Source organism: Pseudoalteromonas sp. T1lg88, assembly GCF_002964765.1.
GTDB lineage: Bacteria > Pseudomonadota > Gammaproteobacteria > Enterobacterales > Alteromonadaceae > Pseudoalteromonas.
This window is the reverse complement of the sequence record NZ_PQCF01000031.1, coordinates 183,669-241,339: the sequence shown is the minus strand read 5'-3', so window position 1 is coordinate 241,339 and position 57,671 is coordinate 183,669. Positions and strand designations below refer to the sequence as shown.

At 49.7% G+C, this 57,671-nt stretch carries 52 protein-coding genes and 1 pseudogene (1 of these 53 only partly in view); 30 read left to right on the top strand and 23 right to left on the bottom strand.

What is annotated here, in order from left to right:
- Nucleotides 1-621: the final stretch of a M61 family metallopeptidase gene (locus C2M34_RS10255; RefSeq protein WP_105258708.1), read on the top strand. 1,152 nt of this gene lie to the left of the window's left edge; only the last 621 of its 1,773 coding nucleotides appear in the window; its start codon lies beyond the left edge, outside the window; it ends in the stop codon at nucleotides 619-621.
- Between the two features lie 120 nt (nucleotides 622-741).
- On the opposite strand, the gene C2M34_RS10250 is transcribed toward C2M34_RS10255, so the two are convergent.
- A complete protein-coding gene (locus tag C2M34_RS10250; RefSeq protein ID WP_105258707.1) occupies nucleotides 742-1,578 on the bottom strand; it encodes a glycosyltransferase family 25 protein in 837 nt (278 codons plus the stop codon).
- Between the two features lie 174 nt (nucleotides 1,579-1,752).
- On the opposite strand from C2M34_RS10250, the gene C2M34_RS10245 reads away from it, so the two are divergent.
- Nucleotides 1,753-2,313 (top strand): fasciclin domain-containing protein, encoded by a 561-nt coding sequence (locus C2M34_RS10245; protein ID WP_105201401.1) that lies wholly within the window; start codon nucleotides 1,753-1,755, stop codon nucleotides 2,311-2,313.
- 111 nt (nucleotides 2,314-2,424) lie between these two features.
- Here the strand turns inward: C2M34_RS10245 and C2M34_RS10240 are convergent, their stop codons facing one another.
- Nucleotides 2,425-3,405: a TDT family transporter gene (locus C2M34_RS10240; protein WP_105258706.1), complete on the bottom strand. Its 981-nt coding sequence runs from the start codon at nucleotides 3,403-3,405 to the stop codon at nucleotides 2,425-2,427.
- 128 nt (nucleotides 3,406-3,533) lie between these two features.
- On the opposite strand from C2M34_RS10240, the gene C2M34_RS10235 reads away from it, so the two are divergent.
- Both C2M34_RS10235 and C2M34_RS10230 read left to right on the top strand, forming a co-directional pair.
- A complete protein-coding gene (locus C2M34_RS10235) occupies nucleotides 3,534-4,421 on the top strand; it encodes a LysR substrate-binding domain-containing protein (RefSeq protein ID WP_105258705.1) in 888 nt (295 codons plus the stop codon).
- 71 nt (nucleotides 4,422-4,492) lie between these two features.
- On the top strand, nucleotides 4,493-5,269 hold the full coding sequence (locus C2M34_RS10230; RefSeq protein WP_105201398.1) for a class I SAM-dependent methyltransferase: 777 nt from the start codon (nucleotides 4,493-4,495) through the stop codon (nucleotides 5,267-5,269).
- A 3-nt stretch (nucleotides 5,270-5,272) separates the two neighbouring features.
- On the opposite strand, the gene C2M34_RS10225 is transcribed toward C2M34_RS10230, so the two are convergent.
- The 11 genes and pseudogenes from C2M34_RS10225 to C2M34_RS10175 all read right to left on the bottom strand — a co-directional run bounded on the left by C2M34_RS10225 (nucleotide 5,273) and on the right by C2M34_RS10175 (nucleotide 14,158).
- Nucleotides 5,273-5,470 carry a hypothetical protein gene (locus C2M34_RS10225; RefSeq protein WP_105201397.1) on the bottom strand — a complete coding sequence of 66 codons (198 nt, stop codon included), beginning with the start codon at nucleotides 5,468-5,470 and terminating at the stop codon, nucleotides 5,273-5,275.
- Nucleotides 5,471-5,543: 73 nt separating this feature from the next.
- Nucleotides 5,544-6,050, bottom strand: coding sequence for a hypothetical protein (locus tag C2M34_RS10220; RefSeq protein WP_105188961.1), 507 nt, complete (start codon nucleotides 6,048-6,050; stop codon nucleotides 5,544-5,546).
- Between the two features lie 143 nt (nucleotides 6,051-6,193).
- On the bottom strand, nucleotides 6,194-6,802 hold the full coding sequence (gene hisIE / locus C2M34_RS10215) for a bifunctional phosphoribosyl-AMP cyclohydrolase/phosphoribosyl-ATP diphosphatase HisIE (protein ID WP_105258704.1): 609 nt from the start codon (nucleotides 6,800-6,802) through the stop codon (nucleotides 6,194-6,196).
- A complete protein-coding gene (gene hisF, locus C2M34_RS10210; RefSeq protein ID WP_105258703.1) occupies nucleotides 6,793-7,572 on the bottom strand; it encodes an imidazole glycerol phosphate synthase subunit HisF in 780 nt (259 codons plus the stop codon). Before hisF ends, hisIE begins: the two co-directional genes overlap by 10 nt.
- Entirely contained in the window at nucleotides 7,554-8,288 is a 735-nt protein-coding gene (locus tag C2M34_RS10205; protein ID WP_105258702.1) for a 1-(5-phosphoribosyl)-5-[(5-phosphoribosylamino)methylideneamino] imidazole-4-carboxamide isomerase, read from the bottom strand. Before C2M34_RS10205 ends, hisF begins: the two co-directional genes overlap by 19 nt.
- Nucleotides 8,289-8,297: 9 nt before the next feature.
- Nucleotides 8,298-8,888 (bottom strand): imidazole glycerol phosphate synthase subunit HisH, encoded by a 591-nt coding sequence (hisH, locus tag C2M34_RS10200; protein WP_105258701.1) that lies wholly within the window; start codon nucleotides 8,886-8,888, stop codon nucleotides 8,298-8,300.
- On the bottom strand, nucleotides 8,885-9,946 hold the full coding sequence (hisB, locus tag C2M34_RS10195) for a bifunctional histidinol-phosphatase/imidazoleglycerol-phosphate dehydratase HisB (protein WP_105258700.1): 1,062 nt from the start codon (nucleotides 9,944-9,946) through the stop codon (nucleotides 8,885-8,887). The genes hisH and hisB overlap by 4 nt, the downstream gene beginning before the upstream one ends.
- Nucleotides 9,947-9,972: 26 nt before the next feature.
- Entirely contained in the window at nucleotides 9,973-11,043 is a 1,071-nt protein-coding gene (gene hisC, locus C2M34_RS10190; protein WP_105258871.1) for a histidinol-phosphate transaminase, read from the bottom strand.
- Nucleotides 11,044-11,069: 26 nt separating this feature from the next.
- Nucleotides 11,070-12,364 (bottom strand): annotated as a pseudogene (hisD, locus tag C2M34_RS10185) (histidinol dehydrogenase).
- A gap of 6 nt (nucleotides 12,365-12,370) precedes the next feature.
- Nucleotides 12,371-13,270: an ATP phosphoribosyltransferase gene (hisG, locus tag C2M34_RS10180; protein WP_105258699.1), complete on the bottom strand. Its 900-nt coding sequence runs from the start codon at nucleotides 13,268-13,270 to the stop codon at nucleotides 12,371-12,373.
- Nucleotides 13,271-13,756: 486 nt separating this feature from the next.
- A complete protein-coding gene (locus C2M34_RS10175) occupies nucleotides 13,757-14,158 on the bottom strand; it encodes a hypothetical protein (protein ID WP_105201390.1) in 402 nt (133 codons plus the stop codon).
- Nucleotides 14,159-14,326: 168 nt separating this feature from the next.
- Between C2M34_RS10175 and C2M34_RS10170 the strand changes: the two genes are divergently transcribed.
- From C2M34_RS10170 to C2M34_RS10160, 3 genes are all read left to right on the top strand, one after another.
- Nucleotides 14,327-16,237 carry an ATP-dependent DNA helicase gene (locus C2M34_RS10170; RefSeq protein ID WP_105201389.1) on the top strand — a complete coding sequence of 637 codons (1,911 nt, stop codon included), beginning with the start codon at nucleotides 14,327-14,329 and terminating at the stop codon, nucleotides 16,235-16,237.
- A gap of 2 nt (nucleotides 16,238-16,239) precedes the next feature.
- Nucleotides 16,240-16,926 (top strand): tRNA (adenosine(37)-N6)-threonylcarbamoyltransferase complex dimerization subunit type 1 TsaB, encoded by a 687-nt coding sequence (gene tsaB, locus C2M34_RS10165; RefSeq protein WP_105258698.1) that lies wholly within the window; start codon nucleotides 16,240-16,242, stop codon nucleotides 16,924-16,926.
- A gap of 399 nt (nucleotides 16,927-17,325) precedes the next feature.
- Entirely contained in the window at nucleotides 17,326-19,410 is a 2,085-nt protein-coding gene (locus tag C2M34_RS10160; protein ID WP_234398795.1) for an EAL domain-containing protein, read from the top strand.
- Between the two features lie 94 nt (nucleotides 19,411-19,504).
- Here the strand turns inward: C2M34_RS10160 and C2M34_RS10155 are convergent, their stop codons facing one another.
- The gene (locus tag C2M34_RS10155; protein ID WP_105214060.1) at nucleotides 19,505-20,797 is read right to left on the bottom strand and encodes an alkaline phosphatase; all 1,293 of its coding nucleotides are present in this window, start codon (nucleotides 20,795-20,797) and stop codon (nucleotides 19,505-19,507) included.
- Between the two features lie 81 nt (nucleotides 20,798-20,878).
- Between C2M34_RS10155 and C2M34_RS10150 the strand changes: the two genes are divergently transcribed.
- The 4 genes from C2M34_RS10150 (at nucleotide 20,879) to C2M34_RS10135 (ending at nucleotide 25,444) form a co-directional block, all read left to right on the top strand.
- Nucleotides 20,879-21,745 carry an alpha/beta fold hydrolase gene (locus C2M34_RS10150; protein WP_105201384.1) on the top strand — a complete coding sequence of 289 codons (867 nt, stop codon included), beginning with the start codon at nucleotides 20,879-20,881 and terminating at the stop codon, nucleotides 21,743-21,745.
- 213 nt (nucleotides 21,746-21,958) lie between these two features.
- On the top strand, nucleotides 21,959-23,623 hold the full coding sequence (gene fadD / locus C2M34_RS10145) for a long-chain-fatty-acid--CoA ligase FadD (protein ID WP_105201383.1): 1,665 nt from the start codon (nucleotides 21,959-21,961) through the stop codon (nucleotides 23,621-23,623).
- Nucleotides 23,624-23,670: 47 nt separating this feature from the next.
- Entirely contained in the window at nucleotides 23,671-24,813 is a 1,143-nt protein-coding gene (gene rnd / locus C2M34_RS10140) for a ribonuclease D (RefSeq protein ID WP_105258697.1), read from the top strand.
- Between the two features lie 13 nt (nucleotides 24,814-24,826).
- A complete protein-coding gene (locus tag C2M34_RS10135; protein ID WP_105258696.1) occupies nucleotides 24,827-25,444 on the top strand; it encodes a DUF1294 domain-containing protein in 618 nt (205 codons plus the stop codon).
- Nucleotides 25,445-25,618: 174 nt separating this feature from the next.
- Here C2M34_RS10135 and C2M34_RS10130 read toward each other — a convergent pair whose 3' ends face one another.
- Complete coding sequence (locus tag C2M34_RS10130; protein WP_105201380.1) at nucleotides 25,619-26,098, bottom strand: acyloxyacyl hydrolase; 480 nt, start codon at nucleotides 26,096-26,098, stop codon at nucleotides 25,619-25,621.
- Nucleotides 26,099-26,347: 249 nt separating this feature from the next.
- Between C2M34_RS10130 and C2M34_RS10125 the strand changes: the two genes are divergently transcribed.
- Nucleotides 26,348-27,523, top strand: coding sequence for a tetratricopeptide repeat protein (locus C2M34_RS10125; RefSeq protein ID WP_105258695.1), 1,176 nt, complete (start codon nucleotides 26,348-26,350; stop codon nucleotides 27,521-27,523).
- Nucleotides 27,524-27,593: 70 nt separating this feature from the next.
- Here C2M34_RS10125 and minE read toward each other — a convergent pair whose 3' ends face one another.
- The 3 genes from minE to minC are packed head-to-tail and all read right to left on the bottom strand — an operon-like array spanning nucleotide 27,594 to nucleotide 29,381.
- A complete protein-coding gene (gene minE / locus C2M34_RS10120) occupies nucleotides 27,594-27,854 on the bottom strand; it encodes a cell division topological specificity factor MinE (RefSeq protein WP_105201378.1) in 261 nt (86 codons plus the stop codon).
- Between the two features lies 1 nt (nucleotide 27,855).
- Complete coding sequence (gene minD, locus C2M34_RS10115) at nucleotides 27,856-28,665, bottom strand: septum site-determining protein MinD (RefSeq protein WP_105201377.1); 810 nt, start codon at nucleotides 28,663-28,665, stop codon at nucleotides 27,856-27,858.
- Between the two features lie 5 nt (nucleotides 28,666-28,670).
- Nucleotides 28,671-29,381 carry a septum site-determining protein MinC gene (gene minC, locus C2M34_RS10110; RefSeq protein ID WP_105201376.1) on the bottom strand — a complete coding sequence of 237 codons (711 nt, stop codon included), beginning with the start codon at nucleotides 29,379-29,381 and terminating at the stop codon, nucleotides 28,671-28,673.
- Between the two features lie 181 nt (nucleotides 29,382-29,562).
- On the opposite strand from minC, the gene C2M34_RS10105 reads away from it, so the two are divergent.
- From C2M34_RS10105 to C2M34_RS10095, 3 genes are all read left to right on the top strand, one after another.
- Nucleotides 29,563-29,844, top strand: a complete 282-nt coding sequence (locus tag C2M34_RS10105) for a YcgL domain-containing protein (protein WP_105214042.1) — start codon at nucleotides 29,563-29,565, stop codon at nucleotides 29,842-29,844.
- 91 nt (nucleotides 29,845-29,935) lie between these two features.
- Nucleotides 29,936-30,925 carry a lytic murein transglycosylase gene (locus C2M34_RS10100; RefSeq protein WP_234398810.1) on the top strand — a complete coding sequence of 330 codons (990 nt, stop codon included), beginning with the start codon at nucleotides 29,936-29,938 and terminating at the stop codon, nucleotides 30,923-30,925.
- Between the two features lie 48 nt (nucleotides 30,926-30,973).
- Entirely contained in the window at nucleotides 30,974-31,471 is a 498-nt protein-coding gene (locus tag C2M34_RS10095) for a YcgN family cysteine cluster protein (RefSeq protein WP_105201374.1), read from the top strand.
- Between the two features lie 75 nt (nucleotides 31,472-31,546).
- On the opposite strand, the gene C2M34_RS10090 is transcribed toward C2M34_RS10095, so the two are convergent.
- Nucleotides 31,547-31,996, bottom strand: coding sequence for a hypothetical protein (locus C2M34_RS10090; protein WP_105201373.1), 450 nt, complete (start codon nucleotides 31,994-31,996; stop codon nucleotides 31,547-31,549).
- A gap of 234 nt (nucleotides 31,997-32,230) precedes the next feature.
- Here C2M34_RS10090 and C2M34_RS10085 point away from each other — a divergent pair, with 234 nt between their 5' ends.
- Nucleotides 32,231-33,502: a sugar MFS transporter gene (locus C2M34_RS10085; protein WP_105258694.1), complete on the top strand. Its 1,272-nt coding sequence runs from the start codon at nucleotides 32,231-32,233 to the stop codon at nucleotides 33,500-33,502.
- A gap of 248 nt (nucleotides 33,503-33,750) precedes the next feature.
- On the opposite strand, the gene C2M34_RS10080 is transcribed toward C2M34_RS10085, so the two are convergent.
- The gene (locus C2M34_RS10080) at nucleotides 33,751-34,680 is read right to left on the bottom strand and encodes a coiled-coil domain-containing protein (protein WP_105258693.1); all 930 of its coding nucleotides are present in this window, start codon (nucleotides 34,678-34,680) and stop codon (nucleotides 33,751-33,753) included.
- Nucleotides 34,681-34,951: 271 nt separating this feature from the next.
- Between C2M34_RS10080 and C2M34_RS10075 the strand changes: the two genes are divergently transcribed.
- The 13 genes from C2M34_RS10075 to C2M34_RS10020 all read left to right on the top strand — a co-directional run bounded on the left by C2M34_RS10075 (nucleotide 34,952) and on the right by C2M34_RS10020 (nucleotide 50,974).
- Nucleotides 34,952-35,344 carry a DUF3592 domain-containing protein gene (locus C2M34_RS10075; protein ID WP_234398794.1) on the top strand — a complete coding sequence of 131 codons (393 nt, stop codon included), beginning with the start codon at nucleotides 34,952-34,954 and terminating at the stop codon, nucleotides 35,342-35,344.
- Between the two features lie 255 nt (nucleotides 35,345-35,599).
- Entirely contained in the window at nucleotides 35,600-36,355 is a 756-nt protein-coding gene (locus C2M34_RS10070; protein ID WP_105258692.1) for a DUF3450 domain-containing protein, read from the top strand.
- Nucleotides 36,356-36,416: 61 nt separating this feature from the next.
- Complete coding sequence (locus tag C2M34_RS10065) at nucleotides 36,417-37,736, top strand: MotA/TolQ/ExbB proton channel family protein (protein WP_442792788.1); 1,320 nt, start codon at nucleotides 36,417-36,419, stop codon at nucleotides 37,734-37,736.
- A 3-nt stretch (nucleotides 37,737-37,739) separates the two neighbouring features.
- On the top strand, nucleotides 37,740-38,267 hold the full coding sequence (locus tag C2M34_RS10060; protein WP_105188934.1) for a MotA/TolQ/ExbB proton channel family protein: 528 nt from the start codon (nucleotides 37,740-37,742) through the stop codon (nucleotides 38,265-38,267).
- 48 nt (nucleotides 38,268-38,315) lie between these two features.
- Entirely contained in the window at nucleotides 38,316-38,726 is a 411-nt protein-coding gene (locus C2M34_RS10055) for an ExbD/TolR family protein (protein WP_105201368.1), read from the top strand.
- 10 nt (nucleotides 38,727-38,736) lie between these two features.
- The gene (locus C2M34_RS10050) at nucleotides 38,737-39,342 is read left to right on the top strand and encodes an energy transducer TonB (protein WP_105188932.1); all 606 of its coding nucleotides are present in this window, start codon (nucleotides 38,737-38,739) and stop codon (nucleotides 39,340-39,342) included.
- A gap of 46 nt (nucleotides 39,343-39,388) precedes the next feature.
- Entirely contained in the window at nucleotides 39,389-40,702 is a 1,314-nt protein-coding gene (locus C2M34_RS10045; RefSeq protein ID WP_105258690.1) for a tetratricopeptide repeat protein, read from the top strand.
- Between the two features lie 250 nt (nucleotides 40,703-40,952).
- The gene (locus C2M34_RS10040; RefSeq protein ID WP_234398793.1) at nucleotides 40,953-42,560 is read left to right on the top strand and encodes a hypothetical protein; all 1,608 of its coding nucleotides are present in this window, start codon (nucleotides 40,953-40,955) and stop codon (nucleotides 42,558-42,560) included.
- 75 nt (nucleotides 42,561-42,635) lie between these two features.
- Nucleotides 42,636-44,810, top strand: a complete 2,175-nt coding sequence (locus tag C2M34_RS10035; RefSeq protein WP_442792786.1) for a TonB-dependent receptor domain-containing protein — start codon at nucleotides 42,636-42,638, stop codon at nucleotides 44,808-44,810.
- A complete protein-coding gene (locus C2M34_RS16085; RefSeq protein ID WP_442792785.1) occupies nucleotides 44,786-45,358 on the top strand; it encodes a TonB-dependent receptor domain-containing protein in 573 nt (190 codons plus the stop codon). The genes C2M34_RS10035 and C2M34_RS16085 overlap by 25 nt, the downstream gene beginning before the upstream one ends.
- Nucleotides 45,359-45,577: 219 nt before the next feature.
- Nucleotides 45,578-46,687 carry an aspartate-semialdehyde dehydrogenase gene (asd, locus tag C2M34_RS10030; protein WP_105258688.1) on the top strand — a complete coding sequence of 370 codons (1,110 nt, stop codon included), beginning with the start codon at nucleotides 45,578-45,580 and terminating at the stop codon, nucleotides 46,685-46,687.
- A gap of 180 nt (nucleotides 46,688-46,867) precedes the next feature.
- On the top strand, nucleotides 46,868-47,659 hold the full coding sequence (locus C2M34_RS10025; protein WP_158681422.1) for a substrate-binding periplasmic protein: 792 nt from the start codon (nucleotides 46,868-46,870) through the stop codon (nucleotides 47,657-47,659).
- Nucleotides 47,660-47,776: 117 nt separating this feature from the next.
- Nucleotides 47,777-50,974 (top strand): HD domain-containing phosphohydrolase, encoded by a 3,198-nt coding sequence (locus tag C2M34_RS10020; RefSeq protein ID WP_105258686.1) that lies wholly within the window; start codon nucleotides 47,777-47,779, stop codon nucleotides 50,972-50,974.
- Here C2M34_RS10020 and C2M34_RS10015 read toward each other — a convergent pair.
- Together C2M34_RS10015 and C2M34_RS10010 are read right to left on the bottom strand one after the other, a co-directional pair.
- Complete coding sequence (locus C2M34_RS10015) at nucleotides 50,971-51,978, bottom strand: proprotein convertase P-domain-containing protein (RefSeq protein WP_158681421.1); 1,008 nt, start codon at nucleotides 51,976-51,978, stop codon at nucleotides 50,971-50,973. The genes C2M34_RS10020 and C2M34_RS10015 overlap by 4 nt on opposite strands.
- 125 nt (nucleotides 51,979-52,103) lie before the next feature.
- The gene (locus tag C2M34_RS10010; RefSeq protein WP_105201360.1) at nucleotides 52,104-55,601 is read right to left on the bottom strand and encodes a S8 family serine peptidase; all 3,498 of its coding nucleotides are present in this window, start codon (nucleotides 55,599-55,601) and stop codon (nucleotides 52,104-52,106) included.
- 903 nt (nucleotides 55,602-56,504) lie between these two features.
- On the opposite strand from C2M34_RS10010, the gene C2M34_RS15725 reads away from it, so the two are divergent.
- Nucleotides 56,505-56,687, top strand: a complete 183-nt coding sequence (locus tag C2M34_RS15725) for a hypothetical protein (protein ID WP_158677999.1) — start codon at nucleotides 56,505-56,507, stop codon at nucleotides 56,685-56,687.
- Here the strand turns inward: C2M34_RS15725 and C2M34_RS10005 are convergent.
- On the bottom strand, nucleotides 56,684-57,671 hold a 988-nt coding region (locus C2M34_RS10005), incomplete at its 5' end, for a proprotein convertase P-domain-containing protein (RefSeq protein WP_199878785.1). The genes C2M34_RS15725 and C2M34_RS10005 overlap by 4 nt on opposite strands.

The following is a 57,671-nucleotide window of genomic DNA, read 5'->3' as shown; positions in this document are numbered from 1 at the left end:
TCGGAGGGCTCTTTGCTGTCTATGGCATTGGATTTAAAACTCCTGAGTGATTCAAACGGCCAGGTGAGCTACCGCGATGTACACCGTCAGCTCTATAACAGGCATAAATTGCCCAAGGGCTTTAATGAGCAAGACGTGATTGCCATCTTGAACGAGCTGAGCGGTCAGGATTACTCCTTATGGTGGGCCGAGAATGTGGAAGCGCCTATGAACTTGGACTTTGACGCCTTACTCACTAGCGTGGGCTTGGAGCGCGTGTATCCTGAAGATGCTAAACAGATTGCCTCGTTGGATGTAAATACCAGCACCGACAAGGGCTTGCTTAAGCTGGATCATGTGCGTCGTGGCGGCGCAAGTTGGCAGGCCGGATTGACAGCAGGCGACCTGATCGTTGCCATTGATGGTCGTCGCATCAGTACCGACCTGGCTACCACCTTAAGTGCGTATAGTGCGGGTGATAAGGTATCGGTGAGCTTTTTTCGTCGCGACCGTTTACAACAAGTGAACCTTATCCTTGGGCAGGATTATGATAAGGATGCCAAAGTACAGCCGGTAAAAGCACCTACACAGCAGCAACAGGCGCTATTCAAAGCCTGGATGGGCGTTGAATTAGGCGACTAATTACGCGGACACCCACCTTAAAAATTGTTTTAAAGTGGGTGTCTTGGTTATTTCACATGCAACTTTGTTGAGGTGTCGGCGTAGAGCACCGACACCTAGGGTTATTCCTTTAAAACGCACTTAGGCGGTGGTTGCAGAGATAGGGTAAGCTCTACGGCCCTGCTTTCTGAGCAGGGCAACCAAATGGCGTCGCGCCCTGTAAGCAGGCGTCCAATTGTGCAAGGCCAGCCACTGCTTTTGCAGCGGATAGGCCTTGGGCTTATTTCGTCCCTTACTGGCTATATCGCTGTCAAAATAGTTGTCCTGGGCTATGGGGTAGGGATGAAGGGCACCAACATAAACGCCGGTCTCCCAGGTATGCTGAATGTCCGTGTCCACCGGACGATAAATCTTATTTGCATGAGCCAACATCTGCTTTGCGCCGAAGCGACTGATCACATAGGCACAGCAGCCGCTTAACGGCTTATCATGGATCACTAATTTGTGTGTGTTATCCAGCTCGGTGCTGAACTTGTTGGTGCGCTCTCGCCCCTGATAATTACAAAGCTTGATGATGTCTACCGGGAACTTGTGATTTAACACCGACGCCAGGCTGGACTTAAGATCCCCGACCAGGGAAAAGTCATCTTCAAGCACCAAGGCATACTCGCTTTGGCTATCGAGCAGGGTTTGCCAACATTTTTTGTGGCTAAGGTAACAGCCGATTTCGCCATCGCTTAAAGGGCGGTAGAACTTGTTGCGATTGGCTTTGTCATCCACCACTTCACGCTTTTGCGCTGCAGATAGTTGGCGGCCATTCACCGCATCAATGCGTGCAAAGGTTAACCCTTGTGCGGTTAGTTGTTGCGTCGCCCGTTGCAGTCTATTGTCACTGCCTTTAAGGTTAATCACATAAATGGGGATCATCATGCTCTCCACCGATTGTCTTGGCGCCAGTATGGGATAGGAATAAGTCATAGCTGTGTATTCGAGATGACAGGGTGGTTACGTTAAAGGTCTGAGTGTCCATAGTGTTATGGGGGGGGAAGCAGGTCTAAAAGAAAAATGTGATCTGATTGAATAATAGACACGTAGAGATGGCTGTAGTGAATGTGAATCTCCCTTTATCAGACATGTATAAGGACTCAGACCATGAATTCTCTAGCCCGCTCTTTACACACCACCCTTATTGCCGCAGCGCTGAGCGCCACCCTGGCGTCGCCGGCTATGGCCGATACCCCCAAATGGGCCGATAAGTCGCCAGCCAGCATAGTTGAATTTGCCGTTGGCGCTTCTGGCAGCCCGTTTGACTTTGACGATAATGGCGGTGATTTCGATATCTTGGTTGCAGCGCTGATCGATACCAACACCATAGGAATTTTCGATGGCACCGACTTCACCGTATTTGCGCCAAACGACCAGGCATTTTACAACCTCACCAACACGGACAATGACGAGGATGCTTACAACGCCGTGGTAAATTTGTTGGGTGTTGAAGGGGTGGCCGGGGTGCTTGCCTATCATGTGACCGATGGGGTGCGTAATTCTCGCTCGGTAGTGAGAGCGAAACAGTTAACCATGCTCGATGGCAACACCATTATGTTCGACAGTGGCCTGATCATTGCCAATGGTTCTGAAGCCGGCCTAGTGAACATAGACAATCGCTTGGCAGACGGCATGGTGCACATCATTGACACCGTACTCATTCCTTAGTGATGGTAATCACTGTCCTCAGTTAAAGCGCTCCTTTTCTTAGGAGCGCTTTTTTTTGTGCTGTTCACCACCCACGTTTATTAGCGCCATGGCGCTTCCCGATGACGGCAGTTAAATGGGCGTTGCGCTGGATTTCACCTCGCTTGCCTGGGGGCGATAATGGTGTAAATAGCAGCCGCAGACATACACAACAATCGAGGTGGCTACCATTAATTCAAGCTGGGCCAAGGATATTACCCAGCCAATTTCTTTTGCTTGCCAGCCAGTGACTGTCATCCAATCCGCGACTTTAAACAGTGCGCTGGCACCTATCACCAGCGGAAAGGTAAAGGCAGCGTAACCTGGGCTAAAGGGCAGGCGAAGGAGCTTAAAAAATGCCAGATACACCACGGATGTCATCAGTACCGCCAGGGTGAGCAACACACCTATCACCAGCGGCGAAGGACCGTGAACCAAGGAAAGATAACCGGCCAGTGACAGACTCGCAGGCGCTGCCAGCACGGCCAAGGTGGGCTTGGCGGCATCGGCAACCTGTTCATTAAAGAGTAAGCGATAGAGCATAAGCGGCAGCATCAGGGCATACATGGCCATACCAAAAATCAGTAAAGCTTCTGCTAAAGGGCGCAGCGTGCCGCCGGGAAAGGTGACGTCAGCAACAATAATGCCGATGGGCGGGATAAACCAGCTTGGCACCATGTGATCCAGTTGAAAGTCGCTTAAACGGTGGTACACAAACAGTGCGAAGAACACGCAGTGCAACAGCACGGCCACTAGCCAGAGTCCTTGAGCGAGCGCAGGGGTGAGCGCGCCCAAGGCGTTCGATACCACCATGGTGGCCATAGTAAAGGTGGGCAACACGCTCCCTGTCACCGGATGACGCAAGTCTTCCCGCAAGGTAAGGGGATGAGTGAGAAACTTGGCCAGTACCAGCAGCAATAACGCCGTTGCGATTAAGGCCCCTGAGGCTTGCGCCAGGCCGTTCAAAGCGGCGGCGTTCTCCCAACACCAGCCCAATGAGGCTATCCCCAGGGCTAACCCTGATAAGGGAGTAGGTACCTTGGTTAACCTGGATTGTCGTTCACTTATGGTCATGCTTAGCCCTTTGAGTGTTTATTCCATCGGCGAGTCGCGCGATTTGGGCACTAGTGTAAGGGGAAATGTTGGTTTAATATATTTTAAAATATTTAGCATATCTTTAAGTAATACTTAACAGGGGGCGCATGAATATTGCGTTACGACAATTGCGGGTGTTTGTGGCCGTGGCTCAGGAACTCAGTATCACCAGCGCCGCCGAGAAGCTATGTTTATCTAAGCCGGCGGTCAGCATGGCGCTGAGTGAGCTTGAGAAGCAACTGGGACAGCAGCTTTTTGATCGTCACAATAACCGCTTACTGATCAATGAGCAGGGGCGTCGCTTATTGCCCCTTGCGGATGAATTGCTGGCGCGCAGTCAGGATATTGAGCATTTGTTTAGTCAGCAGGGCGCGATCACCGGCAAGTTAAACATCGGTGCCAGTGATACCCTAGGCAATCAGGTCGCGCCGTTTTTATTGCGAGATTTTCGTACCACCTCGGGTCATCTCGAGCAGACCTTGTATATCGCCAATACCGCGCAGATATGCCAGAAGTTGTGTGAGTTTGAGCTCGATATCGGCCTGGTAGAGGGCAGGGTTCATCATGGTGAGCTTCATAGTATTCCCTGGCTGGGCGATGAGATGGTGGTGGCCTGCCATCCGCAGCATCCGCTGGCGCAGTTGTCGGCGCCCACGCTAGCGGATCTGGAGCAGCAGCATTGGCTGTTACGTGAGCCCGGCTCAGGTACCCGGGAATACTTTCTAAATCACCTTGGCGCCCGATTAAGCAAGTGGCAACTGGCGTTTGAGCTCAATAGCACCTCGGCCATTATTAACAGCACCGCCGCCGGGCTCGGCATTACCTGTTTGTCACGCCGAGCCTTGAGCCAGGCTGAACAGTTAAAGCGGGTGAGCATATTGAACTTGCCAATCACACTTACACGGGATTATTGGCTGTTATACCATAAAGAAAAATATCAAAGCCCGTTACTTAAGCAGTTTATGCGCTTTTGTGAGAGTTGGTCCGCACAGTAAAAAACTCTTGAGTCGATAGCGAGCTAATTTGAGGCAAGCAAACGGGTGAAAATATAACAACAGGAAACACCATGGATTATTTGCAAATTAATAAGGCCGCTTGGGATAAAAGAACTCAGGTGCATATAGCGTCTGAATTTTACGGCGTTGAGGCTTTTAAAAATGGCCGCTGTTCCCTTAATCCCATTGAACGTGAACAGGTAGGTGATGTGACCGGTAAGTCCCTGCTTCACCTGCAATGTCACTTTGGTCAAGATACCTTGTCCTGGGCACGCCTAGGGGCAAAGGTGACCGGGGTCGATTTATCCTCGCAAGCCATCGCCCAGGCCAACGCCTTGAAACATGCCTTAGGGCTGGACGCTCAGTTTATCGAAGCGGATATCTATCGCTTTGGCCAGGAAAATACCCAGCAGTACGATCTGGTGTTTACCTCCTACGGCACCATTTGCTGGTTACCGGATTTAACCCTGTGGGCCCAGACCATAGCCGCAGCCTTGAAAGTAGGCGGGGAGTTTCACCTGGTAGAGTTTCATCCCATTAACGATGTGCTTAGCGGCTACGCCTATTTTCCAAGTGAGCAGCCCGATGTGGAGGAAGAAGGCACCTACACGGAAAATTGTGATGGCACCACCTCAACGACCGTGTGCTGGTCGCATTCGCTCAGCGAGGTGATGAGCGCCTTAATAGGTGCGGGCCTAAGCATCGAAGCCTTTAACGAATATCCCTACAGCCCCTACAATTGTTTTGAGGGGTTAGAGCCGGTGCCCGGTCGTGGTTATCAGAAGTTACATAACGGCCAGCAAGTGCCCTTGGTGTATGGGGTCAAGGCTCGTAAAATTGCGGAATAACGCTTATGGTCGCGACGCTCGCTGAAGTAGCAGTGTTTTAATGATGCTGCCAATACTAAGCAGAATAAAGGCAATAAGGCCGATATAGATGGGGCGATAGAAATCGATGGGTGTGTGCGTGGCAACTATGGTTTGGTAAATGGCCGTGCCTGCAGCAATGACTAATGCATGCTTGCCGTTATTGTAGATATCCTTTCTCATCCTGAAACACTTCCTTTGTTATTTCGATAAGCCGAAGACTGACTTCGGCTTTTTTCTGCTGTGCATTTAGGCGTTATTTCTTTACCTTGCCGATATCGTACGACGTCATCCAAGGGGTTTTGCGCGACAGCGACTTGCCGGTATGGATGGACACAGACGGAGTCTCGTCGTCTTTTACGAAGGTGGTGCGCAGTGAGTTTTCAGACTCTTTTTGTTGCTCATACCAGCCTTCGCCTAAGCATTGGCGAGTAAAATCCGATGCTTTTTGGTGGATTGCCAGGGCTCCGTCTTTATCCGCGTAGGTTTGCTGGCAGCTATAGGCATAGGTGCGCTCGTGCAGGGCGCTGATCTGGCAGCTGTCGCCCACCAGGTGATAACGGGCCTGCCAGCTGTCGATAAACTTGGACTGGGTGCGTGCCATTTTCAAACCATCAAACTGATTGTCATAGGCCGACATCAAGGCTTGGATTTTGTCGCAGGATGAAAGGTTATCGACATAGGTTTGTTGCTGTTTTTGCGCTGGGCTGGCGCAGCCGGCGAGGAGAATAACGGCCGCTAATGCTGGGTAAATTGCTTTCATGGCAAACAGGTCCTTATTTGTAGTAGCCTAAGCATACAAAATCTCTGGGCGGTGTGGCAATGTAAAACACCCAGAGAGTGAATAATTGCCCACCTAAACAGCTATTTACTTACAAGTGCGGCCTTTTTGGGGCGCTGACCCGGCTAATGCCGAGACTGCAACCGCGCTACCACATCTCCTAAGGATAAGCCTTGGCGCTGCAGCAACACAATTAAGTGATACAGGAGATCGGCGGCTTCATCGGTGAGCTCGTTATTGTCGTTTTTCATCGCCGCCAAGGCGACCTCAACCCCTTCTTCGCCTACCTTCTGGCAACTGCGGCTGAGCTCCTTGGCAAACAGTGATGCTGTGTAGCTCGTTTGTGGATCCGCATCCTTACGGTCGATGATGATTTGCTCCAGCTCGGCTAAAAAGCCCAAACTGGGCTTGGCATCGCCAAAGCAACTTTGGGTGCCGAGGTGACAGGTGGGGCCTTGTGGGTAGGCCATGATCAGAATCGAGTCCTGATCGCAATCGGTGTAGATTGCTTCAACTTCTAAAAAGTGACCGGAGCTTTCGCCCTTGGTCCACAGACGCTGTTTTGAACGGGAGTAAAAGGTGACTTTCTTTTGCTCCAGGGTGTGGGTGAGTGCCGCCTGATCCATAAACCCCTGCATGAGAATTTGCCCGGTAATAAAGTCCTGTACCAGGGCTGGGATCAAAGGGCACTTGGCAAAATTCACATCGCTTACATTGCTAATATCTATTCGCATAATCGAGTCGCTATCTTGTTATCGGCTAGGTGTTGTTTTAATTCGTTAATATTTATCAGGTTCTTATGAAATACGCTGGCGGCGAGGGCGCCATCGACCTGGGCCTTTTTAAATACCTCACTGAAGTCGCTGATTTTTCCGGCGCCACCGGAGGCGATTAAGGGCACGTGGCAGATATCCCGTACTTTAGCCAATTGTTCAATGTCGTATCCCTTGCGCACACCATCTTGGTTCATACAGTTTAGTACGATTTCACCGGCGCCGAGGGCCTGCACTTGCTCAACCCATTCCAGGGTATTGTAGCGGGTGCGAGACGAGCTGTTGGGATCGCCGGTAAGCTGATAGACCAGATACTCGCCACTGTGGGCATCGAAAAAGCTGTCGATGCCCACCACCACGCATTGTTTGCCAAATTCGTCGTGTAACTCGCGAATAAGCTCGGGACGGGCAATGGCCGGGCTATTGATACTGATTTTATCGGCACCGCTTTCAAGCACCCGCGCGGCATCGGCGACGGACTTGATGCCACCGGCAACGCAAAACGGAATATCGATATGACGAGCTATATGCTCGACCCAATTCACATCAAGCAGGCGTTTTTCCACGCTGGCGCTGATTTCATAAAACACCAGCTCATCGGCGCCCGCATCGCTGTAGGCCTTGGCCAACTCAAGAATATCGCCGACGATTTCATGGCCTTTAAACTGTACGCCCTTAACGACCTGACCGTCTTTCACATCCAAACAGGGGATTATGCGTTTTGATAACATGCTAGTGCCTCCTCAACCGTAAAGGCGCCATCAAGCAGGGATTTACCCAAGATCACCCCTTGGGTGCCAATTTCTTTTAAGCGACGAATATCCGCTAATGAGCTGACGCCACCGGAGGCCTGAATGCGCAGACTGGGGTTATGCGTCTGCAGTTGCTCGTACAAAGCAAAGGAAGGGCCGCTCATGGTGCCGTCTTTGCTGATGTCGGTGCATAAAAAGTCTTGCACCCCAATTTCGGTGTAAAAGTCGATAAGCTCAAACAAGGAGACATCACCACTTTCCAGCCAGCCATGGGTGGCGGGCATCCAGCCCTTTTCGGTGTTATTCACATCCAAGGCAATGACAAATTTCGGTGCACCGTATTGGTTTATCCAGCTTGCCACTTGCTCTTGGTTATTGACTGCTTTGGAGCCAATCACCACCTGAGCGGCGCCGGCCTCAAGCCACTGCTCGATATCCTGGCCGGTGCGAATACCGCCGCCGACCTGATAGCCGACGTTGAGCGCCTTGGTGGCTGCCTGAATTTGTCGCCATTGCTTTTTGCTTGGATCTCGCGCCCCTTCTAAATCAACCAAGTGCAACTTTTGTGCGCCTTGTTGCTGGTATTCCATTAGCCGTTCGGCCAAGTCAAAGGGATAGAACTGGGCGGTGTCGTATTTGCCCTGAAATAAACGCACGATTTGTTGTTGTAATACATCTAATGCTGGAATAATCATAATGCGTCCTCAAAGCTGCCAGTCAATAAAGTTTTGCAGTAAGCGCGCGCCCACTTTGGCGCTGCGCTCCGGGTGAAATTGCATCCCGGCGTAGTTGTCCTGGGCGACCATGGCCGAAAACGTTTGGCCGTATTCGCTGGTGGCCAGGGTTGCATGGTTACAGCCATGGGCGAAGCTGTGCACAAAGTACACCTGATCGTCATCCTTAACACCCTTGGTCAGTGGGTGCGTTTTGGTGATCTTTAGGGTATTCCAGCCCATGTGCGGGGCACTTAAATTCCCCACCTCAAGCTCGCCGACGGCGCCGGGAATGATGCCTAAACAGGGGGTGTCGCCCTCGGCCGTGTGCTCGCACTGCAACTGCATGCCCAAACAAATGCCCAGTAATGGCCTTTGGTATTCCTTAATGGCTTCTTGCCAGCCGCCGTTAATCAGGCGCGCCATGGCAACCTTGGCATGGCCCACTCCCGGTAATACAGCGCGTTCATAGCGGCTTAGTTGCTCGGCGTCGGTGATCACATCAACCTGAGTATGCAAACGCTCAAAAGCAAAGCGCACCGAATTGATATTGGCGCAGCCGGTGTTGATTATGGCTATCATAAAACCCCCTTGGAGCTGGCCATTTGTTGCGAGCTGTCTTTGCTGATGGCCATGCGCAGCGCCCTGGCGAAGGCCTTAAACAGGCCCTCAACCTGGTGGTGACAATTCCCAGGCGTGACACTTAAAATCAGCGACAGGGCGGCGTTATCGCTAAGGCTTTTAAAAAAGTGTTCCACCATTTGTACATCCATATCGCCGACTTTTTCACGGCTAAAATCGGCATTTAACACAAACGAAGCGCGACCGGATAAGTCGATTTGCGCTTCGGCCTTGCACTCGTCCATCGGCAGAGCAAAGCCATAGCGAGCAATTTGCGACTTGGTGCCAAGAGCCTGGCGCAGCGCCTGACCCAAGGCGATGCCCACATCTTCGACCAGGTGGTGCTCGTCTATGTGCAAATCGCCGCTGGCCTTAATATCCAGGTAAATATTGGCGTGGGTGCGGATCTGATCAAGCATATGGTCGAAAAAGCCCAGCCCAGTGCTGATTTCGCCACTTTTATTGGCATCCAGGTTCAGTGCCACGGCAATTTTCGTTTCCTTGGTGTCGCGGCTGACGGCGCCTTGGCGGTCGGCGGTAGTCAAGCGAGTGACTATTTGCGCCCAGTTATCCTGATACAAGATGCCCTGCATACAGAGGTTTTCGGCCAATTGAATATCGGTCTGACGGTCACCAATGACATAGGAGTTGGCGATATCCACCTTGCCTGAGCGCATTAAGTCGACCAGCAAACCGGTTTTTGGTTTACGGCATTGGCAGTTGTCGCAATCGAAGTGCGGGCAGATCAGCACGTCTTCAAAGTGAATGCCTTGGGAGGTAAATAGCTCCATCATTTTGTTGTGCGGCGCGTCGAAGTCCGCCTGCGGGAAACTGTCCGTGCCCAGGCCATCTTGGTTAGACACCATCACCAGGCGATAGCCGGCCGCTTGCAGGGCGAGCATCGCTGGGATAACACCGGGTAACAAGGCTAATTTCTCTAGGCTGTCGACTTGCTTATCGCTGATAGGCTCTTCAATCAGAGTGCCGTCGCGGTCAATAAATAAATAGGGGTTGCTCATATTAGTTCCTAAAAAGTGCCTTGTTATTAGTTTGCAGTGGAGTCGGTTAATGAATCCAGCCAGGCTTTGACCTCACCGAGCTCCTGCTCATTGCCGATGGAAATACGCAGCCAATCGTCCACTCCATAAAGGGTAAAGGGGCGCATGACCAGGCCCCGCTGATAGGCAATGGCAATGGCGTTTTTGTCTTTTAGCTGCAAGGTGACAAAGTTACCCTCACCTTTGAGCACCCGTGTGACCGCATCGCTTTGTTCCAGCCATTGTTGCAAGCGTGATTTAAGGGCATTTAAAGTGTCCACCTGACGGCGCATTGACGCTATGTTTGCGGTGCTCAGCGCTTGTGCGGCGATGTCGGCCACCACGGTGGAAACCGGGTAGGGCGCTAAGACCTTGCGCAGTGGTGCCAAGACCTGGGTGTTGGCCAGGGTAAAACCTGTGCGCAGACCCGCCAGAGCAAAAGCTTTGGACAGGGTGCGTAGCACCACCACATTGGCGTAGTCAGCCAGTAAAGAAACCGCACTTTGCTCAGGGCAAAACTCGATATAGGCTTCATCAACCACCACTAGAGCGCTGCTTGTTAGGCGCGTGGCAATGGCGGCGATTTTATCTTGGCCTACCAAGGCGCCGGTGGGGTTATTGGGGTTACAGATAAACACCAGCTTGGCATCGCCAACCTGGGTGCAAATCTCATCCACCTCGCCTTGGAGCAATAAGTCCTGGCTCAGGGTATTGAGCGCGACATTATGGGTGTCGGCGGTGACCTTATACATACCATAGGTGGGCGCAAAAATGGCGATGCTGTCCTTTGCGCTCTGGCAGAAGGTGCGTACCAGCAGCTCTATGCCTTCATCGGCGCCTCGGGTCATCACCACCTGCTCTGGCGCTAAGCCCACATAGTCAGCGTAGGCCTGGATCACCTGCTGCGGCTGCGGATCCGGGTAGCGGTTGAGAGCCTGACCACTGAGTTGATATTCGCGGTTATAAGGGCTTTCGTTGGCATTGAGCCAGGTTGAGCCGCTGAGCTTTTCACTCTTTGCCGAGCTGTAGGCACTGAGGTCGGCAATATTTTTCGGTAATAGGCCTTGTGGCAACGTCAGGGTATCGCTTTGTTTTACGTCGGTGCTCACTGTTTTTCTCCTAAACGGATGCGAACGGCATTGGCGTGAGCGTCGAGCCCTTCTGCTGCAGCCATGGGAATAATTGCTTTTGCCAAATCGGCCAAACCGCTTTTGGTGACGGTTTGCACCGTATAGGTGCGATAAAAATCCAGCAGGCTCAGGCTTGAATACACCTTTGAGTAGCCGTATGTAGGCAAGACGTGATTGGTGCCAGAGGCATAATCACCGGCCGATTCAGGGGTGTAATCGCCGACAAAAATCGAGCCGACATTCTTTATCTTAGGCAAGACCTCGGCGCTTTCGCCAAGTTGCAGAATCAGGTGCTCGGGCCCGTATAAATTGGAGACTTCCACGGCCTGGGCAATGCTTTGCACCTTGAACAGTGCTGAGTTTTCAAGGGCTGCCTTGGCAATCTGGGCGCGTGGCAGGGTTTTTAATTGCTCTGCCAGTGCCTTTTCTGTCGCTGCGATCACCTCGGCGCTGTCGCTAAGGAGAATAACCTGAGAGTCTGGGCCGTGCTCCGCCTGAGATAGCAGATCCGCAGCAATAAATTCGCCATTGGCGCGTGCATCGGCGATGACTAACAATTCCGAAGGTCCGGCGGGCATATCTATGGCTAACCCGGGCACCTGCTGGGCGCACAATTGCTTGGCCATGGTCACATAGGCATTGCCCGGGCCGAAAATCTTATTCACCTGGGGCACGGTCTCCGTGCCGTAGGCCAGGGCGGCAATGGCCGGTGCGCCACCGATTTGAAGCACCAGCTTAATGCCGCAGAGGCTTGCCGCGTAGAGGATGGCCGGGGCAATAGCAGCATCGCCCTTGACCGGGGTGGCCAGCACCACAGTCTGCGCGCCGCTAATTTGCGCCAGCACACCTTGCATCAATACCGAGGAAGGCAATGGCGCACTGCCGCCTGGCACGTATATGCCGACGGCGTCGATGGCCTGGTAGCGCAACTCCAGGCCACTCCGGGCTGGGTGCTTAGGCTGATGTTCTTTGGCACCTGGGCCAAGTGAAAACGGCGAATATTATTGTACGCCTGTTTTATCGCATCCTTTAGTTCGGGATCGAGCGCTTGCTCGGCGTCGGCAAAATCAAGGTCGCTGCAAAGCAGCGGTGCATCGGTTGCACGGCCATCAAAGCGGTTGGCATAGCCGCGAAGTGCGCTGTCGCCATCGCTTTGTACGCGCTTGAGTATTTCCTCGCACACGGGGCGTACGTCATCGGCGGCGCTCACCGCCGGGCGCTGTAGCATCACTTTTTGTGCTGCTGGGCTAAGGGTATTCCAGTCAATCACGGGCCGTTACTCCATCATTTTTTCTATGGGCATAACCAGGATGGAATTGGCGCCGAGGGCTTTTAGCGATTCCATGGTTTCCCAAAACAGAGTCTCGCTGCTGACCATGTGCAGGGCCACGTACTCTTCGCTGCCGGCCAAAGCCAGTAGGGTAGGTTGACCCGTGCCGGGTAACAGGGCGCACACCTCATCAAGCCTGGCTTTAGGGGCGTGCATCATGATGTATTTGCTTTCTTTGGCTTGTTTTACACCGCGAAGGCGAGGCATGAGTTTGTCGATTAGTGCCAGCTTGTCTGCATCCGCTAGGTTTTCGTTTTGGATCAAGCAGGCGTTGGACTCTAAAATGGTGTCGCCCTGCATCAGGCCATTGGCCTCCAAGGTGGCGCCGGTCGAGACCAGATCGCAAATGGCATCGGCCAGACCTGCACGTGGGGCGACTTCAACCGAGCCGGTTAACATCACCACGCTGGCATCTATGTTTTCGCGCTCCAGGTATTTGCTTAGGATCTCGGGGTAGGTGGTGGCAATGCGTTTGCCGGTAAACCAGGATTTATCCTGTTTACCAAGCTCCTGTGGCCAGGCCAGCGCCAGACGACAGTAACCAAAGTCGAGCTTGGCAAGCTTTTTCACCGAGCCTTTGTTGCCACCGCGGGCACGCTCGGCCTGGGCTTCTTCGAGTACGTTTTCGCCGACAATCCCCAAGTCGCAAACGCCATCCATGACTAAACCCGGAATATCGTCATCCCGTACTCTTAGTACATCTATGGGCATATTGGTAGCGTGGGCGATAAGGCGTTGTTCGCGCAGATTTAATTTGATGCCCAATTGTTTAAGCAGTTCTTGGCAGTCTTTAGATAAGCGCCCTGATTTTTGGATTGCGATACGTAAACGGTTGGTGTTGCTCATAATTCATTTCCTAAGTTAAAAAACTAAAAACCCCGAGGGATCCTCGGGGCGAAAATGAATCTGGTTTTTTAGTCGCGCCGGAGGTTCCTTTTAGGAATAACCCCCCAGCGAAATACCTGACAGGCTATTCGATGATGTGGCGATGATGATGAATAGTAGTTGTCAGTGTATAAGTCATGTTTGCGCTCGTGTTGTTGCTAAACTGAAATAAGGTGATTGAGTTCGCTTATAGATAAGCACAGAGTTTGCATTTGTTGCAACTAATTTTTTTATAGCGTTAAAGTCTAATCTATAACCGTTGACAATATAACCAGTATTATCAAAGTGATAAGTAGTGTAATGCCAGGGTTTATTTGATCTTTTCGAGGTTAAGGATGAGCAGTTTGCTAAGGTTTTTTAATGAGAGAAAGCGACTTGATGTACATGGGGGGCGGGAGTAAGGCAAGGATGTTTCTCCTCGCCTTGATGTCTGGGCGTAACTAGCGCCTAGAAGTACAGGTGCTCTTTGATTTCACCGGCTACTTTGATCTCACATTTGTCGCCAGATTTTTGCTGCGAGGCCTGGATCATACCGGCTATCATGCCAAACTTGCCGCCGCGCTCTTGTAATACAGAGCCAAAGTAGCAATAGCTGCTGATATCTTCACCTTGATAATCTGTGCTTAGGTTAAGCGTCGGGGTATAAGGAGCGAAGCGACCTTTCATCACCGGCTCGCCGTTAATGCTTAATTCCAAGTTATTTTTATCGACATTGTAGACGCCGCCAAAAGTCATCTCGGCGCCATTGATGGTCACCACTTTTTCTTGCGCCACACGAGGAGGAGTGCTGCCACAACCAGCTAAAGTGATTGCCGCTGCAAGGGCACAGGTGATAGTCATTTTGTTCATAGATAAATCCTTTTAGTTCAGACTGTTAGTTTATAAATTGAACATGCGCTAGGGTACATAAAAACAGGTACAAAGCCAAGTCTTGAGACGCAAGTTGGAGTAGATTTAATTTTCGGCTATGATCGGCGCCTATTTTGTCTTTGCTGGCGCCTTTAATTTAATCCTACTATGAGCATAGAGCAGCTTTTTTCACCCACAGGCCCCTTGGCGCTGGCCTTTAAGGGCTATCGTCCCCGCCAGGCGCAAATTGATATGGCCAGAGTGTGTGACTCGGCGCTTAAAAATGCTGAGCAGGTGGTGGTTGAGGCGGAAACAGGCACAGGCAAAACCTTTGCTTATTTACTGCCGGCGCTGACCAATAAGGGCAAATACATTATTTCCACCGGCTCCAAGGCCCTGCAAGAGCAGCTTTATCACCGCGATTTACCCACGGTCTACAAGGCCCTTGGCAGTGCCAAGAAAAAAGCCCTGCTTAAGGGGCGCAGCAACTATGTGTGTCATTATCGTTTGAACCAGCATGTCGCTCATGTGCCCAGCGATGACACTGACATTATGCATCAACTGGCCATGGTGGCAAAGTTTGCCGGGGAAACCCGCAGCGGCGATATTGCCGACTGCCCGGGCATAGAAGACGATGCCAAGGTGCTGCCCTATGTTACTTCCACCGCAGATAATTGTCTGGGCAAGGAATGTCCGGACTTCGATGCCTGCTTTATTCGCAAAGCCCGCCTGCGTGCCGCCGAGGCGGATATTGTGGTCATTAACCATCACCTGTTTTTTGCCGATATGGCGGTCAAAGAAAGCGGCTTTGCCGAATTATTGCCCGGCGCCGATGGTTATATCTTCGATGAAGCCCATCAATTGGCGGATATCGCCAGCGATTATTTTGGCGAAAGTGTATCAACGAAAAAGGTGTTTGCCTTTATCACCGACGCCCGCATGCTCTATCGCACCGAATTACGGGATATGCTGCAACTGGGTAAAACCCTGGATAAGCTTGAAGCGGCAACCCTGGATTTGCGCCTGCAATTACCCCATGACGGCGGACGCGGCGACTGGCGGCAGGCGTTAAGCAACAAGTCCTTGTGTGATGCGGTGCACAGAGTCAGTAAAGATCTGCAGTTTTTAAACCAGGTGCTTAAACTTGGTCTGGAACGCAGTGAGCTGGTGGAGCCCTTGTTAGAGCGATTGATGAGCCTGATAGCACAATTCGAACGGGTGTTCGATGTTGCCCCAAGCGGTTATAGCTACTGGTATGAGGCCAGCCGCCGCCATGTCAGTATTCATATCACGCCTTTAAATATTGCCGCCAAGTTTAAAGCCATGTTGGCCGAGCGCGAGGCCGGTTTTGTATTTACTTCGGCAACCCTGTCGGTCAACAATAATTTGACCCATTTTAGCGATGCCCTGGGCTTGTCCCCATCGCATCAGTTGATGTTGGCCAGCCCTTTTGATTATCAGCAACAGGCGCTGTTTTGTTTGCCTCGCTATTTACCACCTGCCAATTCCCCGGAAATGCCGCGTGCCTTGGTGGGAATTTGCCAGCAGGTGATTAAGGCGGCCAAGGGCCGTTGCTTTTTGCTCTTTACCTCGTACCGGGTGATGTACATGGTGGCCGAGGTGTTATGCCAGCAAATGGAGTATCCTGTTTTTGTTCAAGGGCAGATGTCGAAGCGCTTGTTGCTGGAACGTTTTACCCGCCATGGTAATGCGGTATTAATGGGCACCGCTTCTTTTTGGGAAGGGGTGGATGTGCGCGGCAGTGCCCTTAGCTGTGTGGTGATCGATAAGCTGCCCTTTATTGCCCCGGATGATCCCCTGTTGCAGGCACGCATGCAGGAATGTGAACGTGGTGGCGGCGATCCCTTTGCGCAAATTCAATTACCACGGGCGGTGATCGCCCTAAAACAAGGGGTTGGTCGTTTGATCCGCGATAGCCAAGATCGTGGTGTTTTAGTATTATGTGACAACCGCGTTGTGACTCGAGACTATGGCCAGGTGTTTTTACAAAGCCTGCCCAATATGCGTCGTTGTCGCGACATGAATCAAGTGACCGCCTTTTTACAAACTATAGAGTAACTATGAGCCAAACCATCCTAGCCCTTGACGCCTCGACCGAAGCCTTATCGCTTGCCTTATTGCATCAGGATAAACTCTATCACTTTTTTGAAGTGTGCCCGCAGCAGCACAGTCAGCGTATTCTCGATGAAATCGATGCGCTGCTCAAACAGGCAAATTGCGATATTCAGGATGTGGATGTGATTGGTTATTGTCAGGGTCCAGGCAGTTTTACCGGGGTTCGTATCAGTGTTTCTGTTGCCCAAGGTTTGGCTTTTGCTACCAAGACTCCGGTGATAGGTGTTTCATCGCTGGCTATGATGGCGCAGCAGGCAATTAGCGAGCGTGGTGCCAGCACAATATTGGCGGCCATAGATGCGCGCATGGGTGAGGTATATCTTGGTGCCTATGAGGAAAAAGACGGTTTAGCTCAGTTAGTTGGTGAACAACAGGTGCTAGAACCTGCTGCCGTGACCAGCCCATTTAGCGCTGCAGTGGCCGTGGGCACGGGGTGGCAAACCTATACTGAGCTGGCCGGAAGTTTGAGCCAGGTTGAAGTGGATAAGGAGATCACCTTGCCCGATAGCCGCTATATGTTGCCGCTGTTGGCGAGTGAATTCGCCAAGGGCAATGTCGCCGATGCGGCGTCGGCGCAGCCAGTGTATGTACGCGACACAGTAACCTGGAAGAAGTTACCGGGTCGAGAATAATTATTGCGCTAACCAGGGGCTCTTGATCACTGTTAAAACCTGGTTTTTGTCATAAGCCAACACAGATCATTTGCCCTATCAGCCAAGCTTCACCAAGTGCGCATCAGCTTTAACCCCAGGTGCGCGTATTCTTGTGCACCAATAAAGTGGGGCGCGTAACAGCGTCGCCATTGTTCCTTACCCTGAATATGTCTTCTTACAAGGCCGTGCAGAAGTACAAGCCCTGGACCCTCTGTGCATGTAAGTTCAAAACATCAGCTTTTCACCGATGGCAACGGTTATCACTTAAGCATATTTACATTTCGCGAATTGTGATAATACATTGTTAATATGTGGACAATATCACCATAAAGGGTTACTTTAAGAACAAATAAAAAATAATAATAAGTTAGTACTATTGTGCACCAACGCGTATTTGCCGTGTTTACCCGTGGAGCAGCCAAACTAGCCGCCAATACGGTCATTCTATCCTTGCGAGAGGGGTATATTGCCCTGATCCCATTTTTTGTGATGGCAGCTTTGGTAACCCTGGTTACGCACTGGTTGAATTATGAAGACCTGGGCGCTCGCTATGCATTTTTGAGCACGTTTAATGTCTTGGTCTGGACCTTGTTTCCCCTGACCACCTTGCTTTCCTTTAGTTATTACCTGGCCAAAAACCTCAAGCTAAACAGCATAGCCGTGCCTATTTTGGTGCTTACCTGTTTTACCCTGGCCACAGGTTATATTTATGTGCTCGATGATGGCAGCATAGGGATTAACAATCGTGCCGGTGTGTTTTACACCATAGTAATGCCCATTTTTTGTTGCTATACCATGCGTGCCATTTTGCGTGCGCGCTGGTTGCGTATTATGCCCGTTGGCAATATCAGCTTGTTTTTGGTCAAGCACTTGAATTTAATGTTTCCCTATATTCTGGTGGTGCTTGCCACCTTTATGCTGTTCCCCATGGTTGATTCCATGCTTGGCTCGGCACTTAGTCAGCTCAACGAGCTGCAGAGTCAGTGGAGCGGCAATGAAAAGCTCACCATGCAGCTGTTGAGCGCCCATGTGCTGTGGTTATTTGGCATTCATGGCGACCATGCCTATCAGATTATGGCAGCGCCGCAGATGAGCGACTATATGTTGAGCTTTGCTATGGACGGGCAAAGTTATCTCAATGCCTTTGTTTTGCTCGGTGGCTCCGGTTGTATCTGGGGTTTGCTGATTGCCTGCCTAATGCAGGGGCGGGGTACTCATGAAGCCAGTATTGCCAGGCTCGGCTCGCCGCTGGCCCTGTTTAACCTTAGCGAAATCCTGGTTTACGCCTTGCCTTTAGTGTTAAACCCCTATTTTGTTGTGCCCTTTATCCTGGTGCCCTTGGTTAATGCCTTGCTGAGTAACCTGATGATCGGCCAAGGCTGGTTGCCTCTGGTTGCCGGGGCGGATATTCCCTGGTTTACACCTGTGTTTATGAGTGGCTATTTGGCCACCGGCAGTATAACTGGGGTACTTTGGCAGGCGCTGCTTATTGCGTTAAGCACGTTAATCTATCTGCCCTTTGTAAAGGCCAATAGAGAGCACAATGTCAGTGGTCGACAACTGGATATGCTGGTTAAAAGGGTGAGTGCCGGGCGCCAACTCGAGCGCCAGGCGGAGACTCATTTTGCCAAACGAGACAGCGAAAAATTTGCCGAGCAAAAGCGCCTGACCGAGGTCATAGAAACCCTGAAAGAGGGTGCCTTATGCCTGTATTATCAGCCTAAAATCTGTAAGCGGAGCAAGCGCATCCTTGGCTTTGAGGCGCTGCTGCGCCATAAACAAAGCGATGGCACCATTATCAGCCCCTGGTTTATCGAGGTGCTGGACCGTTTTCAAATGATGGATGTGGTCGACAGCTTTGTAATTGACCAATTGGAGTTGGATCTGCAGCAATTTCATCGCTACCAGTTGGCGCCTAAAATCAGCTTTAATATTTCTCCGCGCAACCTGATCTATCGTCGCTACAAGCGGGTGATCCGCGCTTTCAGCAAGTTTCCGGAACAAGTGGAAGTGGAGATTTTGGAGTCTTCCTATGTAGATGATTTTAGCCGTACTCAGGAGATAGTGGCGAAATTGCGTAGCGAGGGGATCCGCTGCGCAGTGGATGATTTTGGTACCGGCTACTCCTGTTTGAGTTTGCTCAGTAAACTCAATGTCGACACCATTAAGTTCGATCGCAGCCTGTTACCCACTGATGAGAATGATCCGGCCATTATTCTTTATCAAAGCCTGACGCAATTGTGTCATAAGCTGGGTTTTGAGGTAGTGGCCGAGGGCATAGAGACAGACTTCCATGCTAATTTTATTACCCCTTTACCGGTCAAGCAGTTACAGGGCTATTACTTTGATCGTCCACTGACGTTGGAGCAGGCAATACTTAAGTATGCCGAGCAGGGTTCGGCGACTCCTGTGCCCATCAAACAGGGTTTACCTGCCACCGAAAGTAAAAAAGCCGCTCTATGAGCGGCTTTTGAGTCTTCAGTTTTCAGTAGGGTTGTTAAACTATGTTAACAAGCAAGTTCAACAGTAACCCAATATTACATAGATATCAACATTGTTATTGTTTGTTAATAAATGATATTAACTTTGTGGCGATATCTACATTATTTTGTGAGCCGTTAAATTGCTCGCGACCCACACCATGAGCGAACACCTGCACATCTACACCGGTATGATCTGAGGTTGTCCAGCCGGTGAAGCTGGCCTCGTTGATCAGTTTTTTCACCGTCAATACCAAGGCCTCTTCATCCACTTGTTTAGCATGAGTGAGTAACACCTCATGATCTTTGGTGTAGGCCATGCCTGTGTCGGCCTGCCATTGCTCCTGCATATTGTCGCTGGTCATAAGGCGCTCGGCTATCACCTCGGCGGTGGCTTGGACGCCCTTAATCACATCCGCCTGCCATTTACGCTGACCCTTAGCACCTATGGTTAAGCCACCGGTGGAGTGATCGGCAGTAACCACCAATAAGGTATCGGGGTTTTTAGCGATAAAGTCCTTGGCGACCTTGATGGCTTCGGCGAAGTCGTGCATTTCCGCCATGGTACAGGCGATATCATTGGCATGGCCGCACCAGTCGATTTGACTGCCTTCGATCATCATAAAAAATGGCTGCTCGTTTTGCTCTAACAAAGACAGGGCCTTATGAGCCATCTTAGATAGACGTAGCGGGTCACTATCAAGGGCAAAGGGCAGACCTTTGGCGGCATACAGACCCAAGGCCGGTACCTGTTCGATTTGCTCTAGTTGGGCAAAGCTGTCGCTGTACTGATAACCGGCGGCGATAAACTCATTGACTAAGTTTCTGTCTTCACGGATAAAGTACTGGGTGCCGCCGCCGAGCATAAGATCTACCGGTAGTTTGCCGTTGATTTTATTATCGATATAGTCGTTGGCTATGGCGTCATAATTGTATCTGGCTTCATTATGAGCGGTGAAACTGGCGGGCGTCGCGTGGTTTATTTGCGATGTCACCACCAAAGCCGTGGTCATGCCCTTTTCCTTGGCGATTTCGAGCATGGTTTTTAATTTTTGCTTTTGGGCGTCTACGGAAACCGCACCGTTATACGTCTTGGTTGCTGTGGCCAAGGCGGTGGCCGCGGCGGCTGAGTCGGTCACCACAGTGTCATCATCCGGGTAGGTGTGCGCCATACCTGTGAGCATAGAATCAAAGACGGTGGCCTCAACAGCGGCTGTGCTTGGGTCGTCCTGATAGTAGCGGTAAGCTGTGGTGTAGGCAGGTCCCATGCCATCGCCAATCATGTATATTATATTTTTCGGTGTTGGCGCATCGGCGCTGGCAAAAAAGCTGGCGAAGGAAAGGGCAGCCAAAGAAAATGTTGGTTTCATGTCAAAGTCCTATTGTCAGTTGCCGCCATTCTATACCCTAGATTATGAAAATAAACCGCCTTGCGGTGAAATGGAGCTGTTTTGCATACATTTTCAATAAATACCCGCGCTCTGACCCTGTGCGGCCTGAGCAATAGCCAACAGGCCATGGGCTTGCATCAGGACGATGTAGTGATCGCCTGTCATGGCTGGCAGGATAACAGCGGCAGTTTTGCACCCTTGATGCGGGCGTTATCTTTGAACCTGCCATTTTATGCCTTTGACTGGGCCGGGCATGGTTTATCCCAGTGGCGCCACCCTCAGGCACACTATTACTTTATTGATTATGTGGATGATTTACATCAGGTAATAAGTCAGTGTCAGGCACGAAGGGTGCATCTTGTCGGCCATTCTTTAGGCGCCATGGTGGCTTCTTTATATGCGGCCTGCTTTGGAGAGCACATCAGTAGCTTGACCCTGATTGAAGGTATCGGCCTGGTGTATGCCGAGCCCGAAGAGGCCAAGGCTCTGCTAATACGCGCCTTAGCACAACGGGCTCGGGGCGAAAAGATACGTGAATACCCAAGTGCCGCTGACTTAATAGCCCGACGCCTGGCAATGAGCGATTTTGATGAGTCGGTAGGCAATGAGTTGATGGCCCGTAATATGGAGCCAGGCCCCAAAGGGGGAGTGCGGCTGCGCACCGACCCGCGTATTAAGCATTATTCCGCTTTTCGCTACAGTGAGGCTCAGGCCCATGCTCTGCTCGATATTATAGAGGTACCGACTCTGCTTATTAAAGGCACCGCGGGCTATTCTATGGTGCACCAAAATGAGCATAAATTTGCTCATCATTACAGTCAGTTAAGTGCTAAAGTAGTAGCTGGCGGCCACCATTGTCATATGCAGAGCGCGTCTGAGTGCGCGCAGCTTATTGGTGCACACTTGCGTCAAAGTGGCGCAAGATAATTGTAACTTTGCCGTAATTATGGGAATATCGCAAAAATTAGAGCTTTTGCTCAATTGTTAAAAATTACAACTTAGATTAAGGTTAGTAGTGCGATAAGTCACTTCCGAAGAGGGGGGCTAGACGCACATTCAGTTTGGCGTCGTGCCTGATCACGCCGAGACTCATGACTTCTAAGATAAACCATTATAAGAACAAATTAATAGGAGCCTAGTGTGGAGAAAATCTGGCTTAAGCGTTATCCAAAGGGTTGTCCAGAAACCATAGACCCCGCTCATTACGACTCTTTACTGACACTATTTGAAAAAAGTTTTAATGATTTTGCCCACCTACCCGCATTTAAAAACATGGGTGTGGCGCTGAGCTATCAGCAGCTTGACGAAGCGACCAAGAAGGTTGCCTCATACATTAATAACGACCTAGGTCTTAAACCCGGCTCTAAAGTCGCGGTGATGATGCCCAACCTGCTGCAAACACCTGTGAGTATTCTTGGCGTATTACGCGCCGGCTGTGTAGTGGTCAACGTTAACCCGCTTTATACTGCGCGCGAGCTTGAGCATCAGTTGAATGACTCAGAGGCGGACGCCATTTTCATTCTTGCCAACTTTGCCCATACCCTGGAAAAAGCCATTGCGCATACTCAGGTTAAGCATGTGATCGTCACCGAAGTGGGTGATATGGTCGGCGGTCTGAAAAAGCATCTGATTAACTTTGTGGTCAAATATATCAAGAAGATGGTGCCGGCTTATCAGCTCAAAAACACCATTGCTTTCACCGAGGTGATGAAAAAGGGCAATGCGGCTACTTATCAACGCCCGCATGTGACCTTGGATGACTTGGCTTTTTTGCAATACACGGGTGGTACAACCGGTGTGTCAAAAGGGGCGATGCTGACCCATGGCAACATGGTGGGCAACCTGGAGCAGGTATCCGGCTGTTTGGATAATATTTTAGAGCGCGGTAAAGAAATCGTGGTTACCGCCTTGCCGCTGTACCACATCTTTGCGCTAACGGCGAACTGCCTGACCTTTATGAAGTATGGTGGTATGAACCTGTTGATCACCAACCCGCGTGATATGAAGGGCTTTGTAAAGGAGCTGAAAAGCAACAAGTTTACCGTGGTGACCGGGGTAAATACCCTGTTCAATGGTCTGCTTAACACAGATGGTTTTGCCGATATCGATTTCTCAAGCCTAAAAATGTCCTTAGGTGGCGGCATGGCGGTGCAACGCCCGGTGGCAGAGCGCTGGCAGAAAGTGACAGGCACCCGCCTAGTGGAAGGTTATGGTTTAACCGAATGTTCGCCTTTAGTGACCGTCAGTCCTTACGACCTTGAAGCCTACAATGGCTCAATCGGCCTGCCTGCTCCTAGCACCGACATTAAATTGATGCTGGATAATGGCGAAGAAGCGCCTAAGGGCGAGCCCGGTGAACTCTGGGTGAAAGGCCCGCAGGTAATGAAGGGCTATTATAATCGTCCCGATGCCACCGCCGAGTGTTTAAAGGATGGTTGGTTTGCCACCGGTGATATCGCTACTTACGATGACGAAGGCTTTTTCTATATCGTTGACCGTAAAAAAGATATGATCCTGGTTTCTGGTTTTAACGTCTTCCCGAATGAAATTGAAGAAGTGATCGCCGATCACGAAGGCGTGCTGGAAGTGGCCGCAGTGGGCGTGCCCCACGAGGTCAGCGGTGAACAAGTTAAAGTATTTGTCGTTAAAAAAGATCCGTCTTTAACGGAAAAAGATATAATAAAGCATTGTCGTGATAACCTGACTAATTATAAGGTACCCAAGTTGGTTGAATTCCGTGATGAATTGCCAAAGACCAACGTCGGGAAAATACTGCGACGCGCATTAAAAGACGAACAAAAATAGCGATGAACAAACCGGCAAATAGCCGGTTTGTTTTTTAAGGAGTACAGGTGGAATATCAGTTAATTACTGAGCAAGGGGCGTTGGACACTTTTGTCGGCGCAATCAGCAAGGCTAAGGTGCTCGCCGTAGACACCGAGTTTATGCGCAGGCGTACACTGTACCCAGAAATAGCACTTTTACAGGTGTTTGACGGTCAGCATCTGGCGTTGATCGACCCACTGGCGGAGCTAGACCTCAGTGCCTTGTGGGCATTATTACAAAAGCCCGAGGTGTTAAAGGTCTTGCACTCGCCTTCGGAAGATATCGAAGTATTCCAAAACTTTGCCGGCTTTGTGCCCACCCCCTTATTCGATACCCAATTTGCCCTGCAGCTTTTAGGCTCAGGCAACTGCATGGGTTTTGCCGCCATGGTCAATGCGCGCCTGGGGATTGAAATTGATAAAAGCGAGTCGCGCACCAACTGGCTGCAAAGGCCGTTGCGCGAAAGCCAACTGACTTATGCCGCCGCCGATGTTGCCCACTTGCTGCCTTGTTTCGAGCAAATAGTTGAAGAGATCAATGCCAAGGGCTGGTTCGATATTGTTATTGCCGAGTCTCAACTTATTTCGCAAAAGCGCGCCTTTTCTACCCCTGATGATCTTTTGTACCGCGACGTGAAGGGTGCCTGGCAATTATCGCCAAGGGATTTGGCGGCACTGCGTGAGCTGGCTATGTGGCGACGAGAAAAAGCCCAGCGTAAGAACCTGGCGCTGAATTTTATCGTCAAAGAAGCAAACATGGTGGAAATTGCCAAACGTCGTCCCAGCTCTTTGAACAGCATGCGCAATATTCCAGGCGTGGATGCCATGGAAGTGAATCGCTCGGGCCGGGAAATGCTGGCCTGTATTGAGCGCGCCAAGGAACTTAGCGACGAGCAACTACCGCCGCGGGTGATGCGTTTGATGGACTATCGGGGCTATAAGCAGGCGGCCAAGGAGATTAAGCAAAAGATCACCGCGGTGAGTAAAGCCACTCAGATTCCCGCCGATGTCTTTGCCAGTAAAAAGCAAATCAACCAGCTTATTAGCTGGAATTGGAAGCTGACGGACGATGAGCGTCAAATTTTAATGGCGCCGGATATCTTGCAGCCTTGGCGTAGTGAATACTTAAGTGAAGCATTGGAAAAATGGATACCTGGAGCACAAAAGTAGGGAAACAGAACAGATGAAGTATCAGGGAAAGATTGAACAATGGAATGACGATAAAGGCTTTGGTTTTGTGCAGCCTAATGGCGGCGGCGAGCGCTTATTTGTACATATCAAGGCCTTTAAAAAACGTAACCGACGACCGCAAAATGGCGATTTAATCGTCTACCAAGGCGCCCGTGACAAGCAAGGACGGGGGCAGGCGGTGGATATCAGTTTTGCTTCGGATCATAAACGTCAGGCAACAAAGCAGCCCGGACAATCCAGGACAATTGGCACCATCACAGTAACGATAGGCTGTTTGTTTATTGCTGTTGCAATCGTGCTGGGCAGGTTACCCCTGTGGTTTATCCCGCTTTACCTGGTTCTGAGCCTAGTTGCCTTTATCGCTTATGGTCGTGATAAAGCCAAGGCCAAGAACAATCAATGGCGCACACCGGAAAGTACCTTGCATCTATTTGCCTTACTTGGCGGTTGGCCCGGTGCTTTTATGGCACAAAACAAATTCAGGCATAAGTCTAAAAAAGGCTCGTTTTTGTTTGGCTATTGGTTTTGTGTGCTGGTGAATCTTGCCGCCGTGGCTTGGTTATGCGGCAGTGAGGGGCAGATCTGGCTAAGCAAGCTTAACGCTCTGTAGATTTATGTTTTTCATCGGCAATAGGTGCATTTTTTGTCGGGATAAAATCCCGACCTACAACAGCCCTAGCGGCAAAAGGGTTACAACATTGCTTACCCTGTAGGTCGGTGCTTTGCGCCGACATGCTAACAAGTGGGCATCTTTTTCGGGATAAAATCCCGACCTACAAGCTATTTAGAAGTGATATGAGTAGCTCATTACTATGCTTTCTGAGCCCGGGTTAGTCTCACCAAATCCAGCATTGGAAATATGGCCTACTTCTGCGCGAACTCTGTGCTCTTGGGTGATTTTATACTTGGTGAATAAATAACTATAAAACTCCAGGTCATAGCCGAGCGAGTCCAGATTATGGGCGTACCCCACATGGCTGGCAACGCCCCAGCTCCAATCATCATTGATTTTAAAGGCCTTAGCGGCACCTATACCGTAATACTTTTGATCATGCTCGGCCAAGATAACCAGTACTCGGGGCTGCAGATCCCATAAACCCTGCAAGGGCCTGTGTTCATAATCTGCATGTACAGCAAATATGTCGAATTGATCAAAAACTGCCCAACTGGCAACGCCTATGCTCACCGAGGAGGTATCATCATCGGCGAACGCTGGTAAGGTAACTAAAGCGAGTAAAGCAACACTAGGGATAGTTCGTTTCATCAAAGCGGTATCCGTAAATTTATTAGGTTTTAGCCAAATGTCCTTTTTCCATGCGTTTACTATCGGCTAATACCGCACTAGCCAGATTGGTCCTTTAATTTAGTGTTGTCGCTATTGGGCAACTTGTCCAGCGTTGAAAGACAAGATGGGCCTCATCGGTTTAAAGCTCTGTGTTGATTAATTACTCGACTAGGTGAATTCTAGTCTGTATGTTTAAACGTCAAAAATAATAAAGAGCAGGGGTATCAGATGATTAGATTATTGTTAGTAAGCGTTTTGCTGTTTTTGGCTGCTAAAAGCTGGGCCTTGGATGTCACCACATTGACGCCAATAGAAAAGCTCACTGTCGCCTATGCGGGTTTTAAAGAGCCGATGCAGTTTAATGTTACCTTACCGGCCAGTTATGCAAGTGAGCCGGATAAGCGTTACCTGGTGTTGTTTGACCCGCATCCTCGTAGCCAGCCTCATCTCAGTGGCATACAGGATTGGCTGAGCCATAATGGGCAGTGGCCCTGGCTGGAAACCATAGTGGTAACTCCTGCGACCTACCACAAGGAATATGCCGCTTTATTTGAAAAAACAGCTGAGGACCCGGATGATCATGAGCTACTGACGTTTTTCGAATCTCACTTATTGGCTCAGGTAGACAAAAACTATCGCACTCATGACTTTAGGATTTTTAGTGGCTTTATGGGCAATGGTGCATTTGGCCTCTATGTGTTGCTTAATCGCCCGCAGTTGTTCGACGCTTATATTATTGCGACACCCTCTTTAGCGGATGACTTTTTGGCGGTAAGCTCAAGCGCGAAAACCCAACTGCCTAAGCTTAAAGATAAAATGCGCTTTGTGTATTTGGCCATAGGCGAGCATACCTATGAACAGGCGCACAGAGAAAACACTCAGGCATTTGCTCAAGCGCTTACTGACTATGCGCCGAGCGAGCTTCAATGGCATGCCAATCTAGACGATAAGCGCCATTATATGAGCCGCCCGATTGTGACTCTTGTCGAAGCTATAGAGCTGTTATTTGCCGATTACCATACTCCGCTGGCGCCAGACTCGGTCATTTCACAGCAGGGCGTTGACGCCATTATTGCCCATTATCAAGAATTGTCTAAACGCAAATATGGCTTTGATGTCTCGGCGCAAAGCTCGTTGAAAGCATTGGCCAAATCTAAGCTTGAGAATGACGCGCCCGAAGCGCTGGCCATTTATCATAAGGTAATTGATCTGTATCCGGACTCCGCCTATGCCTATGCGGACTTGGCCGCAGCCTACGAAAGCCTTGGGCAAATTAACAAGGCCATAGCACTTCAAACCCGGGCGGTAGAAAAATCAAAAAGCATGGTGCTGTGGCATCAGAATAATTTGCAAAAGCGCCTTGCGGCATATAAGTCGCAATTAGCGGCCGAGGACGCGGAATAAGCCAAAGCCGCCACAGTCGGGCAATAAAAAAGGAAGCACTTTGGCTTCCTTTTTTTGCACCCGAAAACGATTATCTGTCTTCGTCGGGTAGGGTCACGTTTAGCTCTAATACGGCTAAATCGTCTTCATTTTGCTCCAGCTGTACCTGTACGGCATCGGCATCTATGGCCACGTACTTGCGGATCACATCAAGAATATCTTGTTTTAGTAGTGGCAAGTAATCCGGTGTACCGCGCTGCGAACGTTCATGGGCGACTATGATCTGTAGTCGCTCCTTCGCCATCGAGGCGCTGGTTTTCTTTTGCGAACGAAAATAATCGAGTAAAGACACATTATCCTCCAAAAATCCGTTTGAACAGGCCGCGTTTTTCTACATCCAAAAAGCGGAACTCAACTTGTTCGCCAAGCAAGCGGTTAATGGCATCAAGATAAGCTTGGCCGGCATCAGACTCGTTATCCAGTACTACAGGCTGACCCTGGTTTGATGCATTAAGTACCGCCTGTGACTCGGGAATAACACCGAGCAGGTCGATGGCAAGAATATCGTTAACGTCTTCTACCGACAGCATTTCACCGCGCTGCACACGCTCCGGATTGTAGCGGGTCAGTAGCAGGTGCTCTTTAACCGGCTCCAGGCCTTCTTCGGCGCGGCGTGACTTGCTTTGCAAGATACCAAGGATGCGGTCTGAGTCACGTACCGAAGAAACTTCCGGGTTGGTGGTAACTATGGCTTCATCGGCGAAGTAAAGGGCCATCATGGCACCGGCTTCGATACCCGCTGGCGAGTCACACACGATAAAATCGAAATCGTTCTTTAAGTCGTTGAGAACCTTTTCAACGCCTTCTTTGGTTAGTGCATCTTTATCACGGGTCTGCGACGCCGGTAATATATACAGCTTATCGACACGCTTGTCCTTGATCAGTGCCTGGTTAAGATTGGCTTCGCCATTGATAACGTTGACAAAGTCATAAACCACTCGACGCTCACAGCCCATGATCAGATCCAGGTTACGCAGGCCGATATCGAAATCGATAATCGCGGTTTTAAAGCCCTTAAGGGCTAGGCCAGTACCAATTGCAGCGCTAGAGGTTGTTTTGCCTACGCCGCCTTTACCAGAAGTAACGACAATAATTTTTGCCATGAGTTTTATCCTTTAACCAAAGCTGATATATGAAGTGAGTCTTGGCGTTGGCGAATGCAGGCGGCTTGCCCCCATAGTTCACCTTGCAGTGAATCACTGATCCAATAACTGCCATTGACGGAAACCAGTTCGGCCTCGAGCTTTTGACAGAATATTGTGGCGTTTTTATCACCCTGCGCGCCGGCTATGGCACGACCACGCAAGGTGCCGTAAATATGAATATGACCATCGGCGATGACTTCGGCGCCGTGGCTTACCGCACCAAGGACGATAAGATCCCGACCCTTGGCATAGACCTGTTGCCCGGAGCGTACTGTGCCTTCAACCACCATGGTTGGCTCCGGCGCTGCTGGCGCTGCAACTGCGGGCGAAACCGTGGCTTTGGCTGGCGCCTTGGCCGCTTGGTTGTCTTTGGCGTAATTAAGCACAGAAAAACCAGCCGCTTTGGCCTGCTGATGTTGCTCATCTGTACCGCTGCACACGCCTACGGGATTAAAGGCTAAACGTTGTAACAGGGCGTGCAGTTGAGAAAAGTCGAGCTCGGCGCCATCAAGCGCTTCAAGATTAACAACAATAGGGGCACCGGCGAAGAATTTTGGTGCTTGGGAAATTTTGGCATCAAGCTGCTCGCTCAATGCAACCAAATCAGCTGTTAACAGACGTAACACCGATAGCGTGAAGAGGTTCCCTTTTAATTCGAATAATTGTTCCGACATAAGCGCTCATACTTGTGTGGCCTGTTATTAATTATCACCAAGAAAAGTCGGTACAAACTTGCTATGAGGCTGACTTTGATTAGGCCTTGGTGTTGAGCATTGGCCACTAAACTTACCACATGATTTAGCTCTCATGGTATAGTGTCAAGGTGTGTTTCGCAACAACTTAAAGGCCCTAACCATGCTGTGCGCAGTATATAAGAGTAAGAAAAAACCAGATACCTACCTTTATTTGCCAAAACGAGATGATTTTTCTGCTGTTCCACAGCCGCTTATGGACATGTTCGGCAAGCCGCAATTTGTGATTTTGCTGAATCTGGCCACAAAAACACAGCTAGCCTTGGCGGATATTGCTAAGGTTAAGGATGAATTAAGTGAGAAGGGGTTTTATTTACAGCTACCCCCGCCAACCGAAAACATGTTGGACGAACTAAGAAAACAAAATGGAGTAGAGAGTGATTAAAAAAATCAGCAAGTATTTAGCCAGCGCCTTTAAACCCGCAACCTTGTCCGGCTTAAGCCTGGCGGTGGCGGCGACGCTATCTTATCCCACTCTGGCAAACTCGCAGATAAAAAGTGTTGAAGAGCAACAAGCTGCCTTCGATGCTTATGTTACTAAGTTAAAAGGTGAAGCCCTGGAGAAGGGTTACAGCCAGGAGCTGCTTGATACCGCCTTTGCCACCATCAAGTTTAAGCCCAAGGTGATCAGCGCCGATAAAAACCAGCCCGAGGTGAAGGAAACCTTAGAGACTTACTTACCTAAGCGTGTACCTCAGTGGAAAATCGACCGAGCCCGCGAGCTCTATAAAAAGCACCAGGATACCTTGGAAAAGATAGCCGCAGAATACGGTGTACAAGCGCGCTTTATCGTTGCCTTATGGGGTCTTGAGAGTAACTTCGGTCGCATTCAGGGTGGTCATCCGGTGATATCCAGCCTGGTTACTCTGGCCTTTGATGGCCGTCGTGAAGCCCTGTATAAGAGCCAGTTATGGGCCGCACTCGATATCCTTAAAGAAGGGCATATCGACCTGGAACACTTTAAGGGCTCCTGGGCCGGTGCCATGGGGCAAACCCAGTTTATGCCAACCTCCTTTAATGCCTACGCGGTGGATTATAACGGCGATGGCCGCAAGGATATCTGGACTACCGAAGAAGATGCCTTTGCCTCTATTGCCAATTACTTGAAGAGCGTTGGCTGGAATGACGAGCTGACCTGGGGTCGCCAAGTAAAGTTGCCGGCGAATTTCGATACCCAAGCCGTGTTGCAGCGTGGTACCCGCACTCATAAACAATGGCTGCAGCACTGGTCCGACTCGGAGCGCTCTCTAAGTCAGTGGCAAGAGTTAGGTCTAAGACGCATGGATGGCACGGCTCTACCACAGCGTGATATCAACGCTGCTCTGGTTATGCCCGACGATATCAATGGTCGCATGTATCTGGCCTATGATAATTACAAGGCACTGATGAACTGGAACCGTTCATATTATTTCGCCACCAGCGTCGGTTATTTATCGGATCGTATCGGCTATCCGGCCATTAACTAAGGCTGTCGACTTTGTTATACTACGCCCCGATTAATTGGGGCGTTTTTTATGGTAGATGATAAATTTTGGCAGACTAAAACCTTGGCGCAAATGAGCGACAAGGAATGGGAAGCCATTTGTGATGGTTGTGGCAAGTGTTGTCTGAACACCTTTATCGACAGTGAGGATGAAGATGACTTTAGCCCCACGGATCAATTGCGTCCCGGCGAAGAGCTGATCTTCACCAATATCGTTTGCCAGTATCTGGATAATAAAACCTGTAGCTGTACGCAGTACGAGCAGCGTCAAACCTTAGTGCCTTCATGCGTTAAGCTGACCAAGGACAATATTGCCGACATCTTTTTTATGCCTAAAAGCTGTAGCTACCGTCGCCTGCAAGAGGGACGGGGGCTTGCCAGTTGGCACCCGCTGTTAAACAAGGGCAAAAAGTCAAAAATGCATGCGGCGGGGATAAGCGTGCGCAATAAAACGGTTAAAGACTCGGATGTGCCTTTGGAAGAATTTGAAGATCATATCGCCGATTGGCCCACCTATGATTGCGATTAAGGCACAGAGTTAGAAGCCTTTTGCTAAAGAAAAGCGGCCTGCTGGAGCAGGCCTTCACTTCCGAGACATGCTAACCTACTTCATAATGACTTCACGCATGCGATATTGACCGGTCAGCGATCTGATTTTGGGGTATTCTTTGGAAATTTTGCGAGAGTTCTCTTGGTTTTCCTCGCCCCATTTCTTCATAAAAGCCTGATACTTTTCCTTGTTTGGTTCAAGGTCGGCGGCATTTTCAAACCACACCACCAACACTAAATTGAAATCGCCACTGATGGGTAAATCACTGGCATAAATTTTCCAATCTTTAATGTATCCAAGCTCTTTTTGCATTTTTACTGCTTTGACCCAGGTGTCACGCAGCCCTTCTAAGTAAACATCACCCATATTGGGGTCCACTTTGACTGTGGTGACCTCAAGAATCGATGTGCCCAGGTCGTAATCTTTATAGACTTCGAGCTCAGCCTGCACATTGCTGGCGGCAAAGGTAAGCATGGCGCTTAATAATAAGGCATATCTGTTCATCTTATGTCTCCTGTTGCGTTTTTTGCATCGGTGCAAAGAAACGCTTTCAAGTATAGGTGGCATAGCTGTAATTGCTTGTTTTTTAGCCTGCAGCAAATTTGCGCTCGGTTAGGCTTTAGGTTTATACAGGATGCAAGTCCTGTATTTTCAAAATGGAACGTTCCAGTTATTTTTTTGTGACCTTGTTAAATTGCTGTGTAGAATCAAAATCAACAAGTAGACGGAGAATGATTCGTGAGTGAGATAAACAACAATCAGGCTTACGTTGCAACGGCAGAAAAAAACAGCAATTACACCTTGCCTCTTGCAGCCATGACCACCCTGTTTTTCCTATGGGGTTTTATTACGGTTTTAAATGACCTTCTTATTCCGCGCCTAAAAGCTGTGTTCGATCTCAGCTATACGGAAGCCATGCTGATCCAGTTTTGCTTCTTTGGTGCCTATTTTATTATGTCTTTGCCTGCCGGTTATCTGGTAAAGCGTTTTGGCTATAAAAATGGCGTGGTCAGCGGCTTGATAATTGCTTCAACCGGCTGCTTGCTGTTTTACCCTGCGGTGGCGGTGCATGAGTACTGGTTGTTCTTAGGCGCCTTGTTTGTGTTGGCCTCGGGTGTGACAATTTTGCAGGTTTCTGCGAATCCTTATGTTGCCGCCTTAGGTCCGGCGAAAACCGCACCCAGTCGTTTAAACCTGGCACAAGCATTGAACTCGCTTGGTACCACGGTCGGCCCTATCGTTGGTAAGTTTTTACTCTTTGGTGGCAGTGCCGCACTGGCTGCTGAAGCCGCCACGGCCGACAGTGTTAAGGTGCCTTACCTTATGCTGGCCGCTGCATTGTTAACTATTGCTGTGGTCTTTGCGGTGCTTAAGTTACCTAGTATCGAATCACACAGCGAAGAGCATGACTGCAAAGCCAAGGAACATTCATTGACCGAGGCGCCACACCTAGTATTCGGGGTACTGGCCATTTTTTGTTATGTCGGTGGTGAGGTAGCCATTGGCAGCTTCCTGGTAAACTATTTTGGTGAAGCCCATATTGCCGGATTGGAAGAGCATGATGCGGCGCACCTGTTAGCCTATTACTGGGGCGGTGCCATGGTCGGGCGCTTTATCGGCTCGGCGGTATTGCAAAAAGTGGCCGCCAATAAGGCGCTGCTATTCAACGCCTGCGCCACCATTTTGTTATTGGTGATCAGCATCAACAGCAGCGGTAAATTGGCCATGTGGTCTGTGCTGGCCATTGGTTTGTTTAACTCAATTATGTTCCCGACCATCTTTACCCTGGCCATAGACTCACTGAGCTCCTTGACCAGCCGTGGCTCAGGCTGGCTGTGCCTGGCCATAGTCGGCGGTGCTTTGGTGCCCTTACTGCAAGGCTATATGGCCGATACCATAGGCCTGCAAACCAGCTTCTACGTGCCTTTGGTCTGTTATGTATTTATTGCCTGGTACGCCATGAGCCTGCCGAAGCTGCTAGGACAGTGGCGCGCCAAGATAGCGAGTTGATTTTGAGCCGAGCGTATATGCTTAAAAAGCCGACAAGCGTTTAACCTTGTCGGCTTTTTTGTGCCGGGTTGTGAATACGTATTCATAGGCTGATAGTGCAACAATTAAATGGAACGTTCCATTTATACGAAAGCGGGGAGCTAATAAGTGCACACGAAAATGCCGGTACAAAATGTACCGGCATTTTACTGAGTATGACGCGTTTGCGGTCTTCTTGTACTCGGAGCGTTGCTTGGTAATGACGTGTCTTATGGCATGATGCGAGTACAAACCACATAAGTGGTGAGGGTGCGTGAGCCTGCTGAGTCGAAATAGCCAATCACTCGCCAGTTGGTGTCAGATGTTGGGAAGGACGCACGAACGTTACCTACACCAAGAGAGCCATTGACCGAGTGGCCACCGCCTACGGCACGATAGCCGCTAAGGCAACTTCTGTTGTTAGTGACAGTTTTGGTAAGGAAAATACTGCTATCAACGTCCACCGTACCGCTGCTCCTATAGGTCTCGAAGGTCGCATTGGCGTCATCCGCTTCACAGGTCACGTTGCCATTGGCATCTATTTCACGAATCGATGAACCCGCTGCGCAGATACCCGTTACCCGAGCTTGTTTTGTTTGTAACTCGGCGTTGACTTGGGCTAACTGTTGCTCAAGGGCGTCAGCACGTTGTTGCAGTACCGCAATATCGGCGTCGTTTGCATCAATGCGGGCATTGATGGTGACTATCTCTCCTTGGATGGCGGTGATCAGTGCCTGCATGGCCGCATCCGCTAAAACCAAGGCGGCGATATCATTTTCATTTTGCGCTACGCGAATTTCTAATGCCGTCAGATCGGTTCTTAAGGCATCAATCAACTGTCCCTGCAAATCTTGGATCACCGTCAAGGTGGCAATATCGTTTTCATTGGTGGTAACGCGTACCTCCAAGGCGGCAATGCTCGATTCTAAAAAGGCGATCTTTATATTCTGTTCGATTTGCTCTTGCTCAATGAGATTCAGGCGGTTGTTAATAAGGGCAATGGCATCGCCTAACTCCATTTCAAGAATATCGATGCGCTCGTTGATGGTTTGAAAGGGTTGGCCATTGGAACTGCCTTGCTCACCCTCTCCAGGAGTTGCGTAGACAGAAGTTCCCATAGCTAAACAGAGGGCAGCACTCACCATAGTTAATTTATTCATTGCATATCCTTTAGGAATTGGTTTCTTTAACAACGAACAAAGGCGCAACAACGAAAATGCTGCTCATAAAGAAATACGTCGATTATGTGTATACGTCTTTAAATGATTCAGCTCTAGGGCTGAGCTAAGCCTCAGAGAATATAGTGGCAAGGAGAGCAGGGGGCAAATCACTGTAACGATACTAAATTATAAAATAACTAGTTTTCCTCTCTAATTCATATGCTTGTAAAATAATGATATAAATTTTATCGTGATAATAAAGGGAAAGGTGATGAATATTAATCCGGTGCCATTATTTGGCGGTCTTATCTTTGCTGCCGTTGGTGCGTATATCCTCTTCGACTACTACCATTTTAATAAAAGTGCGCTTAAAACACAGGGCAAAATAATTGCCTATGATGAGTATCTCAGCAAGAACTCGGATGGACACAAACGCATGCAATATCGGCCGCATTTTGAGTATTCAGTCAATGGCCAGCGTTTTGTGGTTATCTCAAAAGCGTCATTTAACAGCAAAGTGATCCCCGTGGGGCATATGGCCGAGGTGTTATACCAACGGGGGGATGAAGCCAATGGCCGCCTGGCCAAGGGCCATGGCTACCTGCTAGGTCTTATCTTTGTTGGCCTTTCGGCTCCTGCCTTATACTTTGGACTCGGTGGCTAAGCACAGCCGCCTCAGTAAAGCGCCTAAATCTACTTCCGCCGCTCAGTGCCTGACGGCGCCAGAAGTTGTCCCCCATACGGAAATAGCGCACCCGTCCTGCCATTATAAATTCGTATAAGACATTTGTATGACATTTGTAACTAAAGTGTATTATTTGCGCAACACGGCTGTCACTTTTGTTCTCTAGACTTTCGCCCATCTTACATTCGTGCCGGAAATCCGGTACAGCATTAAGCTCAAAATAAGGTGTATGCGATGAAAGGCGTTAAACCCCTGATATTGGCTTCACTGGTGGCTGCGAGCAGCTCACAGGTAATGGCCAATGAACTTCAGACAGTTAAACAAAAAAGTGGTGAGATCAACCAAATAGCCACGCAATCTCAAACAAAAATAGACACGATTGCCGACAACATGCAAACCCGTTTTCAAAAGTTCAAGGCACTCAATAAAGAGATCGATGGCCTTAGCGTGTACAACGCTCAGCTAACCAAGCAAGTGGCCAATCAGGTCGAAGAAATGGCCAATATCAATGCCTCTATGGATCAGGTATCGGTGATTGAGCGTCAAATCACGCCGCTGATGCTGCGCATGATCGAAGGCCTTGAGCAGTTTGTTGCTCTGGATGTGCCTTTCCTTACACAAGAGCGTAACGAGCGCATTGCCAAGTTGAGCGAAATGATGGATCGCGCCGATGTCACATCGAGCGAAAAATTCCGTCGTGTCCTGGAAGCCTACCAGGTGGAAGTGGACTATGGCCGTACCATTGAAGCCTACACCAGTTTATTGGATGTCAATGGCACCGAGCGCGAAGTGGACTTCCTACGCATCGGTCGTCTTGAGCTTATTTACCTTACCCGCGATGGCAAGCAAGCCGGTGCCTGGGACAAAGAGCAAAAAGCCTTTGTTAACCTGCCGGACTCAAGCATTAGCCAAATCAGCAAAGGCTTACGCATTGCTCGTAAGCAGTTAGCCCCAGACATGTTAACCCTGCCTGTTCAAGCTGCGGAATAAGAAGGTATTGACGATGAAATTAGTGAAAAAATTTACCCAAAGCGCCGCATTAGTGGCCACTATGGCAATGTCGCACGCGGCGATGGCCAATGACGCCATGGACCTGGATGCGCTATTAAAGACCTTACAGCAGGGCAAGATTGCCCAGTCTCAAGAAAACCAAGAGCGTGAAAAGGCATTCCTGGCCCGTCAAAGCGAGCAACTGCAAATGTTGCGCAGCGCCGAGCAAACACGTAACGCCAAACTACAAGAGTCTGAGCGCTTAGAGACCGCGTTTGAAGACAATGAAGTAAAACTGGCGCAGCTAAGCGACACCCTGCAAAACCGCATGGGTACGCTTAAAGAGCTATTCGGTGTGCTGCAACAGGTGGCCGGTGACAGCTCGAACAAGTTTGCTACTTCTGTGGTGTCCGCCGAGCTGCAAGGTCGTGATGTGTTTATGGACGAGCTGGCGCAGCAAATGGGCTCAACCTCCAAGCTTGCTTCTATCGAAGACATCGAGCAGGTGTGGTTCGAACTACAGCGCGAAATGACAGAGCAGGGCAAGGTATCACGCTTTAACACCGAAGTGATCGTCGCCGGTGGCGCCAAAGAGAACAAAGAAGTGCTGCGCGTGGGTGCCTTTAACCTGGTTGCCGATGGCAAATACCTGGAATACAACAATGTAACCAATACCTTGTCTGAGCTAACGCGTCAGCCGGTTGCCCGTTACACCTCAAGTGCCGCCGAGCTACAACAGTCAAAAGATGGTTTTGTGCAGTTCGCCCTTGACCCAACCGGTGGTTCTATCCTGGGCCTCTTGGTACAAGCCCCTGACACCGAAGAGCGTGTACACCAAGGTGGCACGGTAGGTTATGTGATCCTTGCGGTAGGTGCCTTGGCACTGATCATCGCCCTTGAGCGCTTTATCTCACTTATGCTTATCGGCGGCAAAATCCGTCGTCAGCTTAAAGACAAGGTGGCTCGCGACGACAACCCGCTTGGCCGCGTAATGAAGGTTAAAGATCAGTATCCCGATGTTGCCCACGACACATTAGAGCTGAAGCTATCCGAAGCCATTTTGCGTGAAATGCCGAAGATCACCCGTAACCTGACGCTTATTAAGATCATCTCTGTGGTAGCACCACTGCTGGGTCTACTGGGTACGGTAACCGGTATGATCAACACCTTCCAGGCCATCACCTTGTTTGGTACAGGTGACCCTAAACTCATGGCCGGCGGTATCTCGCAAGCCCTGGTAACTACGGTATTGGGTCTGGTTGTGGCCATCCCAACGGTATTCCTATACACGCTACTGAATACGCGCTCTAAGAACCTGCTGTTGATTCTACAAGAGCAAAGTGCCGGCCTGATTGCTGAGCGCAGCGAAAAAGGAGCGTAAATCATGGTGCTATTGATTGATTGGATCAATGCAATTCGTGATTTTCTCGACACAGGTGGCCAGGTTCTCCTGGTCATCGGCATCCTCATCTTCGCCATGTGGTTGCTAATACTTGAGCGCTTTATGTACTTCTTCGGTGGTTATGTGAAGTACAAAAAATCGGTGCGGTCCGATTGGTACAACCGCCCGGAGCGCAATAGCTGGAATGCCGAGCAAATTCGCCAAGCGATGATCTCAAGAGCAGGGATGAAACTAAACACCAACCTGGCTTTGATCAACGTGATGGTGGCCTTGTGTCCACTGCTTGGTTTGTTAGGTACGGTTACCGGCATGATCGAGGTATTCGATGTGATGGCGGTTACCGGCACCGGCAGTGCTCGCTCCATGGCCTCCGGGGTGTCCAAAGCGACCATCCCTACCATGGCTGGCATGGTTGGCGCGCTATCCGGGGTATTTGCCTCGACCTTTTTACAGCGCCGCGCCAAACGAGAAGTCGAATTGTTAGAAGACAAGATGGTCCTGGACCACTAAGTTGCGATGATTATCTGCCTGCGCTTTGGCGCAGGCAAGGAGAGTAAAATGAGAGCCCCATTAGGTAAAATTTTTCAAGAAGACGAAGCCGAAGAAATTAACATGACACCCATGCTCGACGTGGTCTTCATCATGCTTATCTTCTTTATCGTTACCGCCTCCTTCGTTAAAGAAGCAGGTATCGATGTAAACCGCCCTGAAGCCGCCACCGCGGTGAAGAAGGAACGTGCCAGCATCTTGGTGGCCATTTCCGATGAAGGCGAGATTTGGATCAACAAGCGCCAGGTAGACGTACGTGCGGTGCAGGCCAATATCGAGCGCCTAAAAGCGGAAAACCCACAGGGTAGTGTAGTGATCCAGGCCGATAAGAAGGCCACCACGGACACCCTGATCAAGGTAATGGACGCCGCCCGCGCCGCCGGTGTGTTTGATGTATCCATCGCCGCGCAAGAAGCCTAAGGAGCGATAGATGCGTTATTTAATCGCTTTAATTATCGCCGCGGTCGTGACCTTTATGCTGTTTTTAGGCATGCAGGCGCTGATCAACGGCGGTGAAGGCGCGATGACCGAACCGGCCAAAGGCAACGTGCTTGACTTCGTGCGCTTGAAGCAAGAAGAAACGGTGGAGAAAAAAGAGCGTAAGCCGCAAAAGCCACCGACACCCAAAGAGCCGCCACCGCCGTTGGAGTCACCGCAAACACAAAGTAGCGATGCCAATGCCAGCAATGCCAACTTCGACTTTAGCGCCGATATCAGCGCCGATGTTGACCTGGGTAATGGTTTGGCACTGGAAAGCAGCGACGGCGAATACCTGCCGATCGTTAAGGTGTCGCCCGTGTATCCGCGTCGTGCCTTATCCCGTGGTATCGAAGGCTATGTGATCGTTGAATTTACCGTGACCAAACAAGGCACGGTGCGCGACCCCAAGGTGCTCAAGGCCGAGCCCGAGTCAATCTTTGACCGTGCCGCCATGGATGCCGCGCTGAAGTTTAAATATAAGCCGCGCATCGTCAATGGCGAAGCGGTGGAAGTAGGCGGCGTACAAAACCGCATCAGCTTCGAGATTAATGGTTAATAAACTGTGCCCTGCGGGGCGCAGGTTGCGATTTTAGAGGTTTACTATGAACAAGTTGAACTCACTGTTTCTTTTTGCCGGCTTAACATCGGCAACCTTAGTGCTGCCGAGCATGGCCAGCATGATCCCGGGTGTGGCCCTGGCCTCTGCCCATGCCGAGCAAGGCGAGCAAAAGACCAAGCGCGTACCGGCGCTGCGCGATAAGGTGTACAGCCAACTGGCGCGGGCGCAAAAAATGGCCGATGACGGCGATGTGGCCGGCGGTCTGGCGGCACTGGATTCGGTGAAAGAGCGCTCATCAAGCATGAACGCCTATGAAAAAGCCATGATGTATAACTTCTACGGCTTTATCTATTACAACGAAAACCGTTTGCCCGAAGCCATTAAGGCGTTTGAGCAGGTGGTTGCCGAAGACGCCATTCCCGAGTCGTTGCAGTTGAGCACCTTGTTCTCGTTGGCGCAGCTGTCTATGGCCAATGAAGACTACCAGGGCTCGGTTGCCTATCTAAATAGATGGGATAAGGTCAATACTAAGCCCAAGCCGGACAGCTATTATGTGCTTAAGTCTCAGGCCTTCTACCAGATGAACAAGTATGATGACGCCCTGGGTGCCATCAACACGGCCATTACCCTGGCCGAAAAAGACGGCAAAACCCCGAAAGAAAACTGGCTGGTCTTGCAACGTGCCCTGTATTACTCGCTGCAGCAGCCGGAAATGGTGGTCAGCGTACTTGAAAAAATGATCGCTCTCTATAACAAGCCGGAATACTGGGTACAGCTTAGTGGTATGTACGGCGAAGTAGGGCGCGAAAAAGATCAGTTGGACACCATAGAGGCGGCCTACCAGCAGGGCTATCTAAAGACCAAGGGCGACCTTCGCAACCTGGCACAAATCTATATGTTTAACGGCTTGCCCTACAAAGCGGCCAAGGTGATGAAACAGGCCCAGGCCAAGGGCGTGGTTGAAGACAATGTCAAAAACAATGCCTTTATCGCCGAAGCCTATGTGCAAGCCAAGGAAGAGCGCAAGGCCATCGGCTTCTTTGAGAAAGCCGCAGCAGCCGAGCGGTCGGGTATTTATGATCAGCGCCTGGCTGAGGTGTATATCAACCTTGAGCTTTTCTCCGAGGCAGCCGATGCCGCCCGTGAGGCGCTGGATAAGGGTGGACTGGACTTTGAGTCGAACGCCTATGTGGCCCTGGGGATGGCGCAATTTAACCTGCAAAACTTCGATGCCTCTATTTTGGCATTCGAGCAGGCTGAAAAGCACAAGCGCTCTGAGCGTTTAGCCCAACAATGGATCAAATACGTGAAGAACGAAAAGTTACACGCAGAGACATTAAAACAAGCGCTTTTATAATCTATAAATGGGTTTGATTATTTTATTTCTATTTATTTTTTTTAGAATAAAAATAACTTTTTCTTGAAATATAATCGCAACACCAAAGCCGCCTAAGGGTGGCTTTTTTCGTTTTTACAATGAGTTATAAAAATTAATAATGTAACCATTTCTTTAAATTTGTGTCACCCGAGTGTCATAAACCTTCCGTATCTTAACCATCAGCTAAATAACTGCGCTAACAATATAAAATTTTTGAACTACGGAGTTTATGATGAAACTTTCAGACTTTTTCAAAGTCAGCCTTGTGGCTTCTGCTGTAACACTTGCAGCTTGTGGTGGCGATGTGAATATTACCCCTACTAACATTGATAACAGTGTAGACAATTCAGTAGATAATTCTGGTAATGGCGGTACTGGTGAAACGCTAAACTGTGCCAGCTATATCCTGGACGGTGCTGAATTCACCGGTGAAGCAGAAGGTACAAACTGTGTATACAGCCAGGCATTTGCCAGCAACGCTAAAGAAATCACAAGCTCATTTGTTATTCCTGCTCTAGACAATAACGGCGCTCATATTTTTGAAGGTGCACTATTTATCGGTGATGACGTTGACACATCAACGGGTGCTGTTATCGATGGTGACGGCCCAACGCTAACAATTGAAGCGGGTGCAACCATTGCCTTCACTAAGCCTGAAAGCTTTATTCGTATCGCTCGTGGCGCCAACATCGAAGCAATTGGTGAAATAGACAAGCCAATCATTTTCACCAGCATCAAAGAAGTAGACGGTGATGACACCACTACAGCTCAGATTGGTGACTGGGGTGGTGTACAGATTAATGGTCGTGGCCATTCTATCCGTTGTTCTGCAGATGCAGCAGCACAAGACATGTGTAACCACTCAGCTGAAGGTATCGTTTCATACTATGGCGGTAACGATCCAGCGGACAACAGCGGTGTACTTAAGCACATCGTTATCAAATACGCAGGTTTCGGTGTTGAAGGTGACGAGCTAAACGGCCTAACACTTAACGCGGTAGGTTCTGGTACAACAATCGACTACGTACACGTACACAATGGTTTTGACGATGGTATCGAACTATTCGGTGGTAGCGTTGACCTTAAACACATCGTTGTTACAGAAACAGGCGATGACGGTATCGACTGGGATGAAGGCTGGAAAGGTAACGGTCAGTTTATCCTGGTACGTTCTAACCAATACGGTAACCACGGCTTTGAGACAGATGGTGCTAAAGTTGACCCGCTATCAACAGACGGTCAAAACCTGGTAACAACCGTTTCTAACCCAATCATTTCTAACGCTACCGTGGTTACTACTGGTGACCAAGGTGCTGAAGGTCGTCGTACTGGCGCCGGCATGGAAATGAAAGAATGGGGCAAAGCGCAACTGGCTAACATGCTGTTCGTTAATTCTTCTTCTGTAGATGGCGCCGGCTGTTTTGACCTGTATAACGAAAAAGACCTATCAGGTGCAGCGGGCGTACACGCCAATGCAAACAATGGCGATATTGCTTTCATGAGCTCGGTATTTGCCTGTGGCAAGAACTTTGAAACTGTGAACACTGCGCTAACAGGTGACCTAGCTGGCTTTGATGCTCAGACATGGTTCACGTCTGGCGAAAACAACCAGCTTATCGGTTTTGCTGATTTCGCGAACGTAGTTGGTGCCGATGGCGTATCTACTAAAACGTCAATGACTGATGCCGATGGCAACGTAGTAGCCGTAACTGCAAAAGACATGAGCGCTGTAAATTCTTTCTTCACTAACGCTGGTTATGTTGGTGCGCTTCAAGAAGGCGAAACTAGCGAGTGGGCTCAGTTCGTAGCTGCATCACTTGCTCGTGCTGATAACTAATCTAGACCAGTTCTGATGTAAAAAAGGCGCTTCGGCGCCTTTGTTCAAGGAATTTCCGGTTTAGAGGATGAAATTATGAAACAATATAAGCAGTTTAAAGCGAACTTAATTACTTTATCCATGCTCTCGCTTTTCTCTTCTTTTTCCTCTTACGCAGCAGATGCAGAAGATGTGATTAATGAAGATGCCATCGAGGAAGTTGTGGCCACTGGGACACGCTTGAAAGGGAGCGCCAGTGCGGTAATTGAGGAGCGTAAAAATCAGGCATTCGTTGCCGATATCATGGGCTCAGAGCAAATCTCCCGTACCGGCGACAGCGATGCGGCTTCGGCGTTACGCCGTGTAACCGGCCTGTCCCTGGTAAACGATAAGTTTATTTATGTACGTGGTCTGGGTGAGCGTTATTCAAGTGTGCGTTTAAATGGTGCGACGGTACCAAGTCCTGACTTGACCCGTAACGTCATCCCTTTGGATATCTTTCCATCGAGCATTATCGAATCACTGGCGGTGCAAAAAGCCTATTCACCGAATATGCCGGCAGCCTTTGGTGGTGGTGATGTAAACATTCGCACCAAGAGTATCCCTAGCGATACTGTGTTTAAATTCGAAATCGGTGCTGCCTATAAGGACACCAACGATGAAGGCTACACCTACAATGGTGGCGATGATGATTGGTTAGGTACCGATGACGGTACACGTGCGATGCCAACCTTGGTTAAAGATGCACTTAATACCTATGTGAACGGTTTGTCGGACATCTCTATTCGTAACATTCGCGAAATCGAGTCACAACGTCTGGGTTCCGATATTGGCCAGGACGCCGCCATTGCAATCAATAAGCAATTAACTAAAGCCTTGCCTCGTGACTTTGGCCTGGAAGAAGAAAGCCTGGATCCGGACTTCGATGTGAAGGCCGTCTATGGTGACCGCTTCGATGACCTGTTTGGTTTGGGCGGTTCATTCGGGTTTTTAACCTCGGTTGCCTACGAAAACGAATGGTCTAACTCAGAGCAATTCAGTGCGGTACTGTCTTCTGTGGATGCATCGGAATTTGAATGCTCTCAAGAAGACTTTACCTGTTACTCTGCGTCGGATAAAAAAGTATCAACTAAACACAATGTTAAGTTGAACACCTCGGTTAACCTTGGTTATAAGCTTGATGGTCACGATCTGACCGCGACCTACATGAAGCTACGCGATAGTGAAGATGAAGCGTCGGTATCACTGTACCAAGAGCCATCTAAGTCTCTGAGCATTGCCGATGGTCAGTTACAACGTAGCCATCTAACCTCGTTCGAAGAGCGTGAACTCGACATTCTTCAGCTGCGCGGTATGCATAACCTGGATTGGGGCTTTTTATCGGGCATTGGCATCGATTGGCAATACACCGACTCAGAAGCAACCACGGAAATCCCGGGTGAGCTGGAAGTGACGGTTCGTGATGAGTACGAAAACGGTCAGTACAAGCGTACCTTCTATAACGGCAGCCTGGGTGGTAACCCTTACCTGTATCGCTTTGTCGATTTAGAAGACAAGGTTGAGAACTGGGGTGTGAATGTCAATAGGGCGTTCTACTTTGAGGGCGGCAACCTAGAGTTGGCTGGTGGCGGTTACTTCATTGAGAAAACCCGTGATTATCGTACCGACTTCTTTAACTACCGTTTTGGCCAAACGCAGTCGTTAGAGTTGGCGCAATCGGAAGAAGAAGCACTGTCAATCGGTAGCTTTTTCAAGGATGACAGCGTAGTTGATAACACCGAAGTCGAGTTACTGTTCCAAGAACCAACCGCAGACGATTACCTCGCGGCGCAGATGATTGATGCTTACTATGGCTCATTCGATCTAACGTTTGCCGAAGACTGGCGTTTAAGTGGCGGTGTACGCTATGAAGACTTCCGTCAAGTGGCGTTGGCGTTCTCACGCTCGGCGTTTGACCCAGCCCTACTTGAAGACAAGCTAAGTGCTGAAGCCATTGAGCAGGCAACCGTGATGGAAGACGAGTACTTCTCGTCACTGTCTATGACTTACAGTCAAGAGGGTTACCAACTGCGCTTTGGTTATGGTCGTACTGTAGTTCGTCCAGACTTGCGTGAACTGAGTCCAGTACAGTTCCAGGACCCATTAACCGATTATCGTACATTAGGTAATCCGTTCTTGAAGTCGAGCCACTTGGACAACTTCGATGCCCGTGTTGAATTCTACATGGACAATGGCGATAACTACTCGTGGGTGCCTTCTATAAGGATATAGATAAGCCAATTGAGGCTTTATTGACCGAAAGCGATGGCCGTTTCACGCTGCAATTTGATAATGCAGATAACGCCTATGTTTATGGTATTGAGGCGGAGTGGTTAACCGAATTGCACAGTGATCTGCTCGGCGGTGCCTTCTTTACCTCGGGTAACCTGACGGTGAGTGATTCAGAAGTAGAAATCTTGGAATCACAACGTGGCGACTTGACTAATCTTAAGCGCCGCATGACAGGTCACTCTGAGTATGTTGCTAACTTGCAGTTGAACTATGACTCGCACAACGGCATGCATCAAGCATCACTGATTTACAACGTATTCGGTGACCGTATTCTCGCCGCAGGCGTGAATAACTTTGATGATGCTTATGAGCAGCCAATGCACTCACTCGATTTGGTATACAGCTACTACCCAACGTTTAACACCACGGTGACGTTTAAAGCCAAGAACATGCTTGGACAAGACTTTGAAGTGGAACAAAACGATGTGCTGATCCGCGAAAGTGAAAAACCGATGGAGTTTAGCTTAGACTTCGCTTACGAATTCTAACCCTTAGCACCTAAATTAAAAACCCGGCAGTTGCTGGGTTTTTTTATGCTCGAAGCCTTGTCACAGGCGTAAAAAACCGCCCAATATATGAAATAAATTTAAGTTGTAGTCCTGCCACTAGAGTAAAGCGCCAAGCAGTGTTATTGTCAGCCCATACCTAGGTATACACTTAGGGGACTCACGCAATATGTTGAACTTATTTTTCAAAAGGAAAAAGTAATGAAAAAAGTAGGCCTAGTCGGCTGGCGCGGTATGGTTGGCTCCGTACTGCTTGAGCGCATGCAACAAGAGCAGGACTTTGCACATATTGACGTGACCTTTTTTACCACCTCGCAAACCGGCCAGTTGGGACCGGACATTGCCGGTACCCCTAAGCCATTGCAAAGTGCCTATGATCTTGAAGCGCTGGCGCAAATGGACATCATATTGACCTGTCAGGGTGGCGACTACACCCATGAAGTTTACCAAAGCCTGCGTGATAAGGGTTGGCAGGGCTATTGGATCGATGCCGCCTCGGCACTGCGTATGAGCGATGAAAGCATTATTGTGCTCGACCCGGTAAATAAGGATGTGATCGAGCAAGGCCTGGAGCAGGGCGTTAAAACCTTTGTCGGCGGTAATTGTACCGTTTCCTTAATGCTATTAGCCCTGGGCGGATTGTTTGAACGCGATTTGATCGAATGGGTCAGCCCCATGACCTATCAGGCGGCCTCCGGTGCCGGTGCCCGCAACATGAAAGAGCTGCTCGTGCAAATGGGGCAACTCCATGATGTGGTGGCCGACCAGGTGCAAGACCCAAGTGCCGCTATTCTCGATATAGATAAAAAAGTGGCGACTAAAATGCAAGACGGCTCCTTGGCCTGCGACCAGTTCGGTGTGCCGCTGGCTGGCAGCTTGATCCCCTGGATTGATGTACCCATGCCGTCGGGGCAAAGCAAGGAAGAATGGAAAGCCGAGGTTGAAGCCAATAAAATTCTAGGCTCCAGCAAACAGCCTATTCCCGTCGATGGTTTATGTGTGCGTGTCGGCATGATGCGTTGCCATGCTCAGGCGCTAACCATCAAGTTACGCGAAGATATCAGCGTCAGCGAGATTGAAGAGATCCTTGGTGCCCATAACGACTGGGTTGAGGTAATTGCTAACGACCGCGAGACATCGAGCAAGGAGCTTACGCCGGTAAATGTGGCGGGGACCCTGCGTATTCCGGTAGGCCGTATTCGCAAATTGAGCATGGGGCCAAAGTACATCAGCGCCTTTACCGTAGGCGACCAACTCTTGTGGGGCGCCGCCGAGCCGCTGCGTCGCATGTTGCGGATCATCTGCGGATAAACAATGAATCCTGAAAAGCGGCCTATGCGCCGCTTTTTTAGTGCCTTATAATGCCCGATGGCGGTGGACAATCGGCCCATTGTCGCCTAGCATAAATCTAGGTAACAGTCTGATACATAGGGATATACTCTGTCTATGACTGGTAAATTGATGCGCTTTCTCGAAGGCAAGAAGGAAAGGATGACTAAGGTGTTAAGAGCGCTGCTTTTGTCGCTGGTGGTACTGGCCACTCACACCAGTTTTGCCCATGAACTCAAGGGCGCTTTTCCGGAACATTTTCCGCCTTTTAGCATTACCGGTGAGCCCATGCAGGGCATTATTCCCGATATGCTTAAGGCCATGAACCGAACCAGCGATCACGCCTATGTTGCTACTCCCTATGCCCGCCATTCCTTAAAACTCCTCGCCGAAGGACAATTGGATTTCCTTTTTGACTCGCAAACCTGGTGTAAAGACGGTGATAACTATTACTGGAGTGAGCCTATTGCCGAGGTTAAGGATATTCTGGTGATGCGCGCCAATTCAGAGCAGGCGTTTAAGAGCCTGGATGAGCTCGTGGCATTTTCCCAAGCTCGGGAGCAGGCCCTGCTGGTAGCGGGACGCTATGAATATACCTATCCGAGCCTGGAGCCCTTGTTCGCTAAAGCCAAGTTAAGGCGAAAAAACTTTTACAGTGATTTGAATATGATTAAAGCACTGCAAAACGCCGAGCACAGTGGAGTTGAGGCGGTGGTGATGTCGGCGTTGGTATTCGATTATTTGGCCGTCAAGCATCCCGAGCTGACAAAGGGCCTGATAAAGTCGAGCTTTGCGGTTCATATCGCGCCCTATCAGTTTCGTTTTCCCCGTAACGATAACGGTAAAATAAACATGATGTACACCAACAGGCTGCTAGGCCAGTTGCAATCCAGCGGCGCACTTGAGGAGATCATAGGTAAATACAGCACAAGCCAAATAAACCACTCGCACTAATCCTTTTTCCCTGATTTCAGCCCAAATCCCCTTGGGACGCTCTGATCTTAAAGAAAAAATCCAAATTTGTATTAAGCTTGAACTAGCTAATTTTTTATCGTGTGACTGCTCAAACTTATGGATGTTGCTCCCAAACGAACCCGTTTCACCATACGTGTCACCCTGATCACCTCCTTTGTCGTGGCCTGCGCCTTCACCGCCTTGGTGGCCATTGGTCTGCAGTTTGTATTCAGTAACAACCTGGCCAAGAGCAGCGCCCAGGAAAAGTTTCAGGGTATTGCCGCTAATAGCAGCGAGCAGGCACTGCTGCAGGAGCAAAGTGCCCTGGGCCTGGCTCGTAGCCTAAAGCATAGTTTCGGTAACCGGGAGCTCAGTGCCGTACACCTGAGTAAGCAGCAATTGTTGGCTTTTAGTAGCTTGTTGGAGGGCAATCCCAAGGTCTTTTCTTTATTTATCGGTTTTGCCAACGGCGATTATCTTGAGCTGTCGAACTTAGAGTCGGCCCGGAACTTGCGTCAGCTATGGGGCGCGGCGCCCAGTGACCGCTGGGTCTTGCTTAGCATCAGCGAACAAAGGGGCACACGCGGTGGCACACGCGGGGGCACACGCGAACAAACGCTTTCTTACCTCAATAGTGATCTAAGCATTCGCCACAGCGAAGTTCATGGCAGTAAGTACAACGCCAGTACCCGCCCTTGGTTCAAGCTCGCGACCAGGGATAAGGTCTATAAGATGCCGCCTTATCTGTTTAATTTTGTACGTCAGCCAGGCAGCAGCTACAGCATTAAAAGCGAGCGCGGCGATGTCTTTGGTACCAATATATTGCTGTCATCTCTGGCCGAATATATGGCCATCGAGGGGCACGGGCAGGGCGCTCAAGCCTATATGTTCGACGACAATGGCGTGCTTAGGGCACAGCGTTTGGGCAAAGAAGAGCCAATTATAGCGCCAGGCGCCACACTCTCACTGTCAGGCGATGAGCAAAGGTTATTGCAAAGCATAGGCACCCTAAGGGTAGGGGTGATGGATGATTATCCGCCGTTTGAATACAACCTGTCTGGGCAACCCAGGGGATATGGCCTGGAGCACTTGCAGCTGATCGCCGCCATGCTCGGTCTGGAGCTTGAATTGATCAATGGCTATAGCTTTCCCGAGCTGATAGAGCAGTTAAAACAGGGGCAACTGGATATGCTGCTGGGGCTGATGAAAACCGAACAACGCTTAGAGTTTGGTGCCTACGCCCAGCCCTATTATCTTCCAGAAGTGGTGTTTGCTACCGCAAACCTTGATCTGGCAACAAGGCCGCAGTTAGCGTCGTTGGCGACAAAGCGCATTGCCGCGCAAAGAGGCTACGCCATCACCCGCTTCCTACGTCAACAGTTGCCGCAGGCGCAGTTTATCGAATACAAGGATACGCTGACGGCCATGCGTGCCCTGGAGCGCGGTGAGGTGGATGCAGTGTTCGACCTAAAAGTGGTGCTGCAATATATCGAAAAGTACTTTTTTATCGATACCCTGCATCGCAGTGCCGAAGTGGAAGAGTTTAAGGGCCGAACCGAGTTTGGTTTACATCATTTTGTGCGCCAGGACTTGGCCGAGCTCATTCCCCTGATAGATAAGGCGCAAGCAGAGCTGGAGCCGCAAATTCTAACCGCTTTAGAGCAAAAATGGCTGCGCTTTGACGGCCAAGATCACCAAGGTACCCAGGCCTTAACCCAGGTACCATCGCCAAAAATACTTGCCCTGGCAAAAGACGTTAACAGCCATAATAAGTTGCACAGCATTAGCCTTAACGGCGAACAACACCTGATATATGTTAGCGCCATCACTGGCTTGATGAAGAGCAACAGCCGTGAGTATCTGGCGTTTTTGGTGAGCGAGCGTCAGGCCTTTGCTCAGCTCAACACCTATGTGCGTAACGCTATTATCATCACTCTCGCGGTGTTAGCCCTGGTGCTTCTGCTGATCACCCAATTGGCCCGAGCCATGGCCAGTCCGATCCAACGATTGATCGAAGAAAACCAAAAGATCAGTCATCGCAACTATAACGAAGTGCATTATGTCTCCTCACACATAGAAGAAATCCACCAGCTGTCGCAATCTCTGGTCAATATGTCCGAGTCCATTTGTGACTTCGAGGCCGGGCAAAAAGAACTGCTCGACTCTTTTATACAGTTGATAGCCCAGGCCATAGATGAAAAATCTCCCTATACCGGCGGCCACTGTGCCCGGGTGCCGGAGCTGGCTCTGATGCTGGCGCACCACGCTCATGAGAGTCAAACCCAGGTGTTCGCCGACTTTCGCTTTCGCTCCCAGGAGCAATGGCGCGAATTTGAAGTGGCAGCCTGGCTTCATGATTGCGGCAAGATCACCACGCCCGAGCACATAGTTGATAAGGGCTCAAAGCTTGAGTGTATCTACAACCGCATTCATGAATTACGTATGCGTTTTGAGGTGCTGTTACGTGACGCCGAAATAAGCTATTTACACGCATTACAAGCAGCTCCAGAGGACAAAAAGAAACTGGCGTCAAAGTGGCAAGGCCAGCGTCGAGAGATCATGGATGATTTCGAGTTTATCGCCCGCTGCAATATTGGCGGCGAGGCTATGGCCGAGGAAGATATCGCCCGTTTACACAAGATCAGTGAGCGCACCTGGTATCGCACGCTAAGCGATCGAGTGGGATTGTCACCGGCGGAGCAACGTCATATGGAAGACTTTGCCCCCTTTACTCCGGGGTTTGAAGCCGTGTTAAGCGATAAACCTGAGCACATTTATAAACGCCAACGCGATATCGCCGCTCGCGACAAGGGTTTTGGCTTTAATATGAAGGTTCCGGAAAATAAGCAAAACCTCGGCGAGCTCACCAATTTGAGTATCACGCGCGGTACCTTAACCGATGAGGACAGATACATTATTAACGAGCATATCACCACCACCATTCGCATGTTAGAAACCTTGCCTTTACCCCAGGAGCTGGCTCGGGTACCGGAATATGCTGGTGGTCATCATGAGAAACTCGATGGCAAGGGGTACCCGCGAGGACTGCGCGCCGAGCAAATGTCGATACCGGCAAAGATCATGGCCATTGCCGATATCTTCGAGGCATTAACGGCCAATGACAGGCCTTACAAGCAGGCGAAAACCTTGTCCCAGGCGCTTAAGATCATGAAGAGGATGGTGGCCGATGAGCATATCGACCGGGATCTGTTTAATTTGTTCCTAACCGAAAACGTTTATCTCGCCTATGCGGAGCAGTTTTTACTGCCCGAGCAAATTGATGCCATAGATATTAATGACTACCTGAGCGATTAGCGCAATAGGCGCTGTCCAGGAGGCAGGCTGCTGAAGCCGTCTAAATGCAGCTTCCAGTTGCGCAGCTCACCAACATTACCTGGGGCCTTGTCGATAATACGCAGGCGCCAGGGGCCGTATGCATTTTCGCCGTTAAAGGTGTCTATTTTATAGATTTGATTTATGTCATCACCTGAGCCGCCATTACGGTTATGCAGGCTATGCACATTGCCGCTTGGTGACACCAATTGGATGGACAGGTCGCTGCGCCAGGTATGGCGTACCGCCAATTCCACGGCCAATGAAAAGGTGCTCATCTGTTGCGGCACAAAGATCTCGCTTTCTTGAGCAACGGCACCATTGTCGACTATGCTCATCGGCTCGTCGTTGTTAAAACTGTAGGGTTGCACGCCTGGAGGCAGAATCTTTAAGGTCACCGACTGCTGTTTTAACTGGCTATCCTGGTGGGCGGTGAGGGTAAAGACATAATCGCCCCATTGGGTTTTGTTTTTGGTTGGCACTTCCAGGGTAAAGGGCATGCCGGCGTTGATTTCGTGGTGCGATAGTTTGGCCCCAGGGAGTGAGGAGGCTAAGGAAAGGCGCAATGTACCATTAAAACCATCGATGATACGGCTTTCGCAATTGAACTTGGCGGTATCACCGGCGTTGATGGTGAGCACCGAACTGGCACACTGCAAATTAAATTTAGGGTCCAGCTTATCCTTTTTGGCAGCGGCATTGGCCGTTGGTGTACCACCGGATATGCTCTCACCAACCAAGGTATCTATGCTTTTTGCCGCATAGGGCAGTTGGGTGCGAGAGGCGAGACGCAATGGGTTGTTTGAAAAAAGAGGAGTGCTAAGTTGCCATTGTGAGCCGATTGACGAGCCTGTGGTGTGTAGCGCATAGCTGTCATTGATATCGATATTGTGTGCCGCATAAACGTCAGCGTCGCTTGCCAGCATACAAGCTAGGGTTGCGGTTGCTATCAGTGGATAGCGGATCAGGGTTGAAAGATTAGCCACAATAAAGCTCCGGGTTTTCGAACATTAATACAATCCCTATTTTCTCTTGTTGATTTACGCTCTAGAGATAAACGTAAATTAAGAAGAAAAAGGAAGGCTCTAGAGAGCCTTCCAGGGGTTACAGCTTACTTACGTTTACCGTTGCCTTTTGACTTAGGAGAAGCCGCGATGGTTTCTTCTAAAGAACAGTTGGCAGTGCCAGTTTCACATACTTGGTAAGTGAAGCTGGTAGCGGTTGAGTTAAAGCGGTCTGTGTAGTCTGTTTTTCTCACAGCTGAGGCAACTAGGGCACCATCGCGGTATACATCAAACTCAGTTGCAGTTTGTGCAGTCCAAGATAGATCCGTTGTTACTCGGTTACCGTCGGTTTCAGCTGTACCTTGTACAAAGATAGTTGGCACTGGTACAGGCTCAGTCACAGTTACGTCTTTAGTGATTGAGTGCTGGGCACCGTCATCATCGCTTACAGTTAGGGTTACAGTGTAAGTACCCGCAGCTGTGTAGCTGTGTGAAGGGTTAGCTAGAGTTGAGCTAGCGCCGTCACCGAAGTCCCAAGAGTGAGTTGTTACCGCACCGTCAGTGTCACCAGATAGGTCGCTGAACTGTACGTCCAGGTCAGTAGCGGCGAACGTGAAGTCAGCTACAGGTGCTAGGTTAGCTGGCGCGTCTACGATAGTGAAGCTTACTTGTGCTTGGTCGAACGCGTCTTGTGAGTCAGTCGCAATAGCAGTCACGATGTGGTCACCAGCGCCTAGTGTGTTGATGCTGAATAGAGCACCAGTACCGATTAGGCCGTTGAAGTTATCGTACCAGCTGATACCTGCGCTTAGGTCACCGTCTTCAGCGTCGGTTGCCGTACCGTCGAAGGTGATGCTGTCACCTAGGTTGAAGCTAGTGCCACCCATAGGTGCATTGATAGTCATCACTGGGGCTTGGTTTTCAGCCGGAGGCGGAAGTACCGCGTTGCCGTTTGATACCGAGATGCTCCAGTTGTTCAGTACGCCGTTCATGGTGTAGCTTGACGTATCTTCAACAAACAGACGCCATGTACCCATGCTTGACTCGCCTGCAAACTCAACCGGTGTAAAGGTGTGTACCAGGTCTGCGTTCCAGAATTGACGCCAAGTTACCAGTTTAACCGTGGTGCCAGTTGGAGACTGTAGCCATACGTTCAAGTATTGAACCGAGTTAAATGAGATATCAACATTTACTTCAATTGCATCGATAGCAACGCCGGTAGGCAGGTCGATTTCAGTAAAGACTTTACCACCCATCTCAGGCATAGCGATTGCTGTGTTGTTTGCACCGCTTACCGTAGTGTTAGCGTTAGCAACAGACAGTTCAACCGTTTCACTGCTGCTTTGGCCGGCAGAGTCTGTTGAAGTCGCTGTGATCACGTGGTCGCCTACCGACAGGTCAGACTTAGTGAATGAAGTGCCGTTACCGATTACACCGTCGATGCTTGACGTCCAAACGATGCCAGCTGTCAGGTCGCCGTCTTCGGTGTCGTTAGAGCTTGCGCTGAAGCTGATAGTTTCACCGTTCAAGAATGCGCCCTGGTTAGCAGGAGTTGCTATCTGTACGTTTGGCGCAAAGTCTGTGCCAGCTGTAGGTGCGCCAGTTAGTTTTAGTGACCAGCTGTTGATAGCCCCCGTGTCGCCTGCAACTTCATCAACGACTTTCAGTTGCCACTCACCCAGTGCGTTGTCCAACTCGTATTCGGTAGGAATAAAGTTACCAACAAGGCCTGTGCCGTTACCACCCGCACGGTCGTGCAGAATAACTTCTTCGCCGGCTGGTGAAATGACAGACACTACCATGTCTGATGCCCAAGTGTGTGTGATGTCAACAAACACTTCAACCTGAGTTAGCGTCATGTCGTAAGGAACATTGATGCTGCTGGTTGCTGGGTTTGAAGGATCGTCATCGCTGATAGGCACGATTTCGTTGTTGGTCAGCATAGTAGAAACTGTACCTTGAGGCCATACTTTCAGCTCTAGGTTGATGTTCTTAGACACGCTGCCATCAGTGGCATTGACAGTCAAATTGTACGTACCAGGCGCAGTTTGCGCTGTCGTATTGATAGTCATGGTGTTCGTGGTGTCGCCCGCAACCGGGTTTTGTGCGAAGACCACGTCAGCGTTAAGCGCAGGAATGCTGGTCAGGCTCATAGTTGCTGTGCCGTTGAAACCGCCTGCTGCAACTAGGTCGATTGAGTAAGCCTGGCTGTCGCCTTGGTTGATGGTTGATTTACTTGGCGTTGCTTCCATGAAGAAAGAAGGACCCGCGCCGCCCGAATCGATTAGTGCATTGGCAACGTTCAAACGCTTACCAGAGATGGTTTTACCTGCCAAAGCCGCAAGCGTATCACCTGTATTCATTAATACACTTTTTAGCTGTGATGTAGTCAGGTTCGGGTTGCCCGCAAGGAGCAGGGCTGCAGCGCCAACTACGTGAGGTGTGGCCATTGACGTACCGCTGAAGGTGTCGTAGCTGTTGTTAGGCGTAGTTGACAGGATGAATGAACCAGGTGCAGCCAAGTGAACCAGCTGATCACCATAGTTTGAGAAACCAGACAGGTTGTCGGCGCTATCGGTTGAAGCTACTGCTACTACGTTTGGTACATCGTAACCCGCAGGGTAGAAACCGCCGTTGTCGATGTCAGCAGAGTCGTTACCCGCTGCCGCTACGAATAGCATATCGGCGTTGTTGGCTGCTGTGATTGCATCTTTAAGCGTTTGCGTGAAACCACCGCCACCCCAGCTGTTGTTTAGAACGCGAACGTTGTTACCGGCATTTTTAAGACCGATCATATAGTCGATACACTGTACGCCGTCGGCTAGAGTACCGCCGCCCGTGCCAAGGAAGCTACAACCTACCATGCTGGTTTGCCAGTTAACACCGACAACACCCAGGTTGTTGTTACCTTTGGCGCCGATAGTACCGGATACGTGAGTACCGTGAGAACCTGTGTCAGACGGGTTACCATTGTCTAGGATGGCTGAGATACCGTGGATGTCATCGATATAACCGTTACCGTCATCATCGATACCGTTGCCCGCGATTTCATTCGGGTTGGTCCAGATGTTGTTAGCCAAGTCTGGGTGGTTGAAATCGAAACCTGTATCGATAACACCAACAACAACAGAAGAATCACCGATTACATAGTCCCAAGCTGTTTCAGCTTGAATCTTCTGCATGCCGTAAAGGCTTGCATATGAAGTATCATTTGGAACTGCAGTAGTGTGTACTATGTAGTTAGGCTCTGCGTATTCTACAAGTGGGTGGTTTTGAAGGCTGGCAAGTACCGCATCAACTTTACGGCCTTGACCAAGCTCTAGCACCGCTAGACGACCGTTGGCAATGTTACGTAAACGGTCATCAACACCGTCGTTGTTTTTATCTTTGAAAGATACGCCGAGATTACGAGTAAGGTCTTTACGATCTTTTTTATCTACTTTTTGTTTGAACTTAACGATAACTGATTGTTGATCGTAGTCAGGTGTTGCTTTGAACGGTGCTTTAGCAACCGCTAGGGCTACAGGGCTGATACCAGCTAGTAGTGTTGTACCTACTAGGGCGTTTATTAATTTGGAAGATGACTTCTTGGGCGTTTTCATCATCTGATCTCCTGTTGTGTGTAAATTTAACTTATGGTTGTTTTATTTGTACGCACCCACTTCATTTTCATTCTCCCTGTAAGTCGTCGCACGATCGCACTTATTGTATCCATATGCATATATTTATATGCCTTTATTTGCATATGATCAATAAATAATAAACAAAAAATTCACATTTATTCATAATTGGTGTGTAAACACATACTTTTGCATGATTTAAAAGGGGTTTTTATTACGGGGTGATGGCAAAATAATTTCAGTTTTTCGAAGGCTTTCTTGTTTCTTATGTATTGATGTGCAATTTGCAATAGATTTGTTGGCAGGAAAAAAGTGCTATAAAACCAATGGTTATTCAGTTTTTTGTGATATTTATGCGCTGATGCCTGGGTGCGTTTGTTCTCTTTAGGAATGCGATTAAAAAGCTTAATTGTATATGGGTTATGTACGGGCAGCCTGAGTGGCGGCGTCCACCCTATAAGGATGTTGTATACAAAGTATGTAGAGCAAAGTCGCACAGAGAGGGGGGGAACTCTCGTTCTTGGTAGAGATTCACCATCAAACGGCCGTTATGGCGGGCTCTGATCCATTCCCGATGTCAATATACGGAATTTTAATGGTGCATCTGTCGTTTGCGTCGGGCACGTAGCGCTCTGCTTGTATGCGTTTTATAGCTGTTAATTTCTCGAGTGTTACTTGGGGAGTGTGCAGAGCATATGTATAGGCTGTATACAAAGAAAAAGTAGAGACCATGGGATGCGCTCTGCTTAAGGTCCGACTGTAAATTGATTTATTCAGGTTAGAAAGAGAACATTTGCTCAGCAGCACATTCTGTGGGCCTTGCTCACAGGCCTCAGAGGTGAGGGTGCCGCTTACCTAGCGTCAGAGATATCGCTGTGCAGAGTGCTGTTGGCTACAGTGGCAATTTTGGCACCGTCGTTTTCTCTAGCTTTTATGGTTGCCGATGAGCATATCGACCGGGCCCTGTTTAATGTGTTCCTAACCGAAAACGTTTACCTGGCCTATGCAGAACAGTTTTTACTGTCCGAGCAAATCCATGCCATAGATATCAACGACTGCCTGTGCGATTAGCGCAGTAGGCGCTGTCCAGGAGGCAGGCTGCTGAAGCCGTCTAAATGCAGCTTCCAGTTGCGCAGTTCACCAACATTGCCCGGAGCCTTGTCGATAATACGCAGCCGCCAGGGACCATACGCATTCTCGCCGTTAAAGGTGTCTATTTTATAGATTTGATTTATATCATCACCTGAGCCGCCATTACGGTTATGCAGGCTATGCACACTGCCGCCGGGAGAGACCAGCTCGATGGCAAGATCGCTGCGCCAGCTATGGCGTACCGCCAATTCCACAGCCAACGAAAAGGTGCTCATTTGTTGCGGCACAAAGATCTCGCTTTCTTGAGCAACGGCACCATTGTCGACTATGCTCATCGGCTCGTCATTGTTGAAACTGTAGGGTTGCACGCCTGGAGGCAGAATCTTTAAGGTCACCGACTGTTGTTTTAACTGGTTGTCTTTATGGGCGGTGATCGTAAACACATAATCGCCCCACTGGGTTTTGTTTTTGGTTGGCACTTCCAGGGTAAAGGGCATGCCGGCGTTGATTTCGCGGTGCGATAGTTTGGCCCCAGGTAGTGAGGAGGCTAAGGAAAGACGCAATGTACCATTAAAACCATCAATGATACGGCTTTCGCAATTGAACTTGGCGGTATCACCGGCGTTGATGGTGAGCACCGAACTGGCACACTGCAAATTAAATTTAGGGTCTAGCTTATCCGTTTTGGCTGCGCCATTGGCCGTTGGTGTACCACCGGATATGCTCTCGCTAACCAAGGCATCGATGCTTTTCGCCGCATATGGCAGTTGGGTGCGAGATGCAATACGTAGAGGGTTGTTCGAAAAAAGCGGGTTGCTAAGTTGCCATTGTGAGCCGATTGACGAGCCTGTGGTATGTAGCGCATAGCTGTCATTGATATCGATATTGTGTGCCGCATAAACGTCTGCGTCGTTTGCCAGCATACAAGCCAGGGTTGCGGTTGCTAGTAGTGGATAGCGGATT

Bases quoted from the DNA above. Each gene is read 5' to 3' on its own strand.
- C2M34_RS10250 (WP_105258707.1), bottom strand. From the start codon at position 1,578: ATGACTTATTCCTATCCCATACTGGCGCCAAGACAATCGGTGGAGAGC.
- C2M34_RS10245 (WP_105201401.1), top strand. From the start codon at position 1,753: ATGAATTCTCTAGCCCGCTCTTTACACACCACCCTTATTGCCGCAGCG.
- C2M34_RS10240 (WP_105258706.1), bottom strand. From the start codon at position 3,405: ATGACCATAAGTGAACGACAATCCAGGTTAACCAAGGTACCTACTCCC.
- C2M34_RS10235 (WP_105258705.1), top strand. From the start codon at position 3,534: ATGAATATTGCGTTACGACAATTGCGGGTGTTTGTGGCCGTGGCTCAG.
- C2M34_RS10230 (WP_105201398.1), top strand. From the start codon at position 4,493: ATGGATTATTTGCAAATTAATAAGGCCGCTTGGGATAAAAGAACTCAG.
- C2M34_RS10225 (WP_105201397.1), bottom strand. From the start codon at position 5,470: ATGAGAAAGGATATCTACAATAACGGCAAGCATGCATTAGTCATTGCT.
- C2M34_RS10220 (WP_105188961.1), bottom strand. From the start codon at position 6,050: ATGAAAGCAATTTACCCAGCATTAGCGGCCGTTATTCTCCTCGCCGGC.
- hisIE (WP_105258704.1), bottom strand. From the start codon at position 6,802: ATGCGAATAGATATTAGCAATGTAAGCGATGTGAATTTTGCCAAGTGC.
- hisF (WP_105258703.1), bottom strand. From the start codon at position 7,572: ATGTTATCAAAACGCATAATCCCCTGTTTGGATGTGAAAGACGGTCAG.
- C2M34_RS10205 (WP_105258702.1), bottom strand. From the start codon at position 8,288: ATGATTATTCCAGCATTAGATGTATTACAACAACAAATCGTGCGTTTA.
- hisH (WP_105258701.1), bottom strand. From the start codon at position 8,888: ATGATAGCCATAATCAACACCGGCTGCGCCAATATCAATTCGGTGCGC.
- hisB (WP_105258700.1), bottom strand. From the start codon at position 9,946: ATGAGCAACCCCTATTTATTTATTGACCGCGACGGCACTCTGATTGAA.
- hisG (WP_105258699.1), bottom strand. From the start codon at position 13,270: ATGAGCAACACCAACCGTTTACGTATCGCAATCCAAAAATCAGGGCGC.
- C2M34_RS10175 (WP_105201390.1), bottom strand. From the start codon at position 14,158: ATGAACAAAATGACTATCACCTGTGCCCTTGCAGCGGCAATCACTTTA.
- C2M34_RS10170 (WP_105201389.1), top strand. From the start codon at position 14,327: ATGAGCATAGAGCAGCTTTTTTCACCCACAGGCCCCTTGGCGCTGGCC.
- tsaB (WP_105258698.1), top strand. From the start codon at position 16,240: ATGAGCCAAACCATCCTAGCCCTTGACGCCTCGACCGAAGCCTTATCG.
- C2M34_RS10155 (WP_105214060.1), bottom strand. From the start codon at position 20,797: ATGAAACCAACATTTTCTTTGGCTGCCCTTTCCTTCGCCAGCTTTTTT.
- C2M34_RS10135 (WP_105258696.1), top strand. From the start codon at position 24,827: ATGAAGTATCAGGGAAAGATTGAACAATGGAATGACGATAAAGGCTTT.
- C2M34_RS10130 (WP_105201380.1), bottom strand. From the start codon at position 26,098: ATGAAACGAACTATCCCTAGTGTTGCTTTACTCGCTTTAGTTACCTTA.
- C2M34_RS10125 (WP_105258695.1), top strand. From the start codon at position 26,348: ATGATTAGATTATTGTTAGTAAGCGTTTTGCTGTTTTTGGCTGCTAAA.
- minD (WP_105201377.1), bottom strand. From the start codon at position 28,665: ATGGCAAAAATTATTGTCGTTACTTCTGGTAAAGGCGGCGTAGGCAAA.
- minC (WP_105201376.1), bottom strand. From the start codon at position 29,381: ATGTCGGAACAATTATTCGAATTAAAAGGGAACCTCTTCACGCTATCG.
- C2M34_RS10105 (WP_105214042.1), top strand. From the start codon at position 29,563: ATGCTGTGCGCAGTATATAAGAGTAAGAAAAAACCAGATACCTACCTT.
- C2M34_RS10095 (WP_105201374.1), top strand. From the start codon at position 30,974: ATGGTAGATGATAAATTTTGGCAGACTAAAACCTTGGCGCAAATGAGC.
- C2M34_RS10090 (WP_105201373.1), bottom strand. From the start codon at position 31,996: ATGAACAGATATGCCTTATTATTAAGCGCCATGCTTACCTTTGCCGCC.
- C2M34_RS10080 (WP_105258693.1), bottom strand. From the start codon at position 34,680: ATGAATAAATTAACTATGGTGAGTGCTGCCCTCTGTTTAGCTATGGGA.
- C2M34_RS10075 (WP_234398794.1), top strand. From the start codon at position 34,952: ATGAATATTAATCCGGTGCCATTATTTGGCGGTCTTATCTTTGCTGCC.
- C2M34_RS10070 (WP_105258692.1), top strand. From the start codon at position 35,600: ATGAAAGGCGTTAAACCCCTGATATTGGCTTCACTGGTGGCTGCGAGC.
- C2M34_RS10065 (WP_442792788.1), top strand. From the start codon at position 36,417: ATGGCAATGTCGCACGCGGCGATGGCCAATGACGCCATGGACCTGGAT.
- C2M34_RS10060 (WP_105188934.1), top strand. From the start codon at position 37,740: ATGGTGCTATTGATTGATTGGATCAATGCAATTCGTGATTTTCTCGAC.
- C2M34_RS10055 (WP_105201368.1), top strand. From the start codon at position 38,316: ATGAGAGCCCCATTAGGTAAAATTTTTCAAGAAGACGAAGCCGAAGAA.
- C2M34_RS10050 (WP_105188932.1), top strand. From the start codon at position 38,737: ATGCGTTATTTAATCGCTTTAATTATCGCCGCGGTCGTGACCTTTATG.
- C2M34_RS10045 (WP_105258690.1), top strand. From the start codon at position 39,389: ATGAACAAGTTGAACTCACTGTTTCTTTTTGCCGGCTTAACATCGGCA.
- C2M34_RS10040 (WP_234398793.1), top strand. From the start codon at position 40,953: ATGATGAAACTTTCAGACTTTTTCAAAGTCAGCCTTGTGGCTTCTGCT.
- C2M34_RS10035 (WP_442792786.1), top strand. From the start codon at position 42,636: ATGAAACAATATAAGCAGTTTAAAGCGAACTTAATTACTTTATCCATG.
- asd (WP_105258688.1), top strand. From the start codon at position 45,578: ATGAAAAAAGTAGGCCTAGTCGGCTGGCGCGGTATGGTTGGCTCCGTA.
- C2M34_RS10025 (WP_158681422.1), top strand. From the start codon at position 46,868: ATGACTAAGGTGTTAAGAGCGCTGCTTTTGTCGCTGGTGGTACTGGCC.
- C2M34_RS10020 (WP_105258686.1), top strand. From the start codon at position 47,777: ATGGATGTTGCTCCCAAACGAACCCGTTTCACCATACGTGTCACCCTG.
- C2M34_RS10010 (WP_105201360.1), bottom strand. From the start codon at position 55,601: ATGATGAAAACGCCCAAGAAGTCATCTTCCAAATTAATAAACGCCCTA.